The sequence below is a fragment of the Devosia sp. genome (genome assembly GCF_039927955.1).
Classification (GTDB): domain Bacteria; phylum Pseudomonadota; class Alphaproteobacteria; order Rhizobiales; family Devosiaceae; genus Devosia.
In genome coordinates, this window is the sequence record NZ_JBDSUA010000058.1 from 1 (window position 1) to 45,567 (window position 45,567).

Here is a 45,567-nt window from a genome sequence, read left to right on the forward strand (position 1 = left end):
CGCCTGATCAGATGCGCACCACCACACCGGGGACAATCCATCCCATCCTCCTGAGCAAATCACTTGCACAGCACAAGAATCCAAAAAGGATCGTAGGTAAACAGTTCCCCTTGATGGGGGAGGGGACTGGATCGAGCGTTGTGACGCGTCGGAACCAGCCCTCAACTGTTGCCGGAACGCCAATGCCCCGGAAAATCTTCGGACCTTTCGGCATGGTAAGGATTTTTTGCCGTATTCGGGTGCATGGTGAACAAAGTCTTTTCCGAGGCCCGATTTGTTCAAGTCCACCCTTGCCGGCGCAGCCATGTTCGCTGCCGTGTCGTCCATTGCCATGGGCGCGCTGGGGTGTGACACGCTGCAACCGGGGCCGACCGGCGTGGTGATGCAGGTCACCGATGGCGATACGGTGGTGCTCCAGAGCGGGTTGGTGGTGCGGCTGGTGGGCACGCAAGCGCCTAAACTGCCGCTGGGACGCGACAATTTTGAAACCTGGCCCAAGGCCGAAGCGGCCAGGGCGGCGCTGGAACAACTGGCTTTGAACAAGCCGGTGCGCCTGGCCTATGGCGGCCAGTCCATCGATCGTTACCAGCGGGCGCTGGCGCAGATGTTCGTCACCGCTGGTGATGATGAAATCTGGGTGCAGCAGGCCATGGTGGCGCAGGGTCTGGCGCGGGTTTATTCCTTCCCTGACAACCGCCAATGTCTTGATGAACTTTACCGTGCCGAGGGCCAGGCACGCGCGGCGGGCCTTGGCATCTGGGCTGACCCGTATTACAGCCTTCGCGCGGCGGAACGTCCAGGCGAGATTCTGGCCCGGGTTGGTCATTACGAACTGGTCGAGGGACGCGTGCTGGTGGCCGATGAGGCCAGCGGGCGCGTCTATCTCAATTTTGGCCGGTCCTGGAAAGACGACTTTACCGCTGTAATTGACGCCTCGGCACTCAAGCTGTTTGCCGAAGCCAAACGCGATCCGCTGCTGCTTGAGGGGGCATTGGTACGGATCAGGGGATGGGTGGACGACCGGGATGGTCCGCGCATCGCAGTGACCCATCCCGAACAGATCGAGGTTCTGGCCACACGATGATTATGTTCCAGGCCACCAAGACCCTGCTCGCCAAGAGCGCACTGGCTTTGTCGCTGGTGGCGCTGAGCGCGTGCAGCAGCTTTACCGGCAGCAACGTGTCGGTGTCGTCGCTTGGCGATAATCCTGCGCCCACCGTGGCGCCGCAAAGCGGCGAGCCCGAAGACGTGGTGATTGGCCGGCGCGAGCATCCACGCATCGTCGCCGCCTATGGCGGCATCTATTCGGATCGCACCGCGGAAATCATGATCGCCCAGATCGTGGGCCGGTTGATGTCGGCGGCCAACCAGCCCAATACCCAGTTCACCATCACCATTCTCGATAGCGCCGAGGTCAACGCCTTTGCGCTGCCCGGCGGCTATATCTATGTGACGCGCGGCATTCTGGCGCTGGCTTCCGACAAGAGCGAAATTGCCGCCGTGCTGGCGCACGAAATGGCCCATATCATTTTGCGCCATGCCAGGGCGCGCACCGACCGCACCCGCACCACCGAAATCGTCGAACGTGTCATCAGTGGCGTGCTGGGGCAGGATGCGGCCACTGAAGGGGCCAATCGGGCCAAGTCGCTGGCGGCGTTCAGCCAGGGCCAGGAACTGGAAGCTGACCGCGAAGGCATCAAGATCGCCGGCAAGGCCGGTTATGATCCGCACGCCGCGGCGCGCTTCCTGGGCGTCATGGGCCGCTTTGCCAAATTCTCGGTGGGCGACAAGACCGGCGATGATTTCCTGTCCTCGCACCCGTCGACGCCTGACCGCATCCAGAAAGCTATCGCCGTGGCGACCAGCCTGTTCGGTCCGCCCGGTGTCGGGGAAACCGATCGTCCGGGCTATATGGCCGCCGTTGCGGGCCTGACCTTTGGTGACAGTCCAGCACAGGGCTCGATCATTGGTCGCAAGTTCATCAATACCGCCAACAAGTTCACCTTCAGCGTGCCGCAGGGCTATACCCTGCAGAACTCGCAGAGCGCCGTGGTTGGCGTGGCGGGTGACGGCGAAGCGGTGCGCTTCGACAGCGCCGATGTGCCGCCGACCGTGGCTTTGAGCGACTATCTGAAATCGGGCTGGATTGCCGGCTTGAAGCCGGAAACCGTCACCGCCGACAGCTATAACGGCATCGAAATGGCGTCGGGCGTGGCGCAGACCGAACAGTGGTTCTTCCGCGTTTCGGTGATGCGCTTTGATGGCGACGTTTATCGCTTCATCTTTGCCGCCAAGGCTGATAGCGCCCGCTTTGCCGCTGGCGCTCAGGCGACCCTCAAGAGCTTCCGCCGCGCCGATGCGGCTGACCTCGGGCAAATCCGCAAGGTGGCGATCAAGGTGGTGACGGCCAGAGCCGGCGATAGCGCCGCTGCCCTGTCCAAGCAGATGGCCGGGCTGACCCGTGGCGACGATCTGTTCTACATCATCAATGATCTGCTGCCTGGCGATCCGCTGGAAGCCGGGCAGAAATACAAGATCGTGACGCTGCAATAAAAGCCTGCGCCCGGAGGTGTGAACTGTCCCGCTCCGAGCGCCTGTTTGAACTGTTGCAGGCGCTGCGTCGGCATCGCCGGCCGGTCAGCGGCAAGGTGTTGGCCGAACAGACCGGCATTTCCATCCGTACGCTGTATCGCGACATTGCCACCCTGCAGGCGCAGGGTGCCCAGATCGAGGGCGAGCCGGGCGTCGGCTACGTGCTCAAGCCGGGCTTCATGCTGCCGCCGCTGATGTTTTCCGAGGACGAGATCGAGGCCTTGGTGCTCGGCTCGCGCTGGGTGGCACGACGGGCCGATGATCGGCTGGGGCTGGCGGCGCGCGATGCGATCGCCAAGATCGCCGCCGTGCTGCCCCCGGAATTGCGCGAGGATCTGGAAAGCTCAAGCCTGCTGGTTGGTGCGCGCTCGCCACTGGCGCCATCGGGCGTCGATGTGGCGGCGCTGCGTGACGCGATCCGCGCCGAGCACAAGGTTTCCATCACCTACGCCGACGCGACCGGGCAGGGCACATCGCGCCTGGTCTGGCCGTTCGCGCTGGGGTTCTTTGATCAGGTGCAGGTGCTGCTGGCCTGGTGCGAATTGCGGCAGGGGTTCCGGCACTTCCGGCTGGATCGAATGAGCGCGCTGCAGCTGACCGAACTGCGTTATCCCAAGCGCCGACAGGTTTTGCTCAAGCAATGGCGCGAGCAGGAAAACGTTCGTCCGCAGGAATGATGCTGCCAAAAACTGACAGTGTGTCGCGCTAGGGTGATCTCAACAACAAGGAGATCACTCATGTTCCTTTACACCATTCTCTATGTCGCAGACCCGCTCAAAAGTGCTGCGTTTTATGCCAAGCTGTTCGAGCGCGAGGCAGTCGAAGCGTCGCCCGGCTTTGCGCTATTCGTGCTCGATGGCGGCTCCAAGCTCGGCCTCTGGCAGCGCGACGACGTCAAGCCGGATGGCACTGCACGGGCAGGCGGCGCTGAACTCGTTGTGCAGCAGGACAGCGATGCAGCGGTCGACGAGCGCTTTGCCGATTGGACGGCGCGCGGTGTGCTGATGCTGCAAAGTCCTGTCGATCTGGATTTCGGGCATACTTTCGTCGCCGTCGATCCCGATGGTCAACGTCTGCGCGTGTTCCACCCGTCAGAGGGCTAAAATGACCAGATACTGGATTGGTGTCGCCTCGGCGGATCATGTCCGAGGCGGCCGGGCCGGGGGTTTCATGCAGCTCGGCCACGGTAAATCCGCCCCGCTCAAGCGCCTGCATCCGGGCGACGGGATTGTGTATTACTCGCCCAGCACCGAATACGGCAAAAGCGATGGGTTGCAGGCGTTCACCGCGATTGGCGTGGTGCGTCCCGGGGAAATCTATGCCGGCAATATGGGCGCCGATTTCCAGCCCAATCGCCGCGATGTGGATTGGGCTGGCGACACGCAGGAGGTGTCAATCCGGGGGCTGCTCGAACAGCTGGAGCTGACCCGTGGCCTGCAACACTGGGGCGGCAAGTTCCGGTTTGGACTGGTGGAGATTTCCGCTGCGGATTTTGCCGTGATCGGCGCTGCTATGGGGGCGAAGCCTTAGCAGGGCTCTCGGTCGTCACCCCTCGCCCCGCCTCTGCCTCCCTTCTCCCCTTGAGGGAGAAGGTGCCCGAAGGGCGGATGAGGGGTCCCTTCTTGCTTCGGGTAGGGAGGATAGAACCGCTCACCCAGTAATTTCTTCTGGACGAAGAAATTACTGCCCCTCTCCCTCAAGGGGTGGGGGGACGACTGATGGGCTTTGGCAACAAACAAAAAAGGCCGGGGTCACCCCCGGCCTTCATCAATTCAAATCCACAAAACTAAGCTGCGGCTTCCTCGGCGTCCGACGCATCCGACTTGGTGCGTTTGGGCGACTTGGCGAGGTTCTTTTCGATCAGCTGCACGGCTTCGGTCAGCGTCAGCTTGTTGACGGCGCCGATTTCGCGGCTCATGCGGTCCATCGCCTGCTCGAACAGCTGGCGTTCCGAATAGGACTGCTCGGGCTGCTCTTCGGAGCGATACAGATCGCGCACGACTTCGGAGATGGCGATCAGGTCGCCCGAATTGATCTTGGCTTCATATTCCTGGGCGCGACGCGACCACATGGTCCGCTTGACGCGGGCGCGGCCGGTAACGGTGGTCAGGGCCTGGTTCACCAGATCTTCTTCGGCAAGGTGACGCATGCCGACAGACTTGATCTTGGCGACGGGAACGCGCAGGGTCAGCTTATCCTGTTCGAAGCTGATGACGAACAACTCAAGGACCAACCCGGCAACTTCTTGTTCTTCGATCGAGACGATCACGCCGACGCCGTGCGCCGGGTAGACCACGAACTCGCCGGTTTTGAACCCAAGCCGCTGCTGTGTCTTCTTGATTACCATTCGGAAACTCCTTGTTGACGCCCCGATGGACAGTTCTGCGCGGGTCAGACCGTCCATTCCGTACTCTTCAGATTGCGCCGCTCACAAAGCAGCGCGCAGTCAAGTTCACAGCCGTCCGGGTCCGCTTTCCCGGCGCGCTGCGCATCAAATATGATGATCCTGTCAAAAAAAGAGTGCCGAATGGCACATGGCGAAAGACGGGCTTGGCTGCATGTAGACAGACCATAGCACAAAAATTCAGCAAAATCAAAAGCTGCGAATCAACCGGTAGTTGTCCGTAAACGGAACCCACAAAACCGATACCGGTCCGGTTTTATGAGGTGGAAATCCGCAGACGCCCGGAATCCCTGGCTGTTCGCCGAAAAAGCCACCGCGGGCTTGTGGAAAACCTCAGTCGCCCTCGCCCGGAGCTTCCGAGAAATATTTCTCGAATTTTTCGGTCTCGCCGTCAAATTGCTTGGCGTCGGTCGGGGCATCGCGGCGTTCGCTCAGGTTCGGCCAGATATTGGCGAACTTGGTGTTGATCTCGAGCCACTTGTCGAGACCGCTTTCGGTATCGGGCTTGATCGCCTCGGCCGGGCATTCAGGTTCGCACACGCCGCAATCGATGCATTCGTCCGGATGGATGACGAGCATGTTCTCGCCTTCGTAGAAGCAATCGACGGGGCATACCTCGACGCAATCCGTGTATTTGCACTTAATGCAATTGTCGGTGACGATATAAGTCATCTGGCGGGCGATCCTGCGGGCAATTCTGGCAAAGTCGATTGTAGCCACCGACGCCGGGGCGTGCGGTAACGGTCCGGTGCTAAACTCTTTTCCCGGGCACTGCAAGGGTTCGGGCGGGCACGAGATTGCTGTTTTTCGAGGCGCGGCGAAATGACGTTGGCTGCCACAAACCCGCAGAAAACATGAGTTTACTAGTCATCTATAGAGCGACGGGATTGGCGCTTGACCTCGAGCGTGGTTGAGGTTGTACGTTGCCTGCCCGTCCCGCTTCTCCTCCCCTAATTTGAGACCGGTGATATGCAGAACCCAGCGGCCGCCTAATCGTCCCGATCATCGCGCAAGCCATCGGTTTCCCGCCGTTCCTTCTTGGTCGGGCGGCCGGCGCCAGCGTCGCGCTTGCCAATCGCCATATCGAACGCCGAGCGTTCTTCGCGGGGGAGCGGCGGCGGGGACAGGTCTTGGTAAAGCGTGGCGGCTTCGGTGGCCGGGCCGCGTCTGGTGCCGGGCGAGACGATCTTCCAGACCACGATCCGTTCATGGATGGTCATGGTCAGCACATCGCCGCTGCCGACCTTGTGGTCGGTGGCCGTGGTGCGCTCGCCGTTGACGCGCACCACGCCAGTTTCGATGAGCTTTTGCGCCAGGGTGCGCGATTTGATGGCCCGCGAGAAGAACAGGAACTTGTCGAGCCGTTCTTTCGCGCTGCCGCTCATTCCGACTTGGCGTTGCGCAAGGCGGCCAGTTTAGCAAATGGGCTATCGGGATCGAAGCCCTTGCGTTCGGGCTGCTTGGGCATTTCGAACTTGGGCGCATCGTGGCGCGGCTTGTCCGAACGCGGCGGGCGGCCATCGGTCCGGCTGTCGGCCTTGGCGCGATTTTCAAAGCGTGCCTTGCCATTAAGGTGCGCGGCCTTGGTCAGGTCCTGCACTTCGCCTTCCGGCCGGCGATTGACCGGCTTGGGCGCCGGCTTTTCCGCGGCGGGGCGGGTGCGCACCTGTTGCACTTCGCCTTCGGGGCGACGGCGGCTCTGCTGGGTTTCCCCTTCAGGACGGCGCGGTGCGGCATGGCGCTTGTTGGGCGTATGATGATCGCGGCGACCGCCGGGGGACCAGATTTCGTCAAATTCTGGCTCAGCGGCGGTGGCGTCGGCTGATGGTGCAGCGGCAGCCATTTCCACCGGTGCGGCCTCGATGATCGTGGTGGCCGGAATATCGAGTTCCGGTGTGACGGCTTCAACCGGCACGGCGTCGAGTTCTGCCACGGGAGCGGGTTCAACCGCCGACGGATTTTCCGTCAGGGTTTCTTCCAGAGCCGGTGCTTCGGCGCTGGCCTCGGCGGCGGGTGCCGGCGCGGCGACAACCTTTGGCGTGCGGCGCAGGCGATAGCCCAGCGAGGTCAGGATCGAGGCGAAGTCTTCGCCGGCACAGCCAAGCAGCGAGGTCATTTCGACCGTCACCTTGAAGCCATTGCCATCGGCGGCGCCAGCAGGCAGTGCGCCGTCATGGCGTTTTGGATCGAGCGCGATCAGCGGGCGGATGATATCGGCCAGGCGTTCGAGGATATCGACGCGCACAGCGCGCTTGCCGGCCACCTTGAAGCCGGCGACTTCATAAAGGTTCTGCGCCACTTCGGGATCGGTGGTGAACGAGGTGCGCCCCGAGAGCACGATATGGGGCAGGTCGGTGACGCCGGGCTGGCGGATGCCGCCATTTTTGAGCGCAAACAGGATGATCGCCAGTTCGCGCGGCGCGGGCTTGAGCATCAGCGGCAGATAGATGTGGTAGGCGCCGAACTTGATGCCATGCTTGCGCATCTTGCCGCGCACGTCCTGATCGAGGTTCTTGACCTCGTCGCCGACCGCAGCGCGGGGCAACAAGCCAAGGTGTTCGGACAACTGATAGGCGATGCCGCGGGCGACGCCGTCGAGATCGGCTGGTTCGGCCAGGGTCACGATGGGTTCGAGCACGGTGTTGATGTGGTGGCGCAGCCACAGGTTCAGCCGGTCCTGCACACGATCCAGATCGGTGCCGGTCAGCGATTCATCGGCCAGCATCAGGATGCGCGGCCGCAGCAACACGTCGCCTTCGAGCAGTTCGGCCACCACATCGCCGCGCCAGCGCAGCTTGCCATCGGTCGCCAGAACGAATTCCTCGTTCGGCGCCCCGGCCAGCCGGTCGGCCCGGTTGTGAATTTCCGGCGCCACCACATGGTCGGCAGCGGTGCGCAGGCCTTTCACATCGACGTCGCCATCGTTGCGGGCCAGCGTGAAGCGGAAGCCTTCGAGAGTGCCGATGAGATGGCCTTCCAGCCGGACTTCGCCACGTTCATTGATCTCAGGAGATGCCATACGTTTGTCTTTCAGGTGACGGAGCAGCACGCTGGTGCGGCGATCGACGAACCGCTGGGTCAGACGCTCATGCAGGGCGTCGCTCAGCCGGTCTTCTATGTCACGGGTCTTTTCGCGCCAATGGGACGGGTCTTCAAGCCAGTTTTTACGGTTAGCGATAAATGTCCAGGTCCGTATCTGCTTGATGCGGTTCGACAGGGTATCAATATCACCTGAGCTATTGTCGCAGAACCGCACCTGCTCGGCAATCCAGTCGGCGTTGACGACGCCATGCTTGCGCAAATCGGTATAGACCCGGGTGATGATCTCGCCATGGGCCGCCGGCGAGATGCCGCGATAGTCCGGCGTCTGGCAACATTCCCACAAAAGCTGCACGTTTTTGCGGCCAATCGCCAGTTTTCCGGCCTCGTTGCGGGCCAGGAACTCCATGGCGTGCTGGTCGGTGGCGACCGGTACGCGCGTCAAATTACGGTGTTCGGGCGGCTTTTCGAGGCTATCGCGCAAGGCAATCAGCGAGGAAAAATCCAGCTCATTGTTGCGCCATTGCAGCACTTTTATGGGGTCGAAGTCGTGGCTTTCGAGCGCCACGATCATTTCTTCGTCGAACTCGGGGGTTCCTCCGGTGACGCCAAAGGTGCCGTTGCGGCTGTGGCGCCCGGCGCGCCCGGCGATCTGGCCCAGTTCAGCCGGGGTCAGCGGGCGGCTTTGGTGGCCATCGAACTTGGTGTCGTCGGCAAAGGCAATGTGGTGGATATCAAGGTTGAGACCCATGCCGATGGCGTCGGTGGCCACCAGAAAATCCACGTCGCCGTTTTGATAGAGCTCGACTTGGGCATTGCGGGTGCGCGGGCTCAGCGCCCCCATCACCACCGCAGCGCCACCGCGTTCGCGGCGGATCAGTTCGGCGATGGCGTAAACCTGCGCCGCCGAAAACGCGACAATGGCAGATCGCGTGGGTTGCCGGGAAATCTTGCGACTGCCGGCATAGGTCAGTTCGGAAAAGCGTGGCCGGTCGATGATATCTGCATTGGGCAGCAGCTTGCGGATCACCGGCGCCATCGTGGCGGCGCCCAGCAACAGGGTTTCGCTGAGACCTCGTGCATGCAGGATGCGGTTGGTGAACACATGGCCGCGGTCAAAATCCACGGCGGTCTGGATTTCGTCGATGGCGACGCATTCCACCGGAATGTCGGTGGGCATCGATTCCACGGTACACACCCAGTAGCGCGGCTTGGCGGGGATGATCCGTTCTTCGCCGGTGATCAGCGCCACCGCCTGCACCCCGACCCGCTCCACTACCCGCTGATAGACCTCGCGCGCCAGCAGGCGCAGCGGCAGGCCGATCATGCCGGTTGAGTGCGCCAGCATGCGGTCGATGGCAAAATAGGTCTTGCCGGTATTGGTGGGGCCGAGAATCGCCTTGAGCGATCCGAAAGAACTAAAACTCATCGCCGCCTATGTAGGGCGTTCCGGGGCAGGATACGAGTGTCCCGCGACAGGACAGTTAGCACGCTCAATTGAAGATGCAATTCACCAATGAAACGAACAGCGAACAAAATCAGATCGAATCGGCGTGGCGGGCTGAATCTGGCTTTGTTCACTACTGCCGGTAGTGGGGTGGCCTTGGAACACGCCATAGGACACCTGAGTTTGACCGCGAAAGCCGCGCTGGACGAGCAAGGCCATTCAACTCGGTTACCAAACCCTTAAATTACCCCGCTTCGGACGCTGCAAACGCGCTTCGTTACCCGAAGGTAAACTGCTGGCAGGCAAAGATTTATTGGCGATTGACGCCTTTTGTTCCGGGCGGCGGCGGCCAGAGCGCGCTAAATTGAGGAAATAGTGATTGACCGCCCCAGAATGGCACAGAGATTTTGTAAAGGCTTGATTAACCATAATTTTCTGACTGGGCGCAGAGGTGCCACGCACCAAACGATGGTCCGGGCCAGTCCGCCTCCTCATCAACCTACCCCGTAAGAGCATGGTGGCGCTTCCCGTTGGCGGCAAAAACCTTGTCGAACCCACCAGCCCGGCACTTCCCGCTTGATGGGGGAGGTTGGGAGGCGGTGTGGGAAGCCACTATCCATCGACCCACTTCCCCATTCCGGCACGATGTTCCGTGCATTTCCCACGCCGCGTTAACCATTGGCCCAAAGCCGGAACGAACACGGATCGAATCGAGCGCGGGGGGTGAATGCGGCTTTGTTCACCACTGCTGCTGGTGGGTTGGCGTCGCCATTGCCACTAGTGCGCGAGGCACATGGCCTGCCCCGCCCGATCGCATCGGGAAGCCGTTCATACTCGTTAAAAATGCGTTCATATTGGTGATTTCGACTACCGAATCGGCCGTTTATGAACGCGCCGTAAAGCCGCCCACAGGCAAACAATTTTATGGCTTGAGATGTGGTCCCTGCATTTGCAGGGATCCTGCGCCGCTAAATTGAGGAAAAACCCCATTGACCGTCCCATGGCGGGACAGGTTTTTCGGCAACGATTGGTAAACCATAAATTCTGCAGACCAAAAAAATCAGGGCTGCATCTGGGTCAGCACCATCGACAGATCGCCGACGCTGGTGGTCAGCAGCAGCCGATAGGGGATGAAATAGCCAGTTTCGCCGAGCGGGGCATACCAGATCAGGATGCGGTCGCTATCGGCCAGATAGGTGGTCATTTCCGAGGTCGTAAAATGTCCGGAAACCGGAGTGTACTTGATATTACAAAGGATTACCGGCCCTTGATAGCCGGTGCGCGGGGAAGTGGCCTCGTCGGCGCTGGTATAGGTCAGGCCGATATTGAAGCGCTCGACACCGGTAAAGATCTGCATCTTGTGCTGGCATAGGGTCTTGTCCAGCTTGCCGCCCTTGAACACGAAGGATGACAGCATATCGGTGACATCGGTCAGGTGACGGCGTTCGATCGGCACGCGATTGTAGTTGTCCACCAGCGGCGGATCGACCTTGAACGCCGAAACATCGCCACCCGCATAGGACACGTCGACGCTGAAATCCTCGCCATTGGCGTGAGTCATCAGATCGAACTCTTCCGGGCGCAGTGTCGAGCTGGTCGAACGGCCGCTGGCGCTGACAGTGGCGCTGCCGCTGGCCACCATATTGGCGAGGCCGGCGACGTTGGCCTTGAGGTCGAGCCCGAATTTCTGGCCGTCGTCCTTGAGTTCCACCGAAATATTGGCAACGTTGAGGCCGCCCAGGGTGACCACATATTTGGCCGTTGCATCGACATCTGCAGCGGCGGCCAAGGCCACGCTGGACACCGAAATAACAGCAGCAAGGCCTAAAGCGCGAAGGGAGCGGGCAAGCATCACGGGACGGGAACTTTCAGCACAAAGGGCATTCGTGGCCCAAGCGAATCACGATTGGGACAAAAGTGCCGTGACAAACCGGCCCATGCAAGGCGCTCGCGGCCGTTTGAGGCGCGCTTGAGCTTGACGGGAGCGGGGGTTTTGTCTATTTACCGCGCAGATTTCAGGACACGACTGGCCCAATGCGGGGCTCGATCCCCGCAAATGGCCCGTTTATGCAAAGAGGATTTAGACCATGGCACGGCGTTGTGAATTGACCGGCAAGGGCGTTATGACCGGGAACAATGTGAGCCACGCGCTCAACCGCACCCGTCGTCGGTTCTTGCCGAACCTTTTGAATGTAACTCTCATCTCGGACGCGCTGAACCGCTCGGTCAAGTTGCGGATCTGCGCTAATGCGCTGCGCACCGTGGAACACCGTGGCGGCCTCGACGCTTTCCTGCTCAAGCAGGATGATGCCGACATGAGCACGCTGGCCCAGGGCCTGAAGAAGGAAATTCGCGCGGCCCTCGCCGCCTAAGCGAATTTTTTGAACTGAATTGATCCGCGCGGTCCCCAGGGATCGCGCGGATTTGTTTCTGGCATGTTGTTGGCACGGTTGTGTTGGGCTTCATGTCAGGCCGGACCGAAAGGCGTTGTTTCCGAGAACCGGAGCGGAGCGTACCCAAAGGTACGGGAGCACCGGAAGCGGAGGAAATGGCGGCTTGCAGGTCGGCATCACATGAAGAACAATACAACCGCCCCGGTCTGATGCCGGTCAGCGTAACTGAGGTGCATTCTGATGCTTGCTCGCCTGATGACGGCCCGCTTTGGCGCGGCCGTGCTTGCCATGATCGTTGTGGTCACGGCCTCCAATTTTCTCGTGCAATTTCCGGTCCAGGCCCAGCTTGGCCCGATCAATCTGGCTGACCTGCTGACCTGGGGCGCCTTTACTTACCCATTCGCCTTCTTGGTCTCGGATCTCACCAATCGCCAGCAGGGGCCGCAGGTGGCACGGATCGTCGTGCTGGTCGGCTTCGTGATTGCGCTGGGCATCTCGGCCTATCTGTCGACGCCACGGATCGCCTTTGCTTCGGGTATGGCGTTCCTGGTTGGCCAGTTGCTCGACATTTCGGTGTTTCAGCGCCTGCGCACCTGGCGCTGGTATCTGCCGCCGCTGGTTGGCTCGCTGATCGGTTCGGCGCTCGATACGCTGATCTTTTTCTCGCTGGCCTTTGCGCCGGTGTTTGCCGGAATTGATGCGATCACCGGTCATGCCGATGGCTCGCTGGGGTTCCCGGCACCCTGGCTTGGTATTGGTGGCGAGGTGCCGCTCTGGACCTCGTTGGCCTCCGGCGATTTCAGCGTCAAGCTGCTCTGCGCTTTGCTGCTGCTGGTGCCCTATCGGTTGCTGATGGGTTCGCTGGCGCAGCGCGCGGCGGTTGCGGCCTGACTTTCTTCCTACCCTCTCCCCTTGCGGGAGAGGGACAGATTTTCTGCGTTCAGCAGAAAATCAGGGTGAGGGGTTGCCGCCGCATGCGCGGAGTTTGAAGAACCCCCTCATCCGCCCCTTAGGGGCACCTTCTCCCGCAAGGGGAGAAGGGAGAGCGTTCAATGTTGATCCTCCGGCAGCGTGAACTCCAGCAGCAGGTTGCGCTCCCAGTCGTTGAAATTGTTATCCGAGCCGAGCACGATCCGCGTTTCGCCATTGGGCGCGGTATGAACGCCAACCTGCTCCATATTGTCGATATCCCCGCCACTGGCCTGTAGCAGCACTTCACCGGTCATCAGGTTGCCGGGCCGAACATCGGCGGCCTTTACCCTGCGCAGGGTCATGGTGAAGCTCAGGAACGAAATGCCGCGCTCCAGCACCAGCAGGTCGCCATTGGGCAAAAAGGCGCAGTCGGATGGATTGGTGTCGCTGTCCGAATGATAACTCAGCGCGCCCTTGTCGTTCTGGCCCAATAGCCAGGCGACATGCTGGCCATCGCCATCGATCACCCCTTCGGTCAGCAGCAGCGTCGAGCCGGCGATCGGCGAGGTGTCGGGGGCAACGCACACTGCCTCCAGCGATTCATTGGTGCGGGTATTGCTCAAAAAATCCGGAATGGTGACTTCGCGGGCCGCGCCGCCCGGAATGTCATTGGTGAGCGCAAAATCGGCGACGCGCGTCAAATGCTCGAAACCGACGCGCACCGCGACCGGTTTGCCGGCATGCGTAGCGACGGCGATGGCTTCCGCGTCGCGACTGTATTGCCGGGGCAGGGGCGCGCCTTTGGAATTCTGGATCGGCTCGATAGTGGCGCCGATAAAGCCCAGCAGCCGGGCGGCATCGTCGTAGATCAACTGGCCGGAAATGAAATTGCCACGGTCGGAAACGAACGCCACATGCTGGTCCGCGCCGGTAAAGGCGATGCCGGATAGGCCGCCGAAGGTGTCGATCTGGCTGACCATGCCAATGCCGCCCCGCCAGATCAGCTTGTCGACCGGCTGATCAAGCTGGGCGCCCTTGAATTGGGTGATCTGCACCGCACCGACGGTCAGTTCGGCGGCCTGTGCGGCAGGGATCGCCAGCAGCGCCACAAGGCTTGCCGCAAGCGTGGTCCCCCTCATCACCGCCGGCTCCGCCGTCCCATCACGGGGGTTTCTTCGTCAAACAGCGCCGCCAACTCGTCGGTGAGCGCCCCGCCCAGTTCTTCGGCGTCGAGCAGGGTCACGGCGCGGCGATAATAGCGGGTCACGTCATGGCCGATGCCCACCGCCACCAACTGGATGGGCGAGCGGGTTTCGATGTCCTCAATCACCTGCCGCAAATGAGCTTCGAGGTAATTGCCGGCGTTGACGCTTTGCGTCGAGTCATCGACCGGGGCACCATCGGAAATCACCATCAGGATGCGCCGGCTTTCCGGTCGCGCCATCAGCCGCTTGCGGGCCCATTCGAGCGCTTCGCCGTCGATGTTTTCCTTGAGCAAGCCCTCGCGCATCATCAGCCCGAGATTGCGCCGAGCATGGCGCCACGGCTCATCGGCGGCCTTGTAGATGATATGGCGGACGTCGTTGACACGGCCGGGGCTGGGCGGGCGATTGGCTTCGAGCCAGGCTTCGCGGCTCTTGCCACCCTTCCAGGCGCGCGTGGTAAAGCCCAGGATCTCGACCTTGACGCCGCAGCGCTCCAGCGTGCGCGCCAGGATATCACCGCAGATCGCCGCGATGGTGATCGGGCGGCCGCGCATCGAGCCGGAATTGTCGATCAACAGCGTCACGATGGTGTCGCGGAAGTCGGTGTCGTTTTCCACCTTGAACGACAAGGCCTGCATCGGGTCGGTGACGACGCGGGTCAGGCGCGCCGTGTCGAGCAGGCCTTCCTCCAGGTCAAACTGCCAGGAGCGGCTCTGCTTGGCCATCAGGCGACGCTGCAGCTTGTTGGCTAGCCGGGCCACGGCGCCGGCCAGATTTTCCAGCTGCTTGTCGAGCAAAGCGCGGAGCTGGTCCAGCTCTTCGGGCGGGCAGAGGTCCGCCGCCTTGACGATCTCGTCAAACTTGGTGGTGAAAATCTTGTAGTTGAACTGATTGGAAAGCTGCGTGCCGCCATCCTTGGCGGGCGGGGGCATGGGGGCATCATCACCGGCATCGGACGCAGCGTCTTCGTCGCTGTCGGCCATGTCGCTTTCCATGCCGTCGACATCACCGGTCTCCTCGCTGTCGCCGGCGCTTTCGTCGCTTTCGGCGTCCTGCTGGTCGTTCTCGCCTTCGCCCTGTTCAGGGTTCTGGTCGGTGCCGTCGGCATTGTCGGGCTCCTGGTCGTCGCCATTGTCCTCGTCGCTGGCGTCGGGGTCTTCCATCTCGCTTTCGGGCACGAGATTGAGATCGCGCAACAGCGCCTTGGCGGCCTTGGAAAACTCGTCCTGATCTTCAAAACGGGTTAGCAGCTTGTCGAGCGACACGCCGCCCTTGGCCTCGATTTCGGCGCGCCACAGCTCAACCAGGGCGTGACCGGACGGCGGCACGGGAACGCCGGCCAGCTTTTCGCGCAACAACAGCCCCAATGCCTCGGCAATCGGGGCGTCACCACGATCCGAGACTTCGGCGAAATTGGCGCGGAACAGCCGGTCTTCCAGCATTTCGGTGATATTGCCGACCATGCCGGGCATGCGCACGCAGCCCAGCGCCTCGACGCGGGCCTGTTCGAGCGCATCGAAAGCCGCGCGGGCCATTGGATCGATCGGCGCGCGCTTGCGATGGGTATCGGGATCGTGGCTGGCCAGCCGCATGGCCATGGCATCGCCCTGGCCACGGGCAATGGCAATGTCACGCCGCGTCGGCAGGCGCGGCAGGTTGGCCAGCCGCGCCTTGTCCGAGGTCAGCAGCGGCCGATCGGCGGTGAAGGTGACTTCCAGATCAGGCTTGCCGCCAATAGCGCGCACGGTCGCGCCCATGGCGGTTTTGAACGCCTGGGTCTGGTCGGGTCGATTGGCTTTGCTGCGCGGTGGTTGTGCCATCAAATGCTCGCCGGTGGGGAAAGGCCCCCTCGCCCGCCGCTTGCGCGGCGACCTCTCCCCCAAGGGAGAGGTGAGAAACACCTGGCCCCCGCACCTCTCCCTTGGGGGAGAGGTCGGCCCGAAGGGCCGGGTGAGAGGGCCTTGAAATTAAGCCGTTACAGCCAGGTTGGCTGAGCTTTCCGGCAGGTCTTCGCCAAACACGCGCTGGTAGAACTCTGCGACCACCGGCCGTTCGAGTTCGTCGCATTTGTTCAGGAAGGTCAGGCGGAAGGCAAAGCCGAGGTCGCCACCGAAAATCACGGCGTTTTCGGCCCAGGTGATCACCGTACGCGGGCTCATCACGGTCGACAGGTCGCCATTGATGAAGGCCGAACGGGTGAGGTCAGCCAGTCGCACCATGTTGGAAACGGTCTTTTTGCCCTTGTCGTTGGTGGCATAGGCCTTGTTCTTGGCCAGAACGATGCCGACTTCCTTGTCGTGGGGCAGATAGTTCAGCGTCGTCACCAGGCTCCAGCGGTCCATCTGACCCTGGTTGATCTGCTGGGTGCCGTGATAGAGGCCCGAGGTGTCGCCCAGACCAATGGTGTTGGTGGTGGAGAACAGGCGGAAGGCCGGGTGGGGCGTGATCACACGGTTCTGGTCGAGCAGGGTCAAGCGGCCCGCAACTTCGAGCACGCGCTGGATCACGAACATCACGTCCGGACGACCGGCGTCATATTCGTCAAAAACCAGGGCAACATTGTTCTGCACGGCCCATGGCAGGATGCCGTCGCGGAATTCGGTGATCTGCTTGCCGTCCTTGAGCACAATGGCGTCCTTACCGACCAGGTCGATACGGGACACGTGCGAATCAAGGTTGACGCGCACCAGCGGCCAGTTCAGGCGGGCTGCGATCTGCTCGATATGGGTGGATTTGCCGGTGCCGTGATAGCCCTGCACCATGACGCGGCGATTGAAGGCAAAGCCTGCAAGTATGGCCAGCGTGGTGTTGCGATCGAACAGGTAGTCCGGATCGATCGGGGGCACATGCGAAGTGCGTTCGGCGTAGCCACGCACGACCATATCGGTATCGATCCCGAACAGCTCGCGGGCCTGGTAATCCTTATCCGGCAGATTGGTGAATTCGGTCATTTCGGTGGGCTCGCAGCGATAAAAATCTGGGCGTTCAAAATATGTCGCGCGCTCTATAGCAGCATTGCGCGCGGGCGGGTAGGCGGCAGGTTAACGCGGCTTAACGCGTTACAAAGCCAGCCTTCTTCAGGTGCGAATAGGCAGCGATGATGGCGCGCAGGCGATCTTCGGAGGATTTGTCGCCGCCGTTGGCGTCGGGATGGTGGATTTTGACCAGGGCCTTGTAGGCCTTTTTGATCTCGTCGGACTTGGCGTGGCCCAGAATGCCGAGCGCCTCGAGCGCCCGCCGGTCCTGCTCGTGCAACGGTTTGACCCGCTCCGCGGCAGGCGTCTGGGACTGGCGATGCTTGTAGCGGGCAAACACGCCGAAAGGGTCGCCATATTTGTCGCCCAGGGCGGCATTCTTGGCGGTGCGCGCCGTGCGCGCGTCCATCTTGCCGGTGGCAAAGGTGGAGCGGGTTTCAGGCTTGGGCGGGGCGTGCAGCGCTTCGTCCAGGTCATCCTTGTCCATGCCGGCAAAGAAGTTGAAGGCGGTATTGTAGTGACGGACGTGCTCAAGGCAGAAATTATGGTACTGCCCTTCGCTGCGATGGCCCTTGGGCGCGCGGTGCGTGCCAGCCTTCTCGCAGCCTTCCCAATCGCAGACGATTTCGATCGGCGCGGGTTTTTCTTCGCGGCGGGGGCGAATGCGGATGGTATCGAAGAGCTTGGAATCCAATTTCATTGCGCCTAACTAAAAAACATCAATTCAACGACAGGCCCTTCAGCGATGTCCGTACGCGACACCATCATAGAAAAGCTTTCTGCTTCGTTTGCGCCCGCCCATCTCGAAGTGATTGACGAGTCAAACAAGCATTTTGGCCACGCCGGATGGCGCGAAGGTGGCGAAACTCACTTCCGGGTCAGAATCGCGACCCGGCATTTTGACGGCAAGGCCCGCATTGCGCAACACCGGGATATCATGTCGGTGCTGGACGCCGAATTGAAAGGGCGGGTTCACGCGCTTGCTATCGAAGTGCTGCCCCCTGAAGGCCCGTTTACGCTGCCCGACCGGGTCTAGCAATTCACCCGCACTTCAGCATAGCCGTCCATGCCGTCTTCGCCGGAGGACATGACAGCCAAAGTGCATCTGGTGCCCTTCAAAATCGAGTTGCCGCCGGTGGGAATGAGCGTTCCATCGGTGAGGTTGACCCCACCCGGGCTGACAACGGCGACATTGACCACGGCGCTGGTGCCGCAGACCGGGTAGCTGTCGCCGGTGGTGACCAGCATGCGGGTGCTGGGCGGCATGCAATCGCCCTGGGCGCCGCCGGCGGCTGCGGGTGCCGTTTCGCCCGGCAAAGCCGGCACGGCGGCAAGCCCGGTCCCTGCCGGGGTCTGGCTGCGCCAGCTGTTTTCCAGGATGGCCAGCCGGTTTTTCAGGTCGAGAATTTCGTCGTTGGCAGGTGCCGCGGTCGCCGCAGCGCCGTTTGTCGCGGTGGGCTGTTGCCGACCATAAAGATCAAGGCTCACCCGCAGTTGGGCGATATCGGTGGAGAGGCGCAGCATGTCGCGCTTGGTGTCGGTATAGATCCAGCCGGCGGCAGCAATCGCCACCACGGCGAGCAGGCCCACCAGCAGGGTGAACACGCGTGCCACTATGGATGTCCGCGCAGGCTTTGTTGCCTCATGGGTTCCGACGTCGGTCTTGGTTACCCCCGGCAGCGTCCAATCCTGATCCAAGGTGCTGGTCTCCAAACCGAAGTGCTGGCCGTCCGTCTCCGCGCCAGAGCCCGGGCGCCAACCCGACCTCCATCATAGCGCATATCGGACCGCCGTTCTCGCCCGGCATGTGCATGGCAGCAAATCGATCCCGGCTACCCGCGAGGTGGATCGTGCCATCAGCAAGGCGCCTGGCCTTAGATGGCGCGGTTCAGGTGCGGTTCAAGGGTGGCATCGGCATGGGCGCCGGTTTGCCCGACATCACTGGAGCCACGTCTTCGTGCTTGCCGAAGAGGCCGCCAATGCCACCGAACACATTGTTCACGGTGCTATTGATCGCTTCGCCACGCGCCTTGGCCGCTGCATCGTCAGCGACCTTTTGCGCTGCGTCCGCCGCAGCGCGGGCTTCGTCTTTCTGGATACCTTCGACCTGCGAGGCAAACGCTGCCTCATCGGCGGCCTGCTTGGCCAGCAGGGTCTGGTCCTTGGCGATCACCGGGCAGGCGCCCACCGCGTCGAGTGGTGCAGCCGAATTGACGTTGAACACATATTTGCGCTCGCAAACGTCCCAGGCGGCCGGCGTCTTGTTCAATTCAAACAGATCGTAGCCCTCCTTGATGTTTTTCCAGAATGCCAGATTGGTGCTGGTATTTTCCTTGGCCAGCTTGGCCGCGGTCATGTGGAACGGAAAAATCTGCAGCTGGAAGGTCGGATTGCCGCCCTTGAAGGTTTCGCGAGCCAGCGCGTAAATTTCGGCAATGCCCTCATCGGTCATGGCGTAGCAGCCGCGCGACGAGCAATCGCCGTGCACCATCAGCTCGGAACCGGTACGGCCCCAGGAGCGATCGAACTTGTTGGGAAAGCCGGTGTTGAATGACAGATAGTAGCTGGACTTCGGGTTCAGCAGGCCGGGGGTGATATTGTAGAAGCCCTCAGGACTCTGGCGGTCGCCTTCCTTGATCTTGGGACCGAAATCGCCGGAAAAGGCGCAGATCTCGTAGCTCTTGAGCATCTTGAAGGCGCCGGTATTGGTGCGCTTCCAGACTTCGAGCGTTTTATCTTCCTTGAAGATGCGCACCACCATCGGATCGCCCGGGGTGGAGCCGATGCTGCGCAGGGCCGACTGCAGCGAGCCCGACAGCGGCTGGTTGGATTTATTGTCGCCCGGCAGAAAGTTGCCGCAGGCGGCAAGGCTGACGGCAATCCAGGTCAAAACCAGAAACGAGCAGAGTTTTTTGAGCAGCGCTAAAGTCACTTGGGCGGTATCCGGGCAATGGAATGGGCCAGCACTAGCCCGCTTTGGTTACCGTATCGTGGAAGCACGCGGTGAACGAACTCTTAACAGGCCACGAGACGCCGGGCAATTCGGAGTCAAATCACGGAAGGTTGCTGTTGAAGACGTCTGTGAGGTCGACCTGAATTATTAGTGAACACCCTCCCATTGTGGGGAGGGATCAAGGGTGGGAGAGCCGCAATATTGGGGCTTTCATCACCCCTCAGCCTTCCCCATCAAGGGGAGGTGCCAGCCGGCGGCTGCGGCGGCTTCAGCTCAAACCAATCTCACCCCAGCGATGTCCCGATCGCCAAAAACTTCTCGCGCCGATGTTCGCGGATATCGAGGCGGCTCTTGCCAGCGAAATCACCAAGGAAGGTGGCAATAGCGGCGCGGGCATTGGCCATGGTCTGCTCCGGATGGCGATGCGCGCCGCCGGTTGGTTCAGGAATGATGCCATCGATAATGCCGAAGCCGAGCAGGTCCGAAGAGGTGATCTTCATGTTGGTCGCCGCTTCCTGCGCCTTGGCGGCATCACGCCACAGGATCGAGGCGCCGCCTTCAGGCGAGATCACCGAATAAATCGCGTGTTCGAGCATCAGCACGCGGTTGGCCGTGGCAATGGCGATGGCGCCGCCAGAACCACCTTCGCCGATGACGATGGCCAGGTTCGGCACGCCCAGTTCCAGGCTCTTTTCGGTCGAGCGCGCGATGGCTTCGGCCTGACCGCGCTCTTCGGCGCCGATGCCGGGATAGGCGCCGGCGGTATCGACCAGCGAAATCACCGGCAGGTTGAAACGGTCGGCCATGTCCATGATGCGCACGGCCTTGCGATAGCCTTCAGGGCGGGCCATGCCGAAATTGTGCTTGAGGCGGGTTTCGGTCGAATTGCCCTTTTCCTGCCCGAGAATGGCAACCGGCACGCCATTGAACCGCCCGAGGCCGGCCTGGATGGCGGGATCTTCGGCGAATTTGCGATCACCTGCCAAAGGCGACCATTCGGTGATCAGGCCCTTGATGTAGTCGGAAAAATGCGGGCGCTGCGGATGACGCGCCACCTGGGTCTTTTGCCATGGCGTCAGTCGCTTGTAGATTTCCACCAGCGCCTCATCGGCGCGGCTGGACAGGCGATTGACTTCTTCGTCGATGCTCACGGCCTGATCGGTGGCGGCAAGGGACTTCAGCTCGGCGATCTTGCCTTCGAGATCGGCCACCGGCTTTTCAAAATCCAGATAAGTCTGCATCCCACCCGCCCGTTAGGGGTCTTTATACGCGACCCACAATAGTGGCCGCTCTCTATGCGTCTTAAAGTGGCCGGAAAGTGGCGATGGCGCAACCATGTGTCAAGACGGATCGCCCGGTGCAGGGCTGGTATCGGCCAAAGGATGGTGGCTTTCCACCAGAGTTCGCAGTTTTTCGTCGAGCACGTGGGTGTAAATCTGGGTGGTCGAGATGTCGGCGTGGCCCAAAAGCGTCTGCACGATGCGCAGATCGGCGCCGCCTGCCAGCAGATGGCTGGCAAAGGCATGGCGCAGCACATGCGGGCTCATGCGGGCCGAACTGATACCGGCGCGGGCCGCCAGGCTCTTCAGATCACGCCCGAACACCTGCCGGGACAGATGCCCGTCTTCGCCGGAGGCGGGAAACAGGAATGGGCCGGGTTCGAGGGTTTTGACATAGGCGCGCACCGCATCGCGGGTGCGGTCATTGACCGGCACGATGCGCTCCTTGTTGCCCTTGCCGATTACCGTCAGATAGCTGGCGTCGCGCATCACCGCCGAGCGCTTCAGCCCGACCAGTTCGGACACGCGCATGCCGGTGGCATAGACCAGTTCCAAAAGCACATAGAGCCGCAGCGCAGCGGCCTGCTTCTGTTCGGAAACCTCGGCGTTGGCTTCGGTTTCCGCCAAGGTCAGCAATTTGTCGATTTCGGCAATCGACAGCACCTTGGGCAGCGCCCGGCGCGCCCGTGGGCTGGCGATGATGCGGGTGGGATCGTCGCCGCGAATCCCATCGGCGCAGAGAAATTTATGGAACTGGCGAATGGCCGACAGATGGCGGGCGCTGGACGCCGCCGACAGGCCCTCGCTCTTGAGCCCATCGAGATAGCCCGCCACGGCGTGGCGGTCGCAGCTGGAAAAGTCCATCTTCTTGCCCGCCAGGTACGCGCGGTAATCCACCAGGTCGCGGCGATAGGCATCGATGGTGTTTTTGGCGGCGCCGCGTTCGGCGCTCATCATTTCGAGAAACGACTCGATCAGATAGCCATCGCCGCTCATTCTGGCGTGTCGCTATTGGCGCCGGGGGCAATCGGCTCGGCGGCCGGTGCTGCGGCGGTCGGTTTTGGCCCGATGACCTGCGGGGTGGCCGGGGCGCTCGATTTCAACAATTCGCTGGCCGGAATGCGGATGGTCACTTCTTTTTGCTTGGGCTGCACATAGGCGACCAGCGCAATCATGCCGCCATAAACCAGCCCGGCGAGAAACAACAAGGTAATGACGAGGCGAATAAGGGTTGGCATTGCCGGATCCGGTCGGACATCGAAGTACACACACTGTGCCAGCAAATGGTTTCCATCTGGTAGGCAATCCAGTGTGCGCCAGTTTTCTCGTGCCCCACAACCCTCAGTTCTTGCCACAGCTTCTTGACATCGGCGCGTCCGACCGCTTGATACGCGCACGTCAATGGGAGCGTTGATTGACCCGACCGGATGCACCGCAGCGCAGCGAGCGCGCAACTCACCTGCTGACGCTGCTGGCCGGAAGGCCACTGGTGCTGGTGGGCATGATGGGTGCCGGTAAGACCACTGTGGGTCGGCGCCTGGCGACGCGGCTGGGTCGGGCCTTTCGTGACAGCGACGAGGAAATCGAAAAAGCCGCGCATATGGATATTCCGGAAATCTTCCGGACCAGGGGCGAAGCCGAATTCCGCGCCGGAGAAACGCGGGTGATTTCCCGGGTGCTCAAGGAGGCTGATATGGTCCTGGCCACCGGCGGCGGGGCTTTTGTCAATGCCGAAACCCGGACGCTGATCATGGCCGAGTCGGTTTCGGTGTTTATCAAGGCGGATTTTGAACTGCTGTTCTCCCGCGTCTCCCGTCGCTCCAACCGCCCCCTGCTCAAGACCGATAATCCGCGCGCCACCCTGCAAAAGCTGATCGATGATCGCTATCCGATCTATGCCGAGGCCGATGTGACCGTGGTGTCGCGCGATGTGCCACAGGATACCGTAGCGACCGATCTGATCGAGGCGGTGATCACGCATCTGGAGACGCTCAAGCATGACTAGCGCTACGCACACCGTCCACGTCGCTTTGGGTAAGCGCGCCTATGACATCCTGATCGGCGATACGCTGCTCGACGATGCCGGCGCCATCCTGGCCGAGCGGTTCCCCGGGCGCCGTTATGGCATCATCACCGATGAGAACGTGGCCGTCGCGCAATTGCCGCGCCTGCTGCAATCGCTCGACGCTGCCGGGCTCAGCCACGCCGAAATCATCCTGCCGGCCGGCGAGAGCACCAAGTCCTTCGCCCATCTGCAAACCGCCGTCGAAGGTCTGCTGGCGGCACGGCTGGAGCGGGGCGATCTGGTGATCGCGCTGGGCGGAGGCGTGATCGGCGATCTGGCGGGGTTTGCCGCCTCGATTGCGCGCCGGGGCATGGATTTCATCCAGATGCCGACTTCGCTGCTGGCGCAGGTCGATAGCTCGGTGGGCGGCAAAACCGGGATCAATTCGCCGCATGGCAAGAACCTGATCGGGGCGTTTCACCAGCCCAGGCTGGTGCTGGCGGACCTGTCGACCCTGAACACGCTGCCGCCCCGCCAGTTCGCTGCCGGCTATGCCGAAGTGGTCAAATATGGCCTGATCGACGACGAAGAGTTCTTCTTCTGGCTCGAAGCCAACCAGCCGGAAATCTTTGCCGGCGGCCCCGCCCGCGGCGAAGCTATCGCCCGCTGCTGCGCCGCCAAGGCGCGGGTGGTGATCGAGGACGAAAAAGAACTCGGCGTGCGGGCGCTGCTCAATCTTGGTCATACCTTTGGGCATGCGCTGGAAAAGGACACCGGCTATTCAGACCGCCTGCTGCATGGCGAAGGCGTTTCGATCGGTATGGTCCTGGCACACGGCTTTTCCGCCAAACTCGGCCTTGCCCCCTCGCAGGATACCGGCCGCATCATGGCGCATTTGCAGAAGTCCGGCCTGCCGACGCGGCTTGCCGACATTCCCGGCACGCTCGGTTCCACCGACGCGCTGATGGCCGCCATCGCCCAGGACAAGAAAGTCTCGCGCGGCGCGCTGACCTTCATCCTGACCCACGGCATCGGCCAGGCGTTCATTGAAAAGAACGTCGATGCCAAAGCGGTGGCGGATTATTTGAACGAGATGCGCGGGGTCTAAATCTTCTTCCCTCGCCCCTTGAGGGAGAGGGACAGATTTTCTGCGTTCAGCAGAAAATCAGGGTGAGGGGTTGTTGCCGCATACACCCCGCCAAATAAGAGACCCTCATCCGCCCTTCGGGCACCTTCTCCCTCAAGGGGAGAAGGGAGCTAGAGGTGATTGGGGACCCCCAAAAACCAAAAAGCCCGGCATCGCTGCCGGGCTTTTGCATGTCAGAACCATCAGTGCCTAGAACGCGCCGTGGCAGTGCTTGAACTTCTTGCCCGATCCGCAGGGGCAGGGCGCGTTGCGCGAGACGCCGACCAGTAGTTTGGGATCGATCGGCAGCAGCGCTTCGTCGCCGGGCGTGGTCATTTTGAGCGAGGAGCCCAAAGCCACGCCGGCACCGGCCAGCGCGCCCATGATGTTGACCTCTTCGGCGTCGTTCTCGCCGGTCAGCGGGTCGATGTGGATTTCGCTCAGCCGCGACAGGTCGGGCTCGGGAGCCGGTTCGGGCTGGCGCATCTGCAGTTCGATATGGCTGAGCTGGGTGGTCACCAGTTCGCGCAGGTTGGTCAGCAGCGCCTGGAACAGCTCATAGGCTTCCTGCTTGTATTCGGTCAGCGGATCGCGCTGGGCAATGCCACGCCAGCCGACCACCTTGGACAGGTGATCGAGCGTGACCAGATGGTCGCGCCACAGCCCGTCGATGGACTGCAACAGCACCGATTTCTCCACCTGGCGCATGATCTCGGGCGAGTACCTGGCGACCTTGGCGGCAGCTTTTGCATCGGCCAGATCGCGCAGGCGCTCTTCGACCGTCTCGTGCTCGATGCCTTCTTCTTCGGCCCAGGCTTTGATCGGCGCGTCAACGTTCAGATAGGTTTTGGCGGCCGCTTCAAGCTGCTCGATATTCCACTGTTCGGGGTAGGAACGGGGCGGGATGGCCTTGGAGACCACGGCATTGACCACATCGTGGCGCATGTCGGTGACGGTCTCGGTCACGTCCTCGGCATCCATCATTTCGATGCGCTGCTCGAAGATCACCTTGCGCTGATCGTTCATCACGTCATCGTATTTCAGGATGTTCTTGCGGATGTCGAAGTTGCGGCTTTCGACCTTGCCCTGGGCGCGTTCGATGGCCTTGGTGACCCATGGATGGGTGATGCTTTCACCCTGTTCCAGGCCCAGCTTGCCGAGCATGGAATCCATGCTGTCGACCGGGAAGATGCGCATCAGGTCGTCCTGCAGGCTCAGGAAGAAGGCCGAATGGCCGGGGTCGCCCTGGCGGCCGGAACGGCCACGCAACTGGTTGTCGATGCGCCGGCTTTCGTGGCGTTCGGTGCCGATCACCATCAGGCCACCGGCAGCGATGGCCTTGGCCTTGTCGGCGGCGATGGTTTTCTTGATATCGGCGATCTTGGCGTCGCGTTCGGCGCCTTCAAGGCCGCCGGCCTCGCGCTCGATGCGCATTTCAAGGTTGCCGCCGAGCTGGATGTCGGTGCCGCGACCGGCCATGTTGGTGGCAATGGTGATGGCGCCGGGCAGGCCGGCATCGGCCACGATAAAGGCTTCCTGCTCGTGATGGCGCGCATTGAGCACGTTCATCTCGCCGACGTTCTTCTTGCGCAGCAGGTCGGCCAGCATTTCGGATTTTTCGATCGAGGTGGTGCCCACCAGCACGGGCTGGCCGCGCTCCTGGCACTGCTTGATCAGGTCGGCGATGGCGTCGAACTTTTCGGCGGCGGTACGGAAAATCGCGTCTTCGTCGTCGGCGCGCTGCACGGCGACGTTGGTGGGTACAGTGACCACGTCGAGCTTATAGATGTCGGCAAATTCTTCCGCTTCGGTCGCGGCCGTGCCGGTCATGCCGGCCAGCTTCTTGTAGAGGCGGAAATAGTTCTGGAAGGTGATCGACGCCATGGTCTGGTTTTCGGGCTGGATCTTGACCCGTTCCTTGGCTTCCAGCGCCTGGTGCAGACCTTCCGAATAGCGGCGGCCCGGCATCATGCGACCGGAGAATTCGTCGATGATCACCACTTCGTCGTTGCGGACGATGTAGTCCTTGTTGATCGAGAACAGCTTGTGGGCGCGCAGCGCCGAATTGGCGTGGTGGACCAGCGCGACGTTTTCGATGTCGTAGAGCGAGACCGACTTCATCAATCCGCTATCGGTCAGTGCTGCCTCGAGCTTTTCGATGCCCTGATCGGTAAAGGTGGCGGAGCGGTGCTTTTCTTCCAGCTCGAAATCGCCTTCGCCGATCAGCGGCATCAGGCTGTCGATCTTGACGTAGAGGTCCGAGCGGTCGTCGGAGGGGCCTGAAATGATCAGCGGCGTGCGGGCTTCGTCGATCAGGATGGAGTCAACTTCGTCGACGATGGCGAAGGCATGGCCGCGCTGCACCATCTGGTCGCGGGTATATTTCATGTTGTCGCGCAGATAGTCGAAGCCGAATTCGTTATTGGTGCCGTAGGTGATGTCGGCCGCATAGGAGGCCTTGCGCTCGGCATCGGTCAGGCCATGCACGATGATACCGGTGGTCAGGCCAAGAAAATTGTAGATCTGGCCCATCCAGGCGGCGTCGCGGCGCACCAGATAGTCGTTGACCGTCACCAGATGTGCGCCTTCGCCGGTCAAGGCGTTGAGATACATCGCCAGTGTCGCGACCAGCGTCTTGCCCTCGCCGGTGCGCATTTCGGCGATGCCGCGCTCGTTCATCACCATGCCGCCGATCAGCTGCACGTCGAAGTGGCGCATGCCGAGCACGCGCTTGGATGCTTCACGAACAGTTGCGAAGGCGGGGACGATCAGATCGTCGAGCTTGGTGCCATTGGCGAGCTGCGCCTTAAACTCGGCGGTGCGGGCGCGCAGCGCCTCATCGGAAAGCTTTTCCAGCTCAGGTTCCAGCGCATTGATCGCTGCAACATTGGGCATGTACCGCTTGACGTGCCGATCCGACGTTGAGCCGAAGATCCGCCGGGCGAGCGCAGCAAGAGCCATAGTGTCAGATCCTTTTATTGGTCATCAGCAGAGGGGGCAGGGCCATATATGGTCATTGGGCGAGAAATACCCAGTTTTTGCCTCGTCCTTGCGATGTGGAAGCCGCCATCGGCTCCGGAATTGTTTGTCGCATGATCTTGCCGGAAACAGTGTTCCGCTTTCCCCGATCATACTCTTGAAAAGCGCTGGAGATGTAAGAGCGCACCCCTCTATTGTCAACGCTGACGAAATCGGCGACACCAGCGCCGCCTTTGAAAATGTACCATTGCTGGACGGGTTGCCGGATCGCGGCGCAATTTTTCCAACACGGCACATTTTGGCCCTGATCACATGACAGGCCGTTCGCCGAAACGGGCAGCTTGCGCCCGTCACAGCTCAATCCGGCGCGCTTTGGCCCGCCACAACCAGCGGCGGCGCCCGGGAATGCGCCGACTGAGGAGATTTCGCCGATGTTGCTTGCTTCCAAACGCCTTGCGCAGACCGTCAGCGTCTTGGCGCTGACGCTGGCCGCCTTTGCCGCAGCCCCCGCCGTTATGGCGCAGGACGCAGCGCCGGCCGCTCCGGCCATTGCCAATGCAGTTGCTCCCGATACCGTGATCGCCACGGTCGATGGCGAAAAGATCACCCAGGCGGATGTGGACTTCGCCTCGCGCGATCTGGCCCAGGACATGGCACAGATGCCGCCAGAACAGCGCACCGCCTATGTCGTCAGCGTTTTGATCGACATGAAGCTCTCCGGCAAGGCGGCAATCGCTGCCAAGCTCGACCAGACCGATGTGTTCAAGCAGCGCCTGGCCTATCTCGATGCCCAGGCGCTGCGGAGCGCCTATTACATCGAAGAGCTGGCCAAGCTGGTGACCCCGGAAACCGTCAAGACCAAGTATGACGAGTTCGTCGCCAAGTTCGTGCCGACCGACGAAATCCGTGCCAGCCACATCCTGGTCAAGACCGAAGAAGAGGCCAAGGCCGTCGAGGAAGAACTCAAGAATGGCGGCGTCTTCGCCGACATCGCCAAGGCCAAGTCGATCGATCCCGGTGCGGCCAATGGCGGCGACCTCGGTTTCTTCGGCAAGGGCCAGATGGTGCCCGAGTTCGAACAGGCCGCTTTTGCGCTGGCCAATATCGGCGACATTTCGGCGCCGGTGAAGTCGCAGTTCGGCTGGCATGTGATCAAGCTCGACGAACGCCGCAAGAGCGCTGCGCCAGAACTGGACAAGGTCGGCCAGCAGTTGCAGCAGCAGGTGGTCAACGACGCCTTCGTCAAGGTCAGCAATGACCTGCGCGCCAAGGCCACCATCGACATCCCCGATGCCGACCTCAAGGCCAAGATCGACGCCCAGATGAACCCGCCAGCCGAGCCGGCAGCGCCCGCCGCGCAGTAAGGTTCCGGACTTTGCAATTGACCCGCGCTGCTCCAACAGCGCGGGTTTTATTTTGTTCGGGGCATATCTCACCCCACTCACCGCGTTCCCTCTGGCCTGACCCGAGGGCCTCTCCCAACACGGCACGCGCGACCAGCTCCCCACGGGTCAAGCCAGTGGGAACGCGGGGGCCCACCGCTAGTACGAAGGTGTGCGTCGATTTTGAGCGACAAATTTGATGTCGAGGCGGCGGTGTCCATCAATCCGGCCTTATGTATCAAAAGCACCAAGGCGGTGTGCTTCTTATGCGTCTGGGCGACTATTGCCGACGCGCATGCTTCCCTGTCGCCTACGCGGAAAGACGCCGTCATCAACAATTTCTGTATCGGATTCTACGACAAAGAAATTTGCCGTCTGGCTGTCTATAAAAACATCATCCCAAACGATTTTACATTCAGCGGAAATCAGCATGTGAGATTCGTTGAAGCTATCAATAATAGACCGGCTGAATTGGAGTGGAAAAATCAGAGTAGCGCTATCGTCCTCCATCTGAGAGGGGAGGAAGAAAATCTCAGTCTCCCGGCTTTGGGAGTAGAGCAACTGGTCATCAGTCCCGGTGCTATCGATATTAATAGCGATGACTTTGGCGCTAAGGGTGCACCTATTAGCGGGGGATTGGCCGAAATTTTTGACTGTAAAGGTCAGAACACAAGTCTGGTTGATCAGACGGTATCTTGCACTCGTGCAACTAAGGTAAGCGCGCGTTTGGGAACGACCGATGCGGCTTGCAATCTTGTTGCCTTTTCTGGCGGCTTTAGTACCGGCGACCGCAATCAACAAAGCCTGTCTGGTGTAGTAAAGGGAAACTGCAACGCTAACGACGCCAAGGCCCCCGACTATGGCAGAGATCATCCCCCACAATGCAGCATAGCTAGCGGCGTCCGCGGCCTTCCACTGGGCGCAAAGATCGGACTTACGATTGTCCTCTCCTTGCCCGCATGGGTTCTCGTATTCCGTGCTTTGGATCTGTTCGATGGATTGGGAATCAGGCGCAATCGCAGGAGCGCTGCCCTCTGCGTTGGTTAGGCTGCTGGGCTGTTTCTTATCGCTTTCTGCGCTTGGCTGATAAGCAGTTAAAGCCACACAAAAGCATAGGGCAGCCAGAATTAGTCCAAGTGCTATAAGCGCTGGTCTGTCGTCTCTGTGGATGCCAGACATTGCAGTAAGAACGCCGCTGTAAATTTGCCCCAGCTCAACTTGTTGCGGATATTTGCGTCCGCGTCCACTACCGCCAATATTGAGCACCAATCCCCCTTATCCCCGCCCCCAAAACCTCCAGTACAATCCACCCATCCCCTCGCATTACTGCGCGGTCGCGACGAACGGTCGGCGGGGGAGCCGGGGAGATTGGAGTCGTCCGATCTCGGCGGGGGAAATTCGGCACGTGGGCCTGCAATAATGGCCCACATGAACCGGACCCGTGAAAAATCCCGGTGCCTGCGGTGAGACGTGCCTCGTTTTATCTATCCCACCTATGAGGCGCCTCTCGCCGCATGCCGCAGCTTTGCCCACGTGGTTCGCGCCATGCGGCATTTGTCGTTGCCCGGTTCTGTCTTGCGAATGCCGTATCTTTCGGGCACATCGACGGGACCAAAAAATCAACCAAGGCTTGCCCCATGGCCGCACATCCGGTTTCCCCGCTTGCACCCAAATCCTATCCCGAACTGCCCGTCATTGCCGGCGTGCGCTTTGCCACGGCGGAAGCCGGGATCAAGTACAAGAACCGCACCGACGTGCTGCTGGTATCGTTCGATGAAGGCACGGTGGTCGGCGGCGTGCTGACGCGTTCGAAGTGCTCGTCGGCGGCGGTGGATTGGTGCAAGGCCGGCCTGCCGGGCGGCGTTGCCCGCGCATTGGTGGTCAATTCGGGCAATGCTAATGCCTTTACCGGCCTCAAGGGCAAGCAGAGCGTGCAGGCGACCGCCGAACTCGCCGCCAGGGTGATGGGCTGCAAGACCTCGGAAGTGTTCCTCGCCTCGACCGGAGTGATCGGCGAGCCGCTCGATGCCTCCAAGTTTGAAGGCGTGCTCGACACCATGGCCACTCGCCTCACCGATGGCCCGTGGATGGACCCGGCCAAGGCGATCATGACCACCGATACCTTCCCCAAGCTCTCGGCCGCCACGGTCGAGATCGACGGTGTCGAAGTCAAGATCAACGGTATTGCCAAGGGCTCGGGGATGATCGCGCCGGACATGGCAACGATGCTGAGCTTCGTGTTCACCGACATGCCGATCAGCGCCACGGCGTTGCAGGCGCTGGTCAGCCAGCACGTCAAAACCAGCTTCAATGCGGTGACGGTCGATAGCGATACCTCGACCTCCGATACGCTGCTGGCCTTTGCCACCGGCAAGGCCGCTGTCGCTCCGATCGCCGATCTCGATGATCCGCGCGCCGAAATCTTCGGTGAAGCGCTGCGCGATGTGCTGTTCGATCTGGCTATCCAGGTGGTGCGCGATGGCGAAGGCGCCACCAAGCAAGTGTCGATCCATGTCGAGGGCGCGACCTCCGACGAGAGCGCCTTCCGCATCGCCAAATCGATTGCCGATAGCCCGCTGGTCAAGACGGCGATTGCCGGCGAAGACGCCAATTGGGGTCGCGTGGTGATGGCCGTGGGCAAGGCGGGCGAACCGGCTGACCGCGACCGGCTGTCGATCCGCTTCGGTGACCTGCTGGTCGCCAGGAACGGCGAACGCGCTGCGGGCTACGACGAGAAAGCCACCAGCGCCTACATGAAGGGCGAAGACCTGGAACTGACCGTCTCGCTGGGCCTGGGTGAAGGCCGCGCCACGGTTTACACCTGCGATCTGACCCATGGTTACATCACCATCAATGGTGATTACCGAAGCTAGGTGACGAACCCCTGATCTTCCCTCTCCCCTTGTGGGAGAAGGTGCCCCAAGGGCGGGTGAGGGGTATTTTCAATCATCGCAGCCCCTCATCCGGCGCTGCGCGCCACCTTCTCCCACAAGGGGAGAAGGGAAGGAAATAAAATGACCACTTTCCCCTCCATAGCCGAAATCGAAACCGGTGCTCTCGTGTCGTGGCCGGCGCTGGAAGAAGAGCGCGATGGCGCCTGGCTGTCGCGGTTTTCGCGCGGCTATTCGCGGCGTTCCAATTCCGTGCAGTCGATGGACCCGGCCGATGACAGCAACGCCGAAGCCCGGCTTGATGCGGCTCGGGCGCGCTATGCCGCGCATGGTCTGCCGGCCTGTTTCCGCATTACCCCGCTGGCCGGGCCCAATACGCTGGCAGCGCTCGACAAGCAGGGTTGGAGCGTGGACGACCGCAACCTGGTGATGGCGATGCCCTTGCGCAAATCCATGCGTCCGGTGGCGGCGCTGACGCAGGGCTTTGCCCATACCGACCTGGATTGGGCGGTGCTGCAAACCACCATGGCTGGCAAGCGGGAGGGGCTTGAGGCGCTTCAGGCCACTCTGGCGCTGATCAAGGTGCCGGCGCGGGCCTTCATTGCTTATAATCAGGACATCAAGCCGGTGGCGGCAAACCTGGTGGTCAATGCCGACGGCATCGCGTTCCTGCTCAACGTGGTGGTCGACGAGGATATGCGCGGGCTGGGCTATGGCAGGGCGATCATGCATGCCGGACTGAACTGGGCCGGACAGCAGGGGGCGACCACTGCCGCCCTGCAGGTGCAGGCCGACAATGCGCGCGCGGTGGGGCTCTACTCCTCCCTGGGCTTTACCGAACAGTACCAATACCAATACCGGCAGGCGCCGAAATGAGCCTGCTCCTGGTTGTTGCCTGCGCCCTGATTGATGCCGATCGGCGGGTGCTGATTGCCCAGCGTCCGGAAGGTAAGTCCATGGCAGGGCTATGGGAATTTCCTGGAGGCAAGGTAGAGCCTGGGGAAACGCCCGAGGCCGCGCTGATCCGCGAACTGGATGAAGAACTGGGGATTTCAACCCAGACGGCATGTCTGGCGCCGGTCAGTTTCGCCAGCCACTCTTACGAAACTTTTCACCTGTTAATGCCACTTTACGCCTGCCGGAAGTGGCAGGGAACGCCGCGGCCAAAGGAACATGTTGCCCTCAAATGGGTGCGTCCACAGGCCTTGCGCGATTATCCCATGCCACCTGCCGATGAACCACTGATCGCAGGATTATGCGATCTGCTTTAATGCAATGGGCGACAGAAAGTCGGGGCAACCATGCGGAATGTTTTGAGACGTTTTATGGTCGATGATGCCGGGGCAACGGCCATCGAATATGCGCTATTGGGCACGATTATCGCGGTCGCACTGGCCGCAACCTTTGCGGTGGTTGGCAATAATCTGGCCAACATGTTTGGCGGCAATGCCGGCAATACCATTGCCGCAGCGTCCACCAGTATCCCTTAGGACTTCGGTTTTTCCAGAACCGATTTCAGGCTCACCCTGGCGCTGCCGGGGGCCAGCGGTTTCTGCTGGCTGGCGTGTGGCGCCCAGCCGCTGAACCACAGGATTTCCAGCGTGGCGCGGATGCGCCCGTCGGGATCGCTGTCGCGTTGAGCATAGGCCTCGGCAGCTAGTGCCAGAAGGCGCGGGGTTGCCAGCCCCCGGGGTCGGTCAAACAGCGGATTGGCGGCGCCGAGTGACTTGATCTCAGCCATCAGCGTTAGCGGGTGAGCGTAGCGCACGACATGGGTTTCCACATCCGCCACCGGCAGCGCCAGCCCGGCCCGCTGCAACAGACCACCGCCGTCGCGCACCTGAATGAACGGGGCGACGCGGGCGAAGGCGCCGCCGGAAAGCTGGCTGTCGGCGACCAGGAATGCCTCGCGCAGTTCGGACAGCGTTGCGCCACCCAGGGCCGCCGCTAGAAACAATCCGTCCGGCGCCAGCTGCCGCGCCAGTTGGCTGAGATAGCCGGGCACGTCATTGACGACTTGCAGATCGAGAATGGACACGATCAGGTCATAGCCGGCACCGGGCAGCTTGGGCAATTCGCCATCGCTGGCCAGGGTCGAGACACGTTCGAAAGCGAACTCCGCGTTGGCGGTGCGGCCGGTCGAGGGCAGCGCCTCGGCATCGGGTCCCAGGATCAGTGCCTTGCCAAAACTGCGCAGCAGCGTAGCCAGTCGTTCATCGAGATCACCCAACACCAGCCGGGTGACAAAATCGTCAGCGTCCGGCGTGCGGCGCGCCAGATGGCGGGCGATCAGCGCTCGATCAAAGATTTTGGGTGGCATCTGCATTGGGGGACGACAGCCTGGATTGGTGCTGGCACTATCCGCCTTATGCAGAGCGATGAAGCGCTTGTCAAAACCTTGAGCATGCCACAGCGCCTGGTCGGCGCCGGGCAGCATCTGGCGCGCGGCCTGCTCGACCAGCTTTATCCGCCGGCCTGCCTGATCTGCGCCGAGCCGACGGCGACCCATGACACGCTGTGTGGAGCGTGCTTTGTGCAATTGCGCCCGATCACTGCGCCCCTGTGTCCGGTGCTGGGCGTGCCGTTTGCGGTGTCGCCGGGGGAGGGCGCGCTTTCACCCGAGGCGATTGCCGATCCGCCGCCCTTTGCACGCTCCCGCGCCGCGGTGATCTACAATGATCAGGCGGCGCTGCTGGTGTCCCGGCTCAAATATGGCGACCGGCCTGAACTGGCGCGGTTCTGTGCCCGGCTGATGGCGTCGGCTGGTCACGAATTCTGGGCCAATGCGCCGATCCTGGTGCCGGTGCCATTGCATCCGATGCGCCAGTTCCAGCGGCGCTATAATCAGTCGCTGGAATTGGCCCGCGCCCTGTCAAAATTAACCGGCCTGAAGCTCGATCCGTATCTGGTGCGCCGCGTCAAGCGCACCCGCCAGCAGGTGGGGCTCTCGGCCGAAGGGCGGGATCGCAATATGGCGGGGGCGTTTGCGGCCAATGCTGACGCCGCGCTGCGCAGCAAGGGCAAAAGCGTGGTGTTGATCGATGACGTGTTTACCACCGGCGCCACCGTCAAGGCTGCTACACGGGCACTCAAACGCGGCGGTATCGACCAGATCGAGGTTTTGAGCTTCGCCCGCGTTGTCAGCGGTGAACAAATACCCATATAAACTGTCAATGTGTTCTGGAGCGTGACATGCCCAAGATCGAAATCTACACCACCCCGACCTGTCCTTACTGCCACGCCGCCAAATCGCTGCTGGCTGACAAGGGCGCCGACTACACCGAAATCACCGTGCTCGACCCCGAACTGCGCGCGGCAATGACCCAGCGCGCCCATGGCCGCCGTACGGTGCCGCAGATTTTCATCGGTGAAACCCATGTCGGCGGTTATGACGACATGGCGGCGCTGGATCGGCAGGGCGGCCTTGATTCCTTGCTGAACGCCTGATCCCCAGCCTTGCATTGGTGCGATGGCATTCGGGCGAAGGCCCGGGTGATATCGAGTGTTGGGTGAATCCATGAAAATCGCCGCCGTCCAGATGCGTTCGACCCCCGATCCAGAGGTCAACATCGTTGCCGTCGAGATCGCGGTGGCCGAAGCCGCCAAGGTTGGTGCCGGCTATGTGCTGACCCCGGAAGTGACCATGGCGTTTACCGCCAATCGTGGGGCGCTGGAACAGGTCGCGGGGCCTTATGAAAACAATCCCTATCTGGCGCGCGTTGCTGCGCTGGCCAAAAGGCATGCAATCCATCTGCATATCGGTTCGCTGGCGGTCGCATTGCCAGATGGGCGCTTTGCCAATCGTTCCGTACTGTTTGCCCCCGATGGCGCGGTGGTGGCGCTTTACGACAAGATCCACCTGTTCGATGCCAGCGTTGCCGGTGCCAATGACTATCGCGAAAGCGACACCTATCGCGGTGGCGATCGCGCGGTGACCGCCCCGGTCGGCGACTTCACCCTGGGTCTGGCGATTTGCTACGACATGCGCTTTCCGGCGCTGTTCAATGGACTTGCCAGTGCCGGGGCCAACCTGCTGTCAATGCCGGCGGCTTTCACGGTGCCGACTGGCCAAGCGCATTGGGAGGTGCTGTTGCGGGCCCGGGCTATCGAGACCGGCTCCTATGTGATTGCTGCGGCACAGGGCGGACACCACGAAAATGGCCGCGCTACCTATGGGCATTCGATGATCATCGATCCGTGGGGCAAGATCATTGCCCGGATCGAGGGCGATGAACCCGGCATCATCACCGCCGAGATTAGCATCGATGCCGTGACCGAGGCGCGCCGGCGCATCCCGGCGCTGGCCAATGCGCGGCCATTCGCGCTAAAATGAGTGCAGAGCCGGCCCGAAACAGGCCGGTGGAAGGAATTGGTCGTGATCCATTATTCGCTGATCTGCGACAAACAGCATCCGTTCGATGCCTGGTTCAGAAGTGCTGCAGCCTATGATGAGCAGCAGGGACGCGGTGCCGTCTCCTGCCCTGCCTGCGGCTCGGCCCATGTGGAAAAGGCGCTGATGGCGCCAGCAGTGGCCCGTTCGGGCTCAGGCAAGATCGTCGTCTCGAACCAGCCCATCAATGACGCCCAAATCCGGGCCGCGCTGCGTGCCATGCGCGACAAGGTGGTCAGCGAGGCCGAAAATGTCGGCGACAAATTCGCCCAGGAAGCCCGCAACATTCATTATGACGACGCCCCGGCGCGCGGCATCTATGGGCAGGCCAGCCGCGAGGAAGTTGCGGATCTGATCGAAGAAGGCATCGAATTCATGCCGTTGCCGGATCTGCCGGACGACCACAACTAAATCTGCCGCCGCGGGTTGTGTGCCTGCGCGGTGCGACCAATATCAAACCGGCACGTTCGTGCCATGTCCGGGCCGCTTCGCTCTGCGAACCCTTTTGCCCGGCTCACAGGAGAATTCATTGTGACAGAACTCAACGCAGCCCTTTCGGGCACTTTTGCCATCGGCGGCGACCTAAAGGTCAACCGTCTCGGGTTTGGCGCCATGCGCATCACCGGCAAAGGCATCTGGGGTCCGCCGGAAAATCCCGAGGAAGCCAAGGCGACGCTGCGCCGCCTGCCCGAGCTGAACGTGGATTTCGTCGATACCGCAGAAAGCTATGGCCCCTATGTCAGTGAAGAGCTGATCGGCGAAGTGCTGGCGCCCTATGCCAAGGGCACAATAATCGCCACCAAGAGCGGCCTCACCCGCACCGGGCCGGATCAGTGGCATCAACTGGCGCGCCCGGAATTCCTGCGCCAGGCCGTGACCCAGAGTCTGCGCCGGCTCAAGCTCGATGCCATTGACCTCTGGCAGTTGCACCGCATCGAGAGCGGCACGCCACGCCCCGATCAGTTTGGCGCCATTGCCCAGATGCAAAAAGACGGGTTGATCCGCCATGTCGGCCTCAGCGAAGTCAGCGTTGCCGATATCAAGGAAGCGCAGAAGTACTTCAAGGTTACCACGGTCCAGAACCTTTACAATCTGGTGACGCGCCAGTCCGAGGACGTGCTGGACTATTGCGAGCAGAACAATATCGGCTTCATTCCATGGCGTCCGATCGACGGAGGGAACCTCGAAGCCGGCAGCGCCGAATTCCGCGCATTGCTGGAAAAACACAGCGCCACACCGGGCCAGTTGGCGTTGGCCTGGATGCTGAAGCGCTCGCCGGTCATGCTGCCCATCCCCGGCACCGGCAAGGTCAAGCATCTGGAAGAAAATGTCGCGGCCGCCGCGATCACGCTGTCCGATGATGATTTCAAGACGCTCGACCGCATCGGCCGCAAGGGCTAGGCGCTTGTCAGCCTGATGGCTCCGTGCGAGCCTCCGTCATCACTGGCGGAGGCTTTTTCATGCGCGGATCATTGCTGGTCATTGCCACCGTGCTGACGGTGGCCCCTGTTGTGCCGGCCTTTGCCGGCATTATCGAAGACGACTTCGTCCATGGCGGCGGGTGCTACATCCGCAACTATGACGCGACCCATCTGGCGGCGCACCCGAAGCAGTTGGTGATGCAGGTCAATCTCGAACTATCGCCCGACCAGGCGTTCGACAATCGCACGACGCTGTATTTCGAATTCACGCTGCGCAACGGCCACGTCTATGGCGCCGATGCCTATTGCACCGCCAGTGGCACTTGTTCGCTCGAAGGCGATGGCGGCACCTTTGCCATCGCTAAAAGCGGCAAGGGTATCAAGCTGAGCGTCGGGGATTTTCTGGAACTGGAGGGCGAAGACTTTTCGCCCGATCTCGCCAAAAGCGATGATCGGGTGTTCCTGCTCAATAAATGCTGAGGGATTAGGTCGGTTCGATAGGGAGGGTGGAATCCCCACTATCGAACCTGACCAACAAGCAGTCTTGGCAGACCGCCTGCGGCTGATCGTGGCTCTAGCACAGCTTGAAAGCAGTTGTCACGAAAATGTCGTCTGGTGCCGTCCTAGAACAAATTCTCCAGATCGCCCAGATCGCGCACGGCCCCGCGCGCTGCCGAGGTGGCAAAGGCGGCATAGGCCTTGAGCGCCTGGGTGACATTGCGCTTGCGCGGATGCGCCGGCTTCCAGCCGAGGCGATCCTGATCGTGGCGGCGCTGCACCAGTTCGTCATCGCTGACCAGCAGCGTAATGCTGCGGTTGGGGATATCGATCTCGATGGTATCGCCTTCGCGCACCAGACCGATGGTGCCGCCTTCGGCCGCTTCTGGGGAAACGTGGCCGATGGAGAGGCCTGAGGTGCCGCCGGAGAACCGTCCGTCGGTCAGCAGCGCACAGGCTTTGCCCAGGCCCTTGGACTTCAAATAGCTGGTTGGATACAGCATTTCCTGCATGCCGGGGCCGCCGCGTGGACCTTCGTAGCGGATGACGAGCACGTCGCCTTCCTTGATCTGGTTGGCCAGGATCGCCTTGACGGTATCGTCCTGGCTTTCGAACACCCGGGCCGGGCCGGTGAATTTCAGGATCGAGTCGTCGACGCCCGCAGTTTTGACGATGCACCCGTCGATGGCGACATTGCCCTTGAGCACAGCGAGGCCTCCATCCTTGGAGAACGGGTTCTCGGGGGAGCGGATGGCGCCGTCCTTGCGGTCCAGATCGAGTTCGGCCCAACGATTGGATTGCGAAAACGCCTGCGTGGTGCGCACGCCGCCGGGCGCTGCCATGTAGAAATTGCGCACGCTTTCGGAATTGGTGCGCGAAATATCCCACTTGTCGATGGCATCGCCCATGGTTGCCGCATGCACCGTGGGTTCTTTGCGGTTGATCAGGTTGGCGCGATCAAGCTGGCCCAAAATCGCAAAGATGCCACCGGCGCGATGCACGTCTTCCATATGAACGTCGTTCTTGGCCGGCGCCACCTTGGACAGAACCGGCACCTTGCGGCTGAGCTTGTCGATATCGTCCATGGTGAAATCGACGCCGCCTTCATGGGCGGCGGCCAGGATATGCAGCACGGTATTGGTCGAGCCGCCCATCGCGATATCGAGCGCCATGGCGTTTTCAAATGCCTGCTTGGTGGCGATGGACCGCGGCAGCACCGATGCATCGTCCTGCTCATACCAGCGGCGGGCGAGGTCAACGACCAGATGGCCGGCTTCTTGGAACAGGCGCTTGCGATCCGAGTGCGTGGCCAGCGTCGAGCCATTGCCTGGCAGGCTCAGGCCGAGCGCTTCGGTCAAACAGTTCATCGAATTGGCGGTAAACATGCCCGAGCACGACCCGCAGGTGGGGCAGGCGGCTTCTTCAATGCTGGCGACTTCGGCGTCGGAATAATGATCATCTGCAGCCATTACCATGGCGTCGACCAAGTCGAGCGCCTGCAGCTTGCCCTTGAGCATGGTCTTGCCCGCTTCCATCGGCCCGCCGGAGACGAACACCACCGGGATGTTGATGCGCATCGCGGCCATCAGCATGCCGGGGGTGATCTTGTCGCAGTTGGAAATGCAGACCATGGCGTCGGCACAATGGGCATTGACCATGTATTCGACGCTGTCGGCGATCAGGTCGCGTGATGGCAGCGAATACAGCATGCCGTCATGGCCCATGGCGATACCGTCATCGACCGCGATGGTGTTGAATTCCTTGGCGACGCCGCCCGCCGCTTCGATCTCGCGGGCGACCAGTTGGCCCAAGTCCTTCAAATGCACGTGACCGGGCACGAACTGGGTGAAGGAATTGACCACGGCAATGATCGGCTTGCCGAAATCGCCATCCTTCATGCCCGTCGCGCGCCACAGGCTGCGGGCACCGGCCATGTTGCGGCCATGAGTGGTGGTGCGTGAACGATAGGCGGGCATGGCAGATCCTCAATACTGAAGGCCGCTTCTGGCGGTCGATGTTGAAAAAAGGTTTAGACCCATTCCAGATGGCGCGCAAGAAAAATGCGTACCGTACGGTACGGTACTCTCGCTTTGATCCGCATAGCGAGGTGCGCTCGGCCACGTTCTGATCCAGCAATGGACAAGGTTTCTGCCCTAAAGGTCGGCGCTAACCCGATTGCGGCCGCCACTCTTGGAGCGGTAGAGCGCTGCGTCCGCCCGCGACAGCACCTGGGTGATGTCCTCGTGCCCCCGCGTCAGTGTCAGCCCGATGCTGGCGGTGGCGCGCAGCGATAGGGCAATGGCGTCCCAGGGTTCGTCAGCAATGGCACGGCAGAGCGTTTCGCAGGCGTCCAGTGCATCAGCTGCGCTGAGGTTGCTGAAGACGAGCAGAAATTCTTCCCCACCCAGTCTTGCGGCAAAGCTGCCGGGGATAGCGGTGGCGGCAGACAGGATGGCAGCCAACCGCCGCAACACGTCATCGCCAATGGCGTGGCCAAATCGGTCATTGACCTTCTTGAAGTGGTCGGCATCGACAATGCCGACAAAGATGGTCTGCCCAGCAGCGCTGGTGGCGATCAGGTCGTTCAGGGCACTATAGGCGTAGCGCCGGTTTTTCAGGCCGGTCAGGTCGTCTTCATGGGCCTTGCGGTCCAGATCGCTCGCCCGGATCAACAGGTCACGTTTTTCGGTTTCCAGTTCCGCCAGTTGCATCTGGTGCAGCCGGGTTTCCAGTTTGGCGCGTTCCGCTTCCAGCAGCGCGGTGCTCAGTTCGATCATGCTGGTGGCCATGCGGGCGCGGGTGTCGGCAATGGCGCTGCGCGTGCTGCTTTCGAGCGCATGAAACTTTTTGTAGTGGGAGAGGGCTTCCACCGGTCGGTCGGTGTGCTGATAGAGATCGGACAGGCGTTGATGCACCTGCAGCATTTTGGGCTTTTCGTCGTTTGCCATCAGCTCGGGCAACACGGTCTCGAAGCGGTCGATCGCCTGATCGGGATTGCCGAATAGTTCGGCGATCCGCGCCAGACTATAGCCTGCGTCGAGCCGCAGCGAGGTGTAACCCTTGTCGGTGGCTATTGCATGGGAACGGGTGATGGCCTGCAGTGCTGGCTCTTCCTGGCCGTTTAGCGCCAGCAGCATGCCGAAATTGCCCAGGCAGATCGCCTCCCGATACGGATGTTCGGCAGCGCGGGCCATATCCAGCGCCGTACGGGCCTGGCTCAGACCTGCGGCAATGGTTTCAGCGACCAGATTGGCATTGCCTTGCTCCAGCGCCCATGTGGCCAGATCAACGCCGTTGCTGGCCAGATTATTGAGAATGCAGAACTTGGCTTCCGCACCCAGGCCCGTGGAAAACGGCAGGGCGCGCAGCAGGAAACCGCGCGATTCCAGGTGATTGCCGAGATAGCCCTGGGCATTGCCGATGCGGTTATAGGCCCAGAACAGCAGGCTGGGTTCGCGCAGACGCTGGGCGATTTCCAGGCTGGTGGTCAGCACCTGCAGCGCTTCCTCCTGCAGACCCAGTTCCATATAGGCCATGGCCTGCATGGTCAGGGCCTGCGCCACCCCGACGTCGTGACCGATCGCCTGTTCCAGTTTGCCAGCGCGGCCACAGGCTTCGGCAGCCCGCTCGTGGGCTCCAATTCGGATCAGCTGATTGGCCATCAGGCAGAGCGCGGTCGCTTCCGCTGCTGGAAGGTCTGCCGCTGCGGCCGCGTCGGCGGCCTGTTGGGCGAGGAGGGCGCCTTGCTGATAATCACCGCGCAAGCGCGCCGCTTCGCTGGCCGCCAGATAGTCGGGCAGGTCCTGCGCTAGGGAATTGGCAGTCAGCATTGTCAAATTTCCAGTCACGCAGGCATGGTTGCACGCTAGAATTAAACTTGTCCTAGCATTGCTCCAGCAATTGCCCGAGTAGAAGAAGGGCGTCATTGAGTTGTCATAATGGGCGAATGGTTGTGTGTGCGCCAAACACGCCTCCATGCAGGGTTAAAACGTCCTGAATTCGACCTGTTTGCCCCGCCGCCCGCTGCCGACCCCAAGAGGCTACGACCGATGAACGACACCAAACAGGCCAACCAGCAGACCCGCGACGCCGAAGCAAAATTGCTGCGCGAGTTGCGCATAGTGCGCCGCCGGCAGCGCCGCGAGCCGTCCGATCCGGCCAAGAGCCTGACCCGTGGCCAGCGGATCGCCGACATGGTTGCCGCAACCATGGGTTCGTGGCGCTTCATCATCATCCAGACCACGATCCTGTTCATCTGGATTGGGCTGAACGTGCTGGGCCTCATCCAGCATTGGGACCCGTACCCGTTCATCCTGCTCAATCTGGCGCTGTCGTTCCAGGCGGCCTATGCGGCCCCTTTCATCATGATGAGCCAGAACCGGCAGCAGGATATCGACCGGCTGCATGCGGCTAATGACTACAAGATCAACGTGAAGGCCGAGCTCGAGATCGAACTGCTGCACGAAAAGATCGAATTGCTGCACACCAAGCTCGATGCCCTGCGCGAAAAGGAAGTGCTGGCGCTGACCAATGCGGTCCAGCAGCTGGGTGGCGGCGGGGCACAGGCTGGTCTGCGGCTGGAATTGTTCGTCAACGATATCGCCCGGTCACGCGATTTCTATCAGAGCGCGCTGGGCTTTACCGCCAGCGGCGCGGCGAGCGGCGGCTATGTGGCGATGACCAGGGGTGGCATCACGCTGTCGCTCAATGACCGGGCGCAATTGCCGGCCGACCATCCGGTGCAGGCGATGAGCGGCGAACGGCTGGGACGCGGCGTCGAGATCGTGCTGGAAGTCGATGATGTCGAAGCGGACTTTGCCCGGGCCCAGTCATTGCAACCGGGCTGCGAACTGACGAGCCAGCCATGGGGTCTGCGCGATTTCCGGGTGATCGATCCGGACGGCTATTATGTGCGGGTCACCGGTCGTCGGACCTAGGACGCCTTGGGCTTTTCGGCCAGCACCATGTAGTTGATCGCCATGTCGGGCGACTTGCGCCACTCGTCGGCCAGCGGGTGATAGACCACGCCGGTTTCGGCTGTGACCCGTAAGCCATTGCGGGTAATCAGGGTCTTGATCTCATCGGGGGTGAGGAACTTCTTCCAGTCATGGGTGCCTTTGGGCAGCCAGCCCAACACGTATTCGGCGCCAAGGACGGCCAGCGCATAGGCGCGGGCGGTGCGGTTGAGCGTGGCGGTGAGCATCAGCCCGCCGGGGGCGACCAGATCGGCGCAGCTTTTCATGTAGAGGGGCACGTTATCGACGTGCTCGACCACTTCCATGTTGAGCACCAGATCGAATTTTTCGCCTGCTGCGGCAAGTGCTTCGCTGGTGGTGGCGCGATAATCGACGCTGAGGCCGGACTGTTGGGCGTGCAGGGTGGCGATCCTGATATTGCGTTCGGCGGCGTCGATGCCGACCACGGTGGCGCCGAGCCTGGCCATCGGTTCGCTCAGCAGGCCGCCGCCGCAACCGACGTCGATCACCCGCAGCCCCTCAAACGGAAGCATGGATGAGCCGTCCCGGGCAAAATGTTCAAGCACCGCTTCGCGGATATAGGTCAACCGCACCGGATTGAATTTATGGATCGGCCTGAACTTGCCCTTGGGGTCCCACCATTCCTCGGCCATCGCGGTGAACTTGGCGACTTCGGCGTCATTGATGGTGCTGGCGGTCATGGGTGGGCTCCGTGTTGGGCGCATATGAGCCCGCGGGCATGGCAGAGGCAAGGCGCAGGGCGTCGCAGGCAGGCGGGGGTTCGATGCCCGAGCCTGATTGCCGTTGCCCTGGACAGCAGAAATTGCCGCCCGGCCCGAGGGCGTCGCGGTTATACGGTAACGGGCGGCCATTGGACCTTCCGAAACAAATAAAGTGGCCCAATGGCCGCCCGTCACGATCCGCTTTTATGCAAGGGTCCGGTTCGTGTGCACCATTATTGCAGACGCACGCGCCGACTTTCACCCGAGCTGGACAGGCGCCCCCATCCCACGATCTCCCCGCCCGACCCTGCGTTGGGGCCGCGTGTGTGACGGGGATGGGTGGATGATGCCATGGGTTTTGGGGGTGGGGATAAGTTTTTCGTGCGGGGAAGATGGATGGGCTTCGCATGGCTTTAGCCCAATCCGTATCTAGTCAGGCTATCGCGCTCTCCTGTTCTTCTTCCTGCCCGTCAGTCCGCTTCAGTTTGAGCGTTTTACCGAGCATACGTCGCGCATCTTGGAGGGAGTCGAAGTAGTTGTCCGCTGCCAAGCTTAGACTCTCGGGCTGAAGCGCCTTACCCATGGCCTCTTCATCCCATTCTCTGTTTATGCGTTTGGCGAGTGCGAACACCACAGCCAGACCGACGCGATTGATCATGGAGTTACGCGATAGTCCCCTAGCCATCTGACGCATGACCTCAGGGTCGGGAGCTTGAGAGTACTCTCGACCCAGTTGCTCCTGCATCAGGGGAACAGCGGGATAAGTCATATTGATGAAAAGTTCCCCGGAGGCGGGGTAGTAGCGGCCTGCGCGACCGATGATTTGTTTCTCTTCGATCTCCAAGGCGTCGTCGAGCGGGATAAGCTTTGGTGCGCGCTCCATATTTTGCGCCATTCGGGCCATTTGCGCCCCCGTCTGAACGACAGTAAGGTCGTCTGGCTTGTGGCGACCGTCGCCCCCGTTGCCTCCGTTTCGACTTGTTCCTCCCTCTACGGACCCTCGACCGGACCCTAGGTCAACGTCGAGATCGCCCTCATCGTCAACACGGGGAGATGTTGCTCGGACACGGAGCTTGTTTAGTAAATCTTGCAACCTGCTCCTGATCTCATCGCTTGAGTCCCCTGAGTTCGGAGCCATGGAATGAATCAAGTCCACAAGCCATTCGGGCCGGTTCTCGAGCACTTGCAGGGCGAAGTCCTTGGCTTCTACCTGATCCTGTTCACCATCAGCATAACGGAGAAACTGGCGATAGCCTTCTGGAAGAACGGGGTAATCATCCGATAGTTCGATGTGGACTGAGATGTGCCGGGCACCGAAAGGAATACCGAATGATGGTGCTTCGATCGTCCAAGAACGACCTGTTAATACACCGTACATTTCACCCTGAAAAACGACGGCGCAGGTACTAAGATTCGATGCAATTGAGCCGCTCACCGATCTGTTGTGCGACGTATCAGCCATCGGTTCGTCATAGATGTAATGAAGCCTAATTCCATTGGGTAGTTCGACAGTTTCGTGCTGTGCGAACACGCCTTTTGTCCGACGAGCTGAGATCGTGTCGAAGCGACGAGAGCCGTCTTTTCGAGCATGAGTACCTTCGAGTAACCGCACCTCTACATTCTCAGGTAAGCGGTAAAAGCGATGGTAGAGGTAAGTGGCCAGCCAAAATCCTTTTTGGGCTGGGTCTCCATCATACGGATCTAATGCGGTATTCTGGTCGGCGTGGTTCCCCAGCAGGACTACTTCGGTCCAATCCTTATCCAGTCGATGGGTATCTTTTGCCTGCAACATCTCGGTCACTTCGATAACGTCACCAAGCGGGTTGCCGTTTGTGTCGAAACGCCGCAACCGGTCGTGTCCCGGGACGTGGTGTAGCTGAGTAGCGCGGTAGTCATCGGCGCTTTCCGGTAGGGTCTGGTTGCTTACACCAACCCTTTACCTGAAGGACCACCGATGACCGACGCGATGATGAACCT

Annotated in this window: 45 protein-coding genes; 23 read left to right on the forward strand and 22 right to left on the reverse strand. The window is 61.3% G+C overall.

All coding sequences use genetic code 11. The annotated features are described in order from the left end of the window. Nucleotides 1–274 precede the first annotated feature (274 nt). From ABIT12_RS14085 to ABIT12_RS14105, 5 genes are read left to right on the forward strand one after another with little or no spacing between them, the layout of a single operon-like run. Complete coding sequence (locus ABIT12_RS14085; protein ID WP_348042601.1) at nucleotides 275–1,084, forward strand: thermonuclease family protein; 810 nt, start codon at nucleotides 275–277, stop codon at nucleotides 1,082–1,084. Next, the gene (locus ABIT12_RS14090) at nucleotides 1,081–2,553 is read left to right on the forward strand and encodes a M48 family metalloprotease (RefSeq protein WP_348042602.1); all 1,473 of its coding nucleotides are present in this window, start codon (nucleotides 1,081–1,083) and stop codon (nucleotides 2,551–2,553) included. Before ABIT12_RS14085 ends, ABIT12_RS14090 begins: the two co-directional genes overlap by 4 nt. Before the next feature lie 23 nt (nucleotides 2,554–2,576). Beyond that, complete coding sequence (locus ABIT12_RS14095; protein ID WP_348042644.1) at nucleotides 2,577–3,269, forward strand: YafY family protein; 693 nt, start codon at nucleotides 2,577–2,579, stop codon at nucleotides 3,267–3,269. A 60-nt stretch (nucleotides 3,270–3,329) separates the two neighbouring features. After that, nucleotides 3,330–3,695 carry a VOC family protein gene (locus tag ABIT12_RS14100; RefSeq protein ID WP_348042603.1) on the forward strand — a complete coding sequence of 122 codons (366 nt, stop codon included), beginning with the start codon at nucleotides 3,330–3,332 and terminating at the stop codon, nucleotides 3,693–3,695. Between the two features lies 1 nt (nucleotide 3,696). After that, nucleotides 3,697–4,122, forward strand: a complete 426-nt coding sequence (locus ABIT12_RS14105; RefSeq protein ID WP_348042604.1) for an EVE domain-containing protein — start codon at nucleotides 3,697–3,699, stop codon at nucleotides 4,120–4,122. Between the two features lie 256 nt (nucleotides 4,123–4,378). On the opposite strand, the gene ABIT12_RS14110 is transcribed toward ABIT12_RS14105, so the two are convergent. The 5 genes from ABIT12_RS14110 to ABIT12_RS14130 all read right to left on the reverse strand — a co-directional run bounded on the left by ABIT12_RS14110 (nucleotide 4,379) and on the right by ABIT12_RS14130 (nucleotide 11,277). Continuing rightward, a complete protein-coding gene (locus tag ABIT12_RS14110; RefSeq protein WP_348042605.1) occupies nucleotides 4,379–4,939 on the reverse strand; it encodes a CarD family transcriptional regulator in 561 nt (186 codons plus the stop codon). Nucleotides 4,940–5,329: 390 nt separating this feature from the next. Continuing rightward, nucleotides 5,330–5,668 carry a ferredoxin FdxA gene (fdxA, locus tag ABIT12_RS14115; protein WP_348042606.1) on the reverse strand — a complete coding sequence of 113 codons (339 nt, stop codon included), beginning with the start codon at nucleotides 5,666–5,668 and terminating at the stop codon, nucleotides 5,330–5,332. Between the two features lie 317 nt (nucleotides 5,669–5,985). Next, entirely contained in the window at nucleotides 5,986–6,381 is a 396-nt protein-coding gene (locus tag ABIT12_RS14120; RefSeq protein WP_348042607.1) for an RNA-binding S4 domain-containing protein, read from the reverse strand. Next, the gene (locus tag ABIT12_RS14125; RefSeq protein ID WP_348042608.1) at nucleotides 6,378–9,464 is read right to left on the reverse strand and encodes a helicase-related protein; all 3,087 of its coding nucleotides are present in this window, start codon (nucleotides 9,462–9,464) and stop codon (nucleotides 6,378–6,380) included. Before ABIT12_RS14125 ends, ABIT12_RS14120 begins: the two co-directional genes overlap by 4 nt. Before the next feature lie 1,078 nt (nucleotides 9,465–10,542). Then, nucleotides 10,543–11,277 (reverse strand): DUF3108 domain-containing protein, encoded by a 735-nt coding sequence (locus tag ABIT12_RS14130; RefSeq protein WP_348042609.1) that lies wholly within the window; start codon nucleotides 11,275–11,277, stop codon nucleotides 10,543–10,545. 292 nt (nucleotides 11,278–11,569) lie between these two features. Here ABIT12_RS14130 and rpmB point away from each other — a divergent pair, with 292 nt between their 5' ends. Further along, nucleotides 11,570–11,854 carry a 50S ribosomal protein L28 gene (rpmB, locus tag ABIT12_RS14135; protein WP_348042610.1) on the forward strand — a complete coding sequence of 95 codons (285 nt, stop codon included), beginning with the start codon at nucleotides 11,570–11,572 and terminating at the stop codon, nucleotides 11,852–11,854. A gap of 261 nt (nucleotides 11,855–12,115) precedes the next feature. After that, nucleotides 12,116–12,766, forward strand: a complete 651-nt coding sequence (locus ABIT12_RS14140; protein ID WP_348042611.1) for a VUT family protein — start codon at nucleotides 12,116–12,118, stop codon at nucleotides 12,764–12,766. A 158-nt stretch (nucleotides 12,767–12,924) separates the two neighbouring features. Here the strand turns inward: ABIT12_RS14140 and ABIT12_RS14145 are convergent, their stop codons facing one another. From ABIT12_RS14145 to ABIT12_RS14160, 4 genes are all read right to left on the reverse strand, one after another. Further along, a complete protein-coding gene (locus ABIT12_RS14145; protein ID WP_348042612.1) occupies nucleotides 12,925–13,926 on the reverse strand; it encodes an esterase-like activity of phytase family protein in 1,002 nt (333 codons plus the stop codon). Continuing rightward, nucleotides 13,926–15,812: a cobaltochelatase subunit CobT gene (cobT, locus tag ABIT12_RS14150; protein WP_348042613.1), complete on the reverse strand. Its 1,887-nt coding sequence runs from the start codon at nucleotides 15,810–15,812 to the stop codon at nucleotides 13,926–13,928. The genes ABIT12_RS14145 and cobT overlap by 1 nt, the downstream gene beginning before the upstream one ends. Nucleotides 15,813–15,959: 147 nt before the next feature. Further along, nucleotides 15,960–16,943, reverse strand: a complete 984-nt coding sequence (cobS, locus tag ABIT12_RS14155; protein WP_348042614.1) for a cobaltochelatase subunit CobS — start codon at nucleotides 16,941–16,943, stop codon at nucleotides 15,960–15,962. A gap of 100 nt (nucleotides 16,944–17,043) precedes the next feature. Beyond that, nucleotides 17,044–17,667, reverse strand: a complete 624-nt coding sequence (locus ABIT12_RS14160) for a DnaJ domain-containing protein (protein ID WP_348042615.1) — start codon at nucleotides 17,665–17,667, stop codon at nucleotides 17,044–17,046. Between the two features lie 45 nt (nucleotides 17,668–17,712). Here ABIT12_RS14160 and ABIT12_RS14165 point away from each other — a divergent pair, with 45 nt between their 5' ends. Continuing rightward, on the forward strand, nucleotides 17,713–18,003 hold the full coding sequence (locus ABIT12_RS14165) for a BolA family protein (protein WP_348042616.1): 291 nt from the start codon (nucleotides 17,713–17,715) through the stop codon (nucleotides 18,001–18,003). Here the strand turns inward: ABIT12_RS14165 and ABIT12_RS14170 are convergent. From ABIT12_RS14170 to ABIT12_RS14190, 5 genes are all read right to left on the reverse strand, one after another. Further along, nucleotides 18,000–18,581, reverse strand: a complete 582-nt coding sequence (locus tag ABIT12_RS14170; protein WP_348042617.1) for a hypothetical protein — start codon at nucleotides 18,579–18,581, stop codon at nucleotides 18,000–18,002. The two genes, ABIT12_RS14165 and ABIT12_RS14170, sit on opposite strands and share 4 nt — an antisense overlap. Before the next feature lie 274 nt (nucleotides 18,582–18,855). Continuing rightward, nucleotides 18,856–19,899: a murein L,D-transpeptidase family protein gene (locus tag ABIT12_RS14175; RefSeq protein WP_348042618.1), complete on the reverse strand. Its 1,044-nt coding sequence runs from the start codon at nucleotides 19,897–19,899 to the stop codon at nucleotides 18,856–18,858. Between the two features lie 305 nt (nucleotides 19,900–20,204). Beyond that, nucleotides 20,205–21,161 (reverse strand): acetyl-CoA carboxylase carboxyltransferase subunit alpha, encoded by a 957-nt coding sequence (locus ABIT12_RS14180; RefSeq protein WP_348042619.1) that lies wholly within the window; start codon nucleotides 21,159–21,161, stop codon nucleotides 20,205–20,207. 99 nt (nucleotides 21,162–21,260) lie between these two features. Then, nucleotides 21,261–22,196 carry a site-specific tyrosine recombinase XerD gene (locus tag ABIT12_RS14185; protein WP_348042620.1) on the reverse strand — a complete coding sequence of 312 codons (936 nt, stop codon included), beginning with the start codon at nucleotides 22,194–22,196 and terminating at the stop codon, nucleotides 21,261–21,263. Continuing rightward, the gene (locus tag ABIT12_RS14190; protein ID WP_348042621.1) at nucleotides 22,193–22,438 is read right to left on the reverse strand and encodes a hypothetical protein; all 246 of its coding nucleotides are present in this window, start codon (nucleotides 22,436–22,438) and stop codon (nucleotides 22,193–22,195) included. Before ABIT12_RS14190 ends, ABIT12_RS14185 begins: the two co-directional genes overlap by 4 nt. 176 nt (nucleotides 22,439–22,614) lie before the next feature. Here ABIT12_RS14190 and ABIT12_RS14195 point away from each other — a divergent pair, with 176 nt between their 5' ends. Together ABIT12_RS14195 and aroB are read left to right on the forward strand one after the other, a co-directional pair. Next, nucleotides 22,615–23,205 carry a shikimate kinase gene (locus ABIT12_RS14195; protein ID WP_348042622.1) on the forward strand — a complete coding sequence of 197 codons (591 nt, stop codon included), beginning with the start codon at nucleotides 22,615–22,617 and terminating at the stop codon, nucleotides 23,203–23,205. Further along, nucleotides 23,198–24,313 (forward strand): 3-dehydroquinate synthase, encoded by a 1,116-nt coding sequence (aroB, locus tag ABIT12_RS14200; protein ID WP_348042623.1) that lies wholly within the window; start codon nucleotides 23,198–23,200, stop codon nucleotides 24,311–24,313. Before ABIT12_RS14195 ends, aroB begins: the two co-directional genes overlap by 8 nt. Before the next feature lie 228 nt (nucleotides 24,314–24,541). On the opposite strand, the gene secA is transcribed toward aroB, so the two are convergent. Both secA and ABIT12_RS14210 read right to left on the reverse strand, forming a co-directional pair. Further along, entirely contained in the window at nucleotides 24,542–27,292 is a 2,751-nt protein-coding gene (gene secA, locus ABIT12_RS14205) for a preprotein translocase subunit SecA (RefSeq protein WP_348042624.1), read from the reverse strand. Nucleotides 27,293–27,344: 52 nt separating this feature from the next. Next, the gene (locus ABIT12_RS14210; protein WP_348042625.1) at nucleotides 27,345–27,758 is read right to left on the reverse strand and encodes a hypothetical protein; all 414 of its coding nucleotides are present in this window, start codon (nucleotides 27,756–27,758) and stop codon (nucleotides 27,345–27,347) included. Between ABIT12_RS14210 and ABIT12_RS14215 the strand changes: the two genes are divergently transcribed. Together ABIT12_RS14215 and ABIT12_RS18345 are read left to right on the forward strand one after the other, a co-directional pair. Next, nucleotides 27,742–28,674 (forward strand): peptidylprolyl isomerase, encoded by a 933-nt coding sequence (locus tag ABIT12_RS14215; protein WP_348042626.1) that lies wholly within the window; start codon nucleotides 27,742–27,744, stop codon nucleotides 28,672–28,674. The genes ABIT12_RS14210 and ABIT12_RS14215 overlap by 17 nt on opposite strands. A 201-nt stretch (nucleotides 28,675–28,875) precedes the next feature. Beyond that, nucleotides 28,876–29,739 carry a hypothetical protein gene (locus tag ABIT12_RS18345; RefSeq protein WP_348042627.1) on the forward strand — a complete coding sequence of 288 codons (864 nt, stop codon included), beginning with the start codon at nucleotides 28,876–28,878 and terminating at the stop codon, nucleotides 29,737–29,739. Between the two features lie 92 nt (nucleotides 29,740–29,831). On the opposite strand, the gene ABIT12_RS18350 is transcribed toward ABIT12_RS18345, so the two are convergent. Further along, nucleotides 29,832–30,122: a DUF6471 domain-containing protein gene (locus ABIT12_RS18350; protein ID WP_407065626.1), complete on the reverse strand. Its 291-nt coding sequence runs from the start codon at nucleotides 30,120–30,122 to the stop codon at nucleotides 29,832–29,834. A 207-nt stretch (nucleotides 30,123–30,329) separates the two neighbouring features. Here ABIT12_RS18350 and argJ point away from each other — a divergent pair, with 207 nt between their 5' ends. The 4 genes from argJ (at nucleotide 30,330) to ABIT12_RS14240 (ending at nucleotide 33,073) form a co-directional block, all read left to right on the forward strand. Then, nucleotides 30,330–31,565 (forward strand): bifunctional glutamate N-acetyltransferase/amino-acid acetyltransferase ArgJ, encoded by a 1,236-nt coding sequence (gene argJ / locus ABIT12_RS14225; RefSeq protein ID WP_348042628.1) that lies wholly within the window; start codon nucleotides 30,330–30,332, stop codon nucleotides 31,563–31,565. Between the two features lie 141 nt (nucleotides 31,566–31,706). Further along, nucleotides 31,707–32,459, forward strand: coding sequence for a GNAT family N-acetyltransferase (locus tag ABIT12_RS14230; RefSeq protein ID WP_348042629.1), 753 nt, complete (start codon nucleotides 31,707–31,709; stop codon nucleotides 32,457–32,459). Further along, the gene (locus tag ABIT12_RS14235) at nucleotides 32,456–32,854 is read left to right on the forward strand and encodes a (deoxy)nucleoside triphosphate pyrophosphohydrolase (protein ID WP_348042630.1); all 399 of its coding nucleotides are present in this window, start codon (nucleotides 32,456–32,458) and stop codon (nucleotides 32,852–32,854) included. The genes ABIT12_RS14230 and ABIT12_RS14235 overlap by 4 nt, the downstream gene beginning before the upstream one ends. A gap of 54 nt (nucleotides 32,855–32,908) precedes the next feature. Then, a complete protein-coding gene (locus tag ABIT12_RS14240) occupies nucleotides 32,909–33,073 on the forward strand; it encodes a Flp family type IVb pilin (protein WP_348042631.1) in 165 nt (54 codons plus the stop codon). On the opposite strand, the gene ABIT12_RS14245 is transcribed toward ABIT12_RS14240, so the two are convergent. Beyond that, a complete protein-coding gene (locus ABIT12_RS14245; protein WP_348042632.1) occupies nucleotides 33,070–33,909 on the reverse strand; it encodes an SAM-dependent methyltransferase in 840 nt (279 codons plus the stop codon). The two genes, ABIT12_RS14240 and ABIT12_RS14245, sit on opposite strands and share 4 nt — an antisense overlap. A gap of 78 nt (nucleotides 33,910–33,987) precedes the next feature. Here ABIT12_RS14245 and ABIT12_RS14250 point away from each other — a divergent pair, with 78 nt between their 5' ends. The 6 genes from ABIT12_RS14250 (at nucleotide 33,988) to ABIT12_RS14275 (ending at nucleotide 37,874) form a co-directional block, all read left to right on the forward strand. Then, on the forward strand, nucleotides 33,988–34,749 hold the full coding sequence (locus tag ABIT12_RS14250; RefSeq protein WP_348042633.1) for a ComF family protein: 762 nt from the start codon (nucleotides 33,988–33,990) through the stop codon (nucleotides 34,747–34,749). Between the two features lie 26 nt (nucleotides 34,750–34,775). Then, complete coding sequence (gene grxC / locus ABIT12_RS14255; RefSeq protein ID WP_348042634.1) at nucleotides 34,776–35,030, forward strand: glutaredoxin 3; 255 nt, start codon at nucleotides 34,776–34,778, stop codon at nucleotides 35,028–35,030. A gap of 70 nt (nucleotides 35,031–35,100) precedes the next feature. Beyond that, the gene (locus ABIT12_RS14260) at nucleotides 35,101–35,916 is read left to right on the forward strand and encodes a carbon-nitrogen hydrolase family protein (RefSeq protein ID WP_348042635.1); all 816 of its coding nucleotides are present in this window, start codon (nucleotides 35,101–35,103) and stop codon (nucleotides 35,914–35,916) included. A 42-nt stretch (nucleotides 35,917–35,958) separates the two neighbouring features. Beyond that, a complete protein-coding gene (locus tag ABIT12_RS14265; protein ID WP_348042636.1) occupies nucleotides 35,959–36,384 on the forward strand; it encodes a DUF1178 family protein in 426 nt (141 codons plus the stop codon). Nucleotides 36,385–36,504: 120 nt separating this feature from the next. Further along, a complete protein-coding gene (locus ABIT12_RS14270; protein ID WP_348042637.1) occupies nucleotides 36,505–37,374 on the forward strand; it encodes an aldo/keto reductase in 870 nt (289 codons plus the stop codon). A gap of 59 nt (nucleotides 37,375–37,433) precedes the next feature. Then, nucleotides 37,434–37,874: a hypothetical protein gene (locus ABIT12_RS14275; protein WP_348042638.1), complete on the forward strand. Its 441-nt coding sequence runs from the start codon at nucleotides 37,434–37,436 to the stop codon at nucleotides 37,872–37,874. 143 nt (nucleotides 37,875–38,017) lie between these two features. Here the strand turns inward: ABIT12_RS14275 and ilvD are convergent, their stop codons facing one another. Beyond that, a complete protein-coding gene (ilvD, locus tag ABIT12_RS14280) occupies nucleotides 38,018–39,868 on the reverse strand; it encodes a dihydroxy-acid dehydratase (protein ID WP_348042639.1) in 1,851 nt (616 codons plus the stop codon). Nucleotides 39,869–40,045: 177 nt separating this feature from the next. Next, a complete protein-coding gene (locus tag ABIT12_RS14285) occupies nucleotides 40,046–41,722 on the reverse strand; it encodes a diguanylate cyclase (RefSeq protein WP_348042640.1) in 1,677 nt (558 codons plus the stop codon). 219 nt (nucleotides 41,723–41,941) lie between these two features. On the opposite strand from ABIT12_RS14285, the gene ABIT12_RS14290 reads away from it, so the two are divergent. Further along, the gene (locus ABIT12_RS14290) at nucleotides 41,942–42,829 is read left to right on the forward strand and encodes a DUF1003 domain-containing protein (RefSeq protein ID WP_348042641.1); all 888 of its coding nucleotides are present in this window, start codon (nucleotides 41,942–41,944) and stop codon (nucleotides 42,827–42,829) included. Here ABIT12_RS14290 and ubiG read toward each other — a convergent pair. Then, entirely contained in the window at nucleotides 42,826–43,569 is a 744-nt protein-coding gene (ubiG, locus tag ABIT12_RS14295; protein WP_348042642.1) for a bifunctional 2-polyprenyl-6-hydroxyphenol methylase/3-demethylubiquinol 3-O-methyltransferase UbiG, read from the reverse strand. The two genes, ABIT12_RS14290 and ubiG, sit on opposite strands and share 4 nt — an antisense overlap. A 454-nt stretch (nucleotides 43,570–44,023) precedes the next feature. Beyond that, nucleotides 44,024–45,439: a hypothetical protein gene (locus ABIT12_RS14300; RefSeq protein WP_348042643.1), complete on the reverse strand. Its 1,416-nt coding sequence runs from the start codon at nucleotides 45,437–45,439 to the stop codon at nucleotides 44,024–44,026. Nucleotides 45,440–45,567: the final 128 nt, after the last annotated feature.

Excerpts from the sequence above, each read along its gene's own strand:
- ABIT12_RS14090 (WP_348042602.1), top strand. The coding sequence starts at position 1,081 with ATGATTATGTTCCAGGCCACCAAGACCCTGCTCGCCAAGAGCGCACTG.
- ABIT12_RS14100 (WP_348042603.1), top strand. The coding sequence starts at position 3,330 with ATGTTCCTTTACACCATTCTCTATGTCGCAGACCCGCTCAAAAGTGCT.
- ABIT12_RS14105 (WP_348042604.1), top strand. The coding sequence starts at position 3,697 with ATGACCAGATACTGGATTGGTGTCGCCTCGGCGGATCATGTCCGAGGC.
- ABIT12_RS14110 (WP_348042605.1), bottom strand. The coding sequence starts at position 4,939 with ATGGTAATCAAGAAGACACAGCAGCGGCTTGGGTTCAAAACCGGCGAG.
- fdxA (WP_348042606.1), bottom strand. The coding sequence starts at position 5,668 with ATGACTTATATCGTCACCGACAATTGCATTAAGTGCAAATACACGGAT.
- ABIT12_RS14120 (WP_348042607.1), bottom strand. The coding sequence starts at position 6,381 with ATGAGCGGCAGCGCGAAAGAACGGCTCGACAAGTTCCTGTTCTTCTCG.
- ABIT12_RS14125 (WP_348042608.1), bottom strand. The coding sequence starts at position 9,464 with ATGAGTTTTAGTTCTTTCGGATCGCTCAAGGCGATTCTCGGCCCCACC.
- rpmB (WP_348042610.1), top strand. The coding sequence starts at position 11,570 with ATGGCACGGCGTTGTGAATTGACCGGCAAGGGCGTTATGACCGGGAAC.
- ABIT12_RS14140 (WP_348042611.1), top strand. The coding sequence starts at position 12,116 with ATGCTTGCTCGCCTGATGACGGCCCGCTTTGGCGCGGCCGTGCTTGCC.
- ABIT12_RS14145 (WP_348042612.1), bottom strand. The coding sequence starts at position 13,926 with ATGAGGGGGACCACGCTTGCGGCAAGCCTTGTGGCGCTGCTGGCGATC.
- cobT (WP_348042613.1), bottom strand. The coding sequence starts at position 15,812 with ATGGCACAACCACCGCGCAGCAAAGCCAATCGACCCGACCAGACCCAG.
- cobS (WP_348042614.1), bottom strand. The coding sequence starts at position 16,943 with ATGACCGAATTCACCAATCTGCCGGATAAGGATTACCAGGCCCGCGAG.
- ABIT12_RS14160 (WP_348042615.1), bottom strand. The coding sequence starts at position 17,667 with ATGAAATTGGATTCCAAGCTCTTCGATACCATCCGCATTCGCCCCCGC.
- ABIT12_RS14165 (WP_348042616.1), top strand. The coding sequence starts at position 17,713 with ATGTCCGTACGCGACACCATCATAGAAAAGCTTTCTGCTTCGTTTGCG.
- ABIT12_RS14180 (WP_348042619.1), bottom strand. The coding sequence starts at position 21,161 with ATGCAGACTTATCTGGATTTTGAAAAGCCGGTGGCCGATCTCGAAGGC.
- ABIT12_RS14185 (WP_348042620.1), bottom strand. The coding sequence starts at position 22,196 with ATGAGCGGCGATGGCTATCTGATCGAGTCGTTTCTCGAAATGATGAGC.
- ABIT12_RS14190 (WP_348042621.1), bottom strand. The coding sequence starts at position 22,438 with ATGCCAACCCTTATTCGCCTCGTCATTACCTTGTTGTTTCTCGCCGGG.
- aroB (WP_348042623.1), top strand. The coding sequence starts at position 23,198 with ATGACTAGCGCTACGCACACCGTCCACGTCGCTTTGGGTAAGCGCGCC.
- secA (WP_348042624.1), bottom strand. The coding sequence starts at position 27,292 with ATGGCTCTTGCTGCGCTCGCCCGGCGGATCTTCGGCTCAACGTCGGAT.
- ABIT12_RS14215 (WP_348042626.1), top strand. The coding sequence starts at position 27,742 with ATGTTGCTTGCTTCCAAACGCCTTGCGCAGACCGTCAGCGTCTTGGCG.
- ABIT12_RS18350 (WP_407065626.1), bottom strand. The coding sequence starts at position 30,122 with ATGTGGGCCATTATTGCAGGCCCACGTGCCGAATTTCCCCCGCCGAGA.
- argJ (WP_348042628.1), top strand. The coding sequence starts at position 30,330 with ATGGCCGCACATCCGGTTTCCCCGCTTGCACCCAAATCCTATCCCGAA.
- ABIT12_RS14230 (WP_348042629.1), top strand. The coding sequence starts at position 31,707 with ATGACCACTTTCCCCTCCATAGCCGAAATCGAAACCGGTGCTCTCGTG.
- ABIT12_RS14235 (WP_348042630.1), top strand. The coding sequence starts at position 32,456 with ATGAGCCTGCTCCTGGTTGTTGCCTGCGCCCTGATTGATGCCGATCGG.
- ABIT12_RS14240 (WP_348042631.1), top strand. The coding sequence starts at position 32,909 with ATGGTCGATGATGCCGGGGCAACGGCCATCGAATATGCGCTATTGGGC.
- ABIT12_RS14245 (WP_348042632.1), bottom strand. The coding sequence starts at position 33,909 with ATGCAGATGCCACCCAAAATCTTTGATCGAGCGCTGATCGCCCGCCAT.
- ABIT12_RS14250 (WP_348042633.1), top strand. The coding sequence starts at position 33,988 with ATGCCACAGCGCCTGGTCGGCGCCGGGCAGCATCTGGCGCGCGGCCTG.
- grxC (WP_348042634.1), top strand. The coding sequence starts at position 34,776 with ATGCCCAAGATCGAAATCTACACCACCCCGACCTGTCCTTACTGCCAC.
- ABIT12_RS14260 (WP_348042635.1), top strand. The coding sequence starts at position 35,101 with ATGAAAATCGCCGCCGTCCAGATGCGTTCGACCCCCGATCCAGAGGTC.
- ABIT12_RS14275 (WP_348042638.1), top strand. The coding sequence starts at position 37,434 with ATGCGCGGATCATTGCTGGTCATTGCCACCGTGCTGACGGTGGCCCCT.
- ilvD (WP_348042639.1), bottom strand. The coding sequence starts at position 39,868 with ATGCCCGCCTATCGTTCACGCACCACCACTCATGGCCGCAACATGGCC.
- ABIT12_RS14285 (WP_348042640.1), bottom strand. The coding sequence starts at position 41,722 with ATGCTGACTGCCAATTCCCTAGCGCAGGACCTGCCCGACTATCTGGCG.
- ABIT12_RS14290 (WP_348042641.1), top strand. The coding sequence starts at position 41,942 with ATGAACGACACCAAACAGGCCAACCAGCAGACCCGCGACGCCGAAGCA.
- ubiG (WP_348042642.1), bottom strand. The coding sequence starts at position 43,569 with ATGACCGCCAGCACCATCAATGACGCCGAAGTCGCCAAGTTCACCGCG.